The 54,862-nt window shown below is 67.6% G+C and carries 59 protein-coding genes and 1 pseudogene (2 of these 60 running past the window's edge); 30 read left to right on the top strand and 30 right to left on the bottom strand.

Translation table 11 applies throughout. The features are described from left to right. The 7 genes and pseudogenes from ACNQR1_RS24605 to ACNQR1_RS24575 form a co-directional block, all read right to left on the bottom strand. Positions 1–753: the 5' portion of a sulfotransferase family protein gene (locus ACNQR1_RS24605; protein WP_418048284.1), read on the bottom strand. Its footprint begins 495 nt before the window's first position; the window shows 753 of its 1,248 coding nt (coding positions 1–753); the start codon lies at positions 751–753; the stop codon falls past the left edge of the window. Beyond that, entirely contained in the window at positions 750–1,826 is a 1,077-nt protein-coding gene (locus ACNQR1_RS24600; RefSeq protein ID WP_418048283.1) for a DUF1214 domain-containing protein, read from the bottom strand. Before ACNQR1_RS24600 ends, ACNQR1_RS24605 begins: the two co-directional genes overlap by 4 nt. Next, positions 1,823–2,434, bottom strand: a complete 612-nt coding sequence (locus ACNQR1_RS24595) for a TetR/AcrR family transcriptional regulator (protein ID WP_418048282.1) — start codon at positions 2,432–2,434, stop codon at positions 1,823–1,825. Before ACNQR1_RS24595 ends, ACNQR1_RS24600 begins: the two co-directional genes overlap by 4 nt. A 100-nt stretch (positions 2,435–2,534) precedes the next feature. Beyond that, the gene (locus ACNQR1_RS24590) at positions 2,535–3,320 is read right to left on the bottom strand and encodes a DUF4239 domain-containing protein (RefSeq protein ID WP_418048281.1); all 786 of its coding nucleotides are present in this window, start codon (positions 3,318–3,320) and stop codon (positions 2,535–2,537) included. 71 nt (positions 3,321–3,391) lie between these two features. Beyond that, entirely contained in the window at positions 3,392–3,673 is a 282-nt protein-coding gene (locus ACNQR1_RS24585) for a hypothetical protein (protein WP_418048280.1), read from the bottom strand. Between the two features lie 512 nt (positions 3,674–4,185). Then, positions 4,186–4,395: a DUF4926 domain-containing protein gene (locus tag ACNQR1_RS24580; protein ID WP_418050483.1), complete on the bottom strand. Its 210-nt coding sequence runs from the start codon at positions 4,393–4,395 to the stop codon at positions 4,186–4,188. An 18-nt stretch (positions 4,396–4,413) separates the two neighbouring features. After that, positions 4,414–5,274: pseudogene (locus tag ACNQR1_RS24575) on the bottom strand (hypothetical protein); the annotation flags it as partial. 184 nt (positions 5,275–5,458) lie between these two features. On the opposite strand from ACNQR1_RS24575, the gene thyX reads away from it, so the two are divergent. From thyX to ACNQR1_RS24555, 4 genes are read left to right on the top strand one after another with little or no spacing between them, the layout of a single operon-like run. Beyond that, a complete protein-coding gene (gene thyX, locus ACNQR1_RS24570; protein WP_036445051.1) occupies positions 5,459–6,211 on the top strand; it encodes an FAD-dependent thymidylate synthase in 753 nt (250 codons plus the stop codon). 22 nt (positions 6,212–6,233) lie between these two features. Next, positions 6,234–7,136 (top strand): 4-hydroxy-tetrahydrodipicolinate synthase, encoded by a 903-nt coding sequence (gene dapA / locus ACNQR1_RS24565; RefSeq protein WP_418048279.1) that lies wholly within the window; start codon positions 6,234–6,236, stop codon positions 7,134–7,136. Beyond that, on the top strand, positions 7,136–8,812 hold the full coding sequence (locus tag ACNQR1_RS24560) for a ribonuclease J (RefSeq protein WP_418048278.1): 1,677 nt from the start codon (positions 7,136–7,138) through the stop codon (positions 8,810–8,812). The genes dapA and ACNQR1_RS24560 overlap by 1 nt, the downstream gene beginning before the upstream one ends. Before the next feature lie 47 nt (positions 8,813–8,859). Next, positions 8,860–9,534: a hypothetical protein gene (locus ACNQR1_RS24555; RefSeq protein WP_418048277.1), complete on the top strand. Its 675-nt coding sequence runs from the start codon at positions 8,860–8,862 to the stop codon at positions 9,532–9,534. Here ACNQR1_RS24555 and ACNQR1_RS24550 read toward each other — a convergent pair. Together ACNQR1_RS24550 and ACNQR1_RS24545 are read right to left on the bottom strand one after the other, a co-directional pair. Continuing rightward, positions 9,520–9,957, bottom strand: coding sequence for a hypothetical protein (locus ACNQR1_RS24550; protein ID WP_418048276.1), 438 nt, complete (start codon positions 9,955–9,957; stop codon positions 9,520–9,522). The genes ACNQR1_RS24555 and ACNQR1_RS24550 overlap by 15 nt on opposite strands. Further along, on the bottom strand, positions 9,957–10,598 hold the full coding sequence (locus tag ACNQR1_RS24545) for a helix-turn-helix transcriptional regulator (RefSeq protein WP_418048275.1): 642 nt from the start codon (positions 10,596–10,598) through the stop codon (positions 9,957–9,959). Before ACNQR1_RS24545 ends, ACNQR1_RS24550 begins: the two co-directional genes overlap by 1 nt. A gap of 73 nt (positions 10,599–10,671) precedes the next feature. Between ACNQR1_RS24545 and ACNQR1_RS24540 the strand changes: the two genes are divergently transcribed. Continuing rightward, complete coding sequence (locus ACNQR1_RS24540) at positions 10,672–11,079, top strand: group III truncated hemoglobin (RefSeq protein WP_418048274.1); 408 nt, start codon at positions 10,672–10,674, stop codon at positions 11,077–11,079. Here ACNQR1_RS24540 and ACNQR1_RS24535 read toward each other — a convergent pair. From ACNQR1_RS24535 to ACNQR1_RS24525, 3 genes are read right to left on the bottom strand one after another with little or no spacing between them, the layout of a single operon-like run. After that, a complete protein-coding gene (locus ACNQR1_RS24535) occupies positions 11,076–11,945 on the bottom strand; it encodes an SAM-dependent methyltransferase (RefSeq protein WP_418048273.1) in 870 nt (289 codons plus the stop codon). The genes ACNQR1_RS24540 and ACNQR1_RS24535 overlap by 4 nt on opposite strands. Then, positions 11,942–12,769, bottom strand: coding sequence for a mycofactocin-coupled SDR family oxidoreductase (locus tag ACNQR1_RS24530; protein ID WP_418048272.1), 828 nt, complete (start codon positions 12,767–12,769; stop codon positions 11,942–11,944). Before ACNQR1_RS24530 ends, ACNQR1_RS24535 begins: the two co-directional genes overlap by 4 nt. Next, complete coding sequence (locus ACNQR1_RS24525; RefSeq protein WP_418048271.1) at positions 12,770–13,084, bottom strand: putative quinol monooxygenase; 315 nt, start codon at positions 13,082–13,084, stop codon at positions 12,770–12,772. Between the two features lie 159 nt (positions 13,085–13,243). Between ACNQR1_RS24525 and ACNQR1_RS24520 the strand changes: the two genes are divergently transcribed. After that, complete coding sequence (locus tag ACNQR1_RS24520) at positions 13,244–15,832, top strand: DNA translocase FtsK (protein WP_418048270.1); 2,589 nt, start codon at positions 13,244–13,246, stop codon at positions 15,830–15,832. A gap of 148 nt (positions 15,833–15,980) precedes the next feature. Here the strand turns inward: ACNQR1_RS24520 and ACNQR1_RS24515 are convergent, their stop codons facing one another. Next, positions 15,981–16,502, bottom strand: a complete 522-nt coding sequence (locus ACNQR1_RS24515; RefSeq protein ID WP_418048269.1) for an amino-acid N-acetyltransferase — start codon at positions 16,500–16,502, stop codon at positions 15,981–15,983. A 42-nt stretch (positions 16,503–16,544) separates the two neighbouring features. On the opposite strand from ACNQR1_RS24515, the gene pgsA reads away from it, so the two are divergent. From pgsA to pspM, 5 genes are all read left to right on the top strand, one after another. Continuing rightward, entirely contained in the window at positions 16,545–17,150 is a 606-nt protein-coding gene (gene pgsA / locus ACNQR1_RS24510) for a CDP-diacylglycerol--glycerol-3-phosphate 3-phosphatidyltransferase (protein WP_418048268.1), read from the top strand. After that, a complete protein-coding gene (locus ACNQR1_RS24505; RefSeq protein WP_019348227.1) occupies positions 17,128–17,616 on the top strand; it encodes a CinA family protein in 489 nt (162 codons plus the stop codon). Before pgsA ends, ACNQR1_RS24505 begins: the two co-directional genes overlap by 23 nt. A gap of 97 nt (positions 17,617–17,713) precedes the next feature. After that, entirely contained in the window at positions 17,714–18,055 is a 342-nt protein-coding gene (clgR, locus tag ACNQR1_RS24500; RefSeq protein ID WP_418048267.1) for a transcriptional regulator ClgR, read from the top strand. Positions 18,056–18,261: 206 nt separating this feature from the next. Then, the gene (gene pspA, locus ACNQR1_RS24495; RefSeq protein WP_418048266.1) at positions 18,262–19,077 is read left to right on the top strand and encodes a phage shock protein PspA; all 816 of its coding nucleotides are present in this window, start codon (positions 18,262–18,264) and stop codon (positions 19,075–19,077) included. A 20-nt stretch (positions 19,078–19,097) separates the two neighbouring features. Beyond that, positions 19,098–19,916 (top strand): phage shock envelope stress response protein PspM, encoded by an 819-nt coding sequence (gene pspM / locus ACNQR1_RS24490; RefSeq protein ID WP_418048265.1) that lies wholly within the window; start codon positions 19,098–19,100, stop codon positions 19,914–19,916. 7 nt (positions 19,917–19,923) lie between these two features. Here the strand turns inward: pspM and ACNQR1_RS24485 are convergent, their stop codons facing one another. Continuing rightward, positions 19,924–20,358 (bottom strand): limonene-1,2-epoxide hydrolase family protein, encoded by a 435-nt coding sequence (locus ACNQR1_RS24485; RefSeq protein WP_418048264.1) that lies wholly within the window; start codon positions 20,356–20,358, stop codon positions 19,924–19,926. A gap of 41 nt (positions 20,359–20,399) precedes the next feature. Between ACNQR1_RS24485 and ACNQR1_RS24480 the strand changes: the two genes are divergently transcribed. The 6 genes from ACNQR1_RS24480 (at position 20,400) to ACNQR1_RS24455 (ending at position 24,303) form a co-directional block, all read left to right on the top strand. Beyond that, positions 20,400–21,572 carry a glycosyltransferase gene (locus tag ACNQR1_RS24480; RefSeq protein ID WP_418048263.1) on the top strand — a complete coding sequence of 391 codons (1,173 nt, stop codon included), beginning with the start codon at positions 20,400–20,402 and terminating at the stop codon, positions 21,570–21,572. A gap of 9 nt (positions 21,573–21,581) precedes the next feature. Continuing rightward, complete coding sequence (locus ACNQR1_RS24475) at positions 21,582–21,776, top strand: DUF3046 domain-containing protein (RefSeq protein WP_418048262.1); 195 nt, start codon at positions 21,582–21,584, stop codon at positions 21,774–21,776. Positions 21,777–21,872: 96 nt separating this feature from the next. Next, positions 21,873–22,025: a hypothetical protein gene (locus tag ACNQR1_RS24470; protein WP_418048261.1), complete on the top strand. Its 153-nt coding sequence runs from the start codon at positions 21,873–21,875 to the stop codon at positions 22,023–22,025. Positions 22,026–22,173: 148 nt separating this feature from the next. Further along, entirely contained in the window at positions 22,174–23,229 is a 1,056-nt protein-coding gene (recA, locus tag ACNQR1_RS24465; protein WP_090512460.1) for a recombinase RecA, read from the top strand. After that, positions 23,198–23,761 (top strand): recombination regulator RecX, encoded by a 564-nt coding sequence (gene recX / locus ACNQR1_RS24460; RefSeq protein WP_418048260.1) that lies wholly within the window; start codon positions 23,198–23,200, stop codon positions 23,759–23,761. The genes recA and recX overlap by 32 nt, the downstream gene beginning before the upstream one ends. A 2-nt stretch (positions 23,762–23,763) precedes the next feature. Continuing rightward, a complete protein-coding gene (locus tag ACNQR1_RS24455) occupies positions 23,764–24,303 on the top strand; it encodes an AAA family ATPase (RefSeq protein WP_418048259.1) in 540 nt (179 codons plus the stop codon). A 6-nt stretch (positions 24,304–24,309) separates the two neighbouring features. Here ACNQR1_RS24455 and ACNQR1_RS24450 read toward each other — a convergent pair whose 3' ends face one another. From ACNQR1_RS24450 to ACNQR1_RS24435, 4 genes are read right to left on the bottom strand one after another with little or no spacing between them, the layout of a single operon-like run. Further along, positions 24,310–25,203: an amino acid ABC transporter permease gene (locus ACNQR1_RS24450; RefSeq protein WP_418048258.1), complete on the bottom strand. Its 894-nt coding sequence runs from the start codon at positions 25,201–25,203 to the stop codon at positions 24,310–24,312. Continuing rightward, complete coding sequence (locus ACNQR1_RS24445) at positions 25,203–25,883, bottom strand: amino acid ABC transporter permease (RefSeq protein ID WP_273732179.1); 681 nt, start codon at positions 25,881–25,883, stop codon at positions 25,203–25,205. Before ACNQR1_RS24445 ends, ACNQR1_RS24450 begins: the two co-directional genes overlap by 1 nt. Before the next feature lie 21 nt (positions 25,884–25,904). Then, positions 25,905–26,720: a glutamate ABC transporter substrate-binding protein gene (locus ACNQR1_RS24440; RefSeq protein WP_418048257.1), complete on the bottom strand. Its 816-nt coding sequence runs from the start codon at positions 26,718–26,720 to the stop codon at positions 25,905–25,907. A gap of 38 nt (positions 26,721–26,758) precedes the next feature. Next, positions 26,759–27,487, bottom strand: a complete 729-nt coding sequence (locus ACNQR1_RS24435; RefSeq protein ID WP_418050482.1) for an amino acid ABC transporter ATP-binding protein — start codon at positions 27,485–27,487, stop codon at positions 26,759–26,761. A gap of 158 nt (positions 27,488–27,645) precedes the next feature. Between ACNQR1_RS24435 and miaB the strand changes: the two genes are divergently transcribed. Together miaB and ACNQR1_RS24425 are read left to right on the top strand one after the other, a co-directional pair. Next, positions 27,646–29,187, top strand: a complete 1,542-nt coding sequence (miaB, locus tag ACNQR1_RS24430; RefSeq protein ID WP_418050481.1) for a tRNA (N6-isopentenyl adenosine(37)-C2)-methylthiotransferase MiaB — start codon at positions 27,646–27,648, stop codon at positions 29,185–29,187. Continuing rightward, positions 29,175–29,855, top strand: coding sequence for a hypothetical protein (locus ACNQR1_RS24425; RefSeq protein ID WP_418048256.1), 681 nt, complete (start codon positions 29,175–29,177; stop codon positions 29,853–29,855). The genes miaB and ACNQR1_RS24425 overlap by 13 nt, the downstream gene beginning before the upstream one ends. Here ACNQR1_RS24425 and ACNQR1_RS24420 read toward each other — a convergent pair. Continuing rightward, positions 29,852–31,207 carry a DUF349 domain-containing protein gene (locus ACNQR1_RS24420; RefSeq protein WP_418048255.1) on the bottom strand — a complete coding sequence of 452 codons (1,356 nt, stop codon included), beginning with the start codon at positions 31,205–31,207 and terminating at the stop codon, positions 29,852–29,854. The genes ACNQR1_RS24425 and ACNQR1_RS24420 overlap by 4 nt on opposite strands. A gap of 237 nt (positions 31,208–31,444) precedes the next feature. On the opposite strand from ACNQR1_RS24420, the gene ACNQR1_RS24415 reads away from it, so the two are divergent. The 4 genes from ACNQR1_RS24415 to hflX are packed head-to-tail and all read left to right on the top strand — an operon-like array spanning position 31,445 to position 35,383. Continuing rightward, on the top strand, positions 31,445–32,131 hold the full coding sequence (locus tag ACNQR1_RS24415; protein WP_418048254.1) for a hypothetical protein: 687 nt from the start codon (positions 31,445–31,447) through the stop codon (positions 32,129–32,131). Continuing rightward, on the top strand, positions 32,128–33,042 hold the full coding sequence (gene miaA / locus ACNQR1_RS24410) for a tRNA (adenosine(37)-N6)-dimethylallyltransferase MiaA (protein WP_418048253.1): 915 nt from the start codon (positions 32,128–32,130) through the stop codon (positions 33,040–33,042). Before ACNQR1_RS24415 ends, miaA begins: the two co-directional genes overlap by 4 nt. Before the next feature lie 19 nt (positions 33,043–33,061). Further along, positions 33,062–33,928 (top strand): diaminopimelate epimerase, encoded by an 867-nt coding sequence (dapF, locus tag ACNQR1_RS24405; protein WP_418050480.1) that lies wholly within the window; start codon positions 33,062–33,064, stop codon positions 33,926–33,928. A 45-nt stretch (positions 33,929–33,973) separates the two neighbouring features. Further along, entirely contained in the window at positions 33,974–35,383 is a 1,410-nt protein-coding gene (gene hflX / locus ACNQR1_RS24400; protein ID WP_418048252.1) for a GTPase HflX, read from the top strand. A 24-nt stretch (positions 35,384–35,407) separates the two neighbouring features. Here hflX and ACNQR1_RS24395 read toward each other — a convergent pair whose 3' ends face one another. Both ACNQR1_RS24395 and ACNQR1_RS24390 read right to left on the bottom strand, forming a co-directional pair. Beyond that, positions 35,408–36,958: a PE-PPE domain-containing protein gene (locus tag ACNQR1_RS24395; protein WP_418048251.1), complete on the bottom strand. Its 1,551-nt coding sequence runs from the start codon at positions 36,956–36,958 to the stop codon at positions 35,408–35,410. A gap of 108 nt (positions 36,959–37,066) precedes the next feature. Then, entirely contained in the window at positions 37,067–39,355 is a 2,289-nt protein-coding gene (locus ACNQR1_RS24390; RefSeq protein ID WP_418048250.1) for a molybdopterin-dependent oxidoreductase, read from the bottom strand. 100 nt (positions 39,356–39,455) lie between these two features. Between ACNQR1_RS24390 and ACNQR1_RS24385 the strand changes: the two genes are divergently transcribed. Beyond that, positions 39,456–40,616, top strand: a complete 1,161-nt coding sequence (locus tag ACNQR1_RS24385) for an acyl-CoA dehydrogenase family protein (RefSeq protein ID WP_418048249.1) — start codon at positions 39,456–39,458, stop codon at positions 40,614–40,616. A 178-nt stretch (positions 40,617–40,794) separates the two neighbouring features. Beyond that, entirely contained in the window at positions 40,795–43,140 is a 2,346-nt protein-coding gene (locus tag ACNQR1_RS24380) for an LGFP repeat-containing protein (protein ID WP_418048248.1), read from the top strand. A 51-nt stretch (positions 43,141–43,191) separates the two neighbouring features. Here ACNQR1_RS24380 and lexA read toward each other — a convergent pair whose 3' ends face one another. Then, complete coding sequence (gene lexA / locus ACNQR1_RS24375) at positions 43,192–43,911, bottom strand: transcriptional repressor LexA (protein WP_418048247.1); 720 nt, start codon at positions 43,909–43,911, stop codon at positions 43,192–43,194. A 242-nt stretch (positions 43,912–44,153) separates the two neighbouring features. Between lexA and ACNQR1_RS24370 the strand changes: the two genes are divergently transcribed. Both ACNQR1_RS24370 and nrdR read left to right on the top strand, forming a co-directional pair. Then, the gene (locus ACNQR1_RS24370) at positions 44,154–44,651 is read left to right on the top strand and encodes a LysM peptidoglycan-binding domain-containing protein (protein ID WP_418048246.1); all 498 of its coding nucleotides are present in this window, start codon (positions 44,154–44,156) and stop codon (positions 44,649–44,651) included. Between the two features lie 164 nt (positions 44,652–44,815). Continuing rightward, positions 44,816–45,271, top strand: coding sequence for a transcriptional regulator NrdR (gene nrdR / locus ACNQR1_RS24365; protein ID WP_019348288.1), 456 nt, complete (start codon positions 44,816–44,818; stop codon positions 45,269–45,271). A gap of 23 nt (positions 45,272–45,294) precedes the next feature. On the opposite strand, the gene ACNQR1_RS24360 is transcribed toward nrdR, so the two are convergent. From ACNQR1_RS24360 to ACNQR1_RS24350, 3 genes are all read right to left on the bottom strand, one after another. Continuing rightward, entirely contained in the window at positions 45,295–45,972 is a 678-nt protein-coding gene (locus ACNQR1_RS24360; protein ID WP_418048245.1) for a PhzF family phenazine biosynthesis protein, read from the bottom strand. 69 nt (positions 45,973–46,041) lie between these two features. Then, a complete protein-coding gene (locus tag ACNQR1_RS24355) occupies positions 46,042–47,064 on the bottom strand; it encodes an alpha/beta fold hydrolase (protein WP_418048244.1) in 1,023 nt (340 codons plus the stop codon). Between the two features lie 36 nt (positions 47,065–47,100). Next, positions 47,101–48,126: a proteasome assembly chaperone family protein gene (locus tag ACNQR1_RS24350; protein WP_418048243.1), complete on the bottom strand. Its 1,026-nt coding sequence runs from the start codon at positions 48,124–48,126 to the stop codon at positions 47,101–47,103. A gap of 185 nt (positions 48,127–48,311) precedes the next feature. Here ACNQR1_RS24350 and ACNQR1_RS24345 point away from each other — a divergent pair, with 185 nt between their 5' ends. After that, positions 48,312–49,121: a trypsin-like serine peptidase gene (locus ACNQR1_RS24345; protein ID WP_418048242.1), complete on the top strand. Its 810-nt coding sequence runs from the start codon at positions 48,312–48,314 to the stop codon at positions 49,119–49,121. On the opposite strand, the gene sthA is transcribed toward ACNQR1_RS24345, so the two are convergent. Further along, the gene (gene sthA / locus ACNQR1_RS24340; protein WP_418048241.1) at positions 49,118–50,524 is read right to left on the bottom strand and encodes a Si-specific NAD(P)(+) transhydrogenase; all 1,407 of its coding nucleotides are present in this window, start codon (positions 50,522–50,524) and stop codon (positions 49,118–49,120) included. The genes ACNQR1_RS24345 and sthA overlap by 4 nt on opposite strands. A 175-nt stretch (positions 50,525–50,699) precedes the next feature. Here sthA and ACNQR1_RS24335 point away from each other — a divergent pair, with 175 nt between their 5' ends. Continuing rightward, entirely contained in the window at positions 50,700–51,767 is a 1,068-nt protein-coding gene (locus tag ACNQR1_RS24335; protein WP_418048240.1) for a DUF4192 domain-containing protein, read from the top strand. Positions 51,768–51,771: 4 nt separating this feature from the next. Here the strand turns inward: ACNQR1_RS24335 and ACNQR1_RS24330 are convergent, their stop codons facing one another. From ACNQR1_RS24330 to ACNQR1_RS24320, 3 genes are all read right to left on the bottom strand, one after another. Next, complete coding sequence (locus tag ACNQR1_RS24330) at positions 51,772–52,461, bottom strand: iron dependent repressor, metal binding and dimerization domain protein (RefSeq protein ID WP_418048239.1); 690 nt, start codon at positions 52,459–52,461, stop codon at positions 51,772–51,774. Between the two features lie 191 nt (positions 52,462–52,652). Then, positions 52,653–53,642 (bottom strand): sigma-70 family RNA polymerase sigma factor, encoded by a 990-nt coding sequence (locus ACNQR1_RS24325; RefSeq protein WP_264010495.1) that lies wholly within the window; start codon positions 53,640–53,642, stop codon positions 52,653–52,655. Positions 53,643–53,759: 117 nt separating this feature from the next. Continuing rightward, positions 53,760–54,188, bottom strand: coding sequence for a DUF3099 domain-containing protein (locus ACNQR1_RS24320; RefSeq protein ID WP_418048238.1), 429 nt, complete (start codon positions 54,186–54,188; stop codon positions 53,760–53,762). A gap of 104 nt (positions 54,189–54,292) precedes the next feature. Here ACNQR1_RS24320 and ACNQR1_RS24315 point away from each other — a divergent pair, with 104 nt between their 5' ends. Continuing rightward, positions 54,293–54,529 carry a DUF3039 domain-containing protein gene (locus ACNQR1_RS24315; protein WP_418048237.1) on the top strand — a complete coding sequence of 79 codons (237 nt, stop codon included), beginning with the start codon at positions 54,293–54,295 and terminating at the stop codon, positions 54,527–54,529. Here ACNQR1_RS24315 and ACNQR1_RS24310 read toward each other — a convergent pair. Then, a protein-coding gene (locus ACNQR1_RS24310) for a YihY/virulence factor BrkB family protein (RefSeq protein WP_418048236.1) crosses the window boundary here: on the bottom strand, positions 54,519–54,862 show its end. Its footprint extends 661 nt past the window's final position; 344 of the gene's 1,005 nt are visible here — the last part of the coding sequence; its start codon lies beyond the right edge, outside the window; it ends in the stop codon at positions 54,519–54,521. The genes ACNQR1_RS24315 and ACNQR1_RS24310 overlap by 11 nt on opposite strands.

Here is a 54,862-nt window from a genome sequence, read left to right as displayed (position 1 = left end):
CCCTCCACGCAGCCACTGCATGGCCCGCAGGCTGCGCTTGACGTACGCGTAGGACGCCGCCTGGTCGTGTGCCTTGTAGTGAGCGGTGAAACTCGGTACGTAGTAGGTGGTTTCGAACAACATGCCCGAGATGTCGTTGGCCAGGAGCTGGATCTCCTCGTGGGCGTGCTCGACGGTCATGTCATGCATCCGCCGGAACTCCGGCAGCGAGGTGTTCACCAGTTCCAGGCCGGCGGCACAGCGATCCCGGCGCGGTCCGGGGGTGTCCTCGCCTGGGCAGGGCAGCGGTTCGAGGCTCTCCCAGTAGGGCAGGTACCGCAGGGCGGGATCGGCGGCGAGCAGGTTGTGTAGATGCGTGGTGCCGGTGCGGGGGAGACCGCAGATGATGATCGGCCGTTCGATCCCGATGTCCTCGATCTCGGGATGGTCGGCGATCAACGCCTCCAACCGCAGCCGGTTGACCAGGTTGCCCACCAACTGCTCGAACGCGATCGCCACGCCGGTATCGGACAGACCTGCTTCGTCGCGCAGCGCCGTGCAGAGCACGTCGAGACGTTCCCGGAAGGCAGGGTCGCCGAAATCGTGCAGCCCGGTTCTCTCGGTTGCGGCCGCCAACATCGCGTCCAGGTCGAGGTCCAGGTTCGCGCCGTAGGCGGCGAGTCCTTCTCGGATAGGTTGGGCTGCAGCGGGATACACCGGGTTGCTGAGGTCATCGAACCGGATCGGCGCCGGACGTCGCATGCTGGTGGTCACAGGGCCGCCACCTCGGCCACGTCGACCACCCGGCACTGCGGGTGCGCGGGAGTCTCGTCGGGCAGGAACCAGCGCAGCCAGATGAGGCCCTTGGGCCTCCCGGCCGTCGAGACCCAGTTCGGGTGGCCGGGATCCTTGTCGCTGATGACGATGCGCCAGGATCCGTCCGGTTCGTAGGTGACGTGGGCGCCGTTGATCGTGACGCGTTCGTGGGTGTAGTCGTAGGTGTGCAGGAACGGATTCCACAGGCACAGGTTCCAGAACACGCAGTCCGGTGAGGTGCCTTCGACGATCAGGGCCTGGTCCGGCTCCAGATCGTAGGCGCCCATCGCATACGCCGCGTCGGCCGCCGACCAGCCGTAGGCGTTCTGGGGGACCGGGAACGGCGGGTGCAGCTGGTTGGCGGGTTCAACTCTGGTGGGCAGGAAGGACACCTGCTCGTGCAGCCAGCTCCTGGCGTAGCGGAACCGTCGGGCCAGCTCGGCGGCACTGTCCGACCGCCGGGCCGGTGGGTCGAGCGCCTCGATCCGCCACGTCGGCCGGCGATCGGTGCTCGGATCGTTCAGATAGTCACGGGTCAAAGCGAATTCGGTGTCTGCGTCGAGTTTGAGCCAGGAGCTCTCGTGAGATTCGGGGCTCATGACGAACTCGAAGTTCCCGTCCTCGTCGAACTCGAGATCGCGATTGTTGATGGTGCCGACGATGCGATCGCTGTAGCGGCCCTCGCCCGGCCCGCCGTAGACGGTCATCGACAGATAGACGGCATCGCCGCGGTTGCCGGTGACCCGGTAGGTACGGGCCGGGTTCAGCGGAGCGAGTTGATAGAAGGCGTCGGAGTTGTCGCCGCCCCATTTGAGGTACGGGCTGATGACGTCGACCAGGATCGGCTTGTCGCGGTCGCCCCACACGTAGGCGTCGACGCTGACCCGCAGCACACTGAACGCCAGGCGGTAGCCGTCGAGCAGGTCCGGTTCACTCAGCGCGGGTTCGGTGGTGAGCAGCTTCTGTTCGATGCCGCGCATCTCGTCGAGAAGCGCGTTGAACGCCTCGGACAGCTCGGTCCTGTCGGTCATGCTCGGTCCTTCCTTCGGGGGTGGGTACGTCCGGCTCCTTCGATCAGCAAGGAGCACAGTCGATCTGCGGTGGTGTCGACGTCGACGTCCGGTTCCATGTGGGCGGAGTAGAACGCGGTGCCGATCAACGTTTGGTAGACCATGTCGGCGTCGACGTCGGGGTGGACCCGGCCCTGCTCGACGCCGGAGGAGACCAGGGACCGGAATGCGTCCTTGGTCCGGGCGTCGAGCAGTTGCTGGGTCCGGATGTGAAGTTCCGGGTCGCGTCGGCGCTCGGTAAGGATGCCGAGCGCGGCGGCCTCGACCACGGGGTCGCGCCAGAAGGTGAGTACCGCGCGGGCGAACGCACGAACGTCGGTCTCGAAATCTCCTGATACCGAAAGGAGTTCGCCGTCAGGCGGCTGGCCGAACGCGGCGTCGAAGACCAGGTGGGCCTTCGACGGCCAACGCCGGTAGATGGTGGGCCTGCTGACGCCCGCCTCGCGCGCGATCGCCTCGATGGACAGCTGGTCATAGCCGTCGTGCGCCAGCAGGCGACGGGTGGCGCTCATGATGTCGCGCTGGGTTTGCGGATCACGGGGCCGTCCCGGGCCTGTGAGCGAGGACACACCATTAAGTTACGATGCGTCACGTAATTGAGTCAAGAGGTGGATTCGCGTGCCGATTCGACGCGGAGAGGGTGCGTGGTCGCAGTGGTGCCGAGGCCGATCAGGTCCCGCGGTCGATCAGGTCGAACACCATCACCGCGTGTGAAAACCGTTGGGGCGTCACTCCCACCGGGCCATACGGATGGTCGAGCATGAAGACCAGGAAGAGCAGCAAGGCCAGCAGCACGGTGACGGTGCTGACCAGGATCATGTGGGCGCGACCATTCTCGAGTCGCATGAAGCTGGCCAGCGTGATCAGCACCAGGCTGCCGAAGATCAGGGCGCTCCACAACAGGACAGGTATCCGCGGACTCGAATTGAGGATGCGCGCACTGCGGTCCGACGTCAGGGTGGCCAACTGGCTGAGGAACTGACTGTTGATCGGGGCGGCGGTCGAGTCCGATTTGGCAGTACCGACGATGCGGTACATCTCGGTGAGAGCGTGCCGGCCGTTGTTGCTGATGGGGCCGAACTCTTCCCTGCCCCATTCGGGACCCTGTACCGCGGCCGCGTACGCGCGCAGTTGCTCACGTACCTGGGCCTGTTCCGGCTGCGGCATGGCCACCGTTTGCCGGTACATGGTCACCAACGTCGAGGCCTCGTTGGACACGTTCGTCTGGGCAGACAGGTATTGCTGCCATCCGACGACGACGGTGAACCCGAGGAGCGCGCCGTAGACCAGGCCGACGACGGTGAGGAACGGTGACAACACCGAGTTGTGCTCCGGTCGCGTGTCACGCGCGATGACCCGGCTGGCCAGCAGCACGCTGCCGACCGCCAGGCCGACTGCGCCCACGATGACCACGGCGAGCAGGAGCCAGGTTCCGAACAACCCAAAGTCGCCCATAGTTGACACAGGATGCCAGCACACTTCTCGACGCGGGGCGGATCGTTCGGTTTGGTCCCGCAGGCGACGGTTCAGATCATCTGCAGTGCCGCCAGATAGAGATCGGTGGAGGCGAAGGCATTGGTGGGCTTGACCCGTTTGTGGGCGACACCGCCGAGGCGCCGCTCGGAGAAGATGATGCGACCGTCCGGGCTGAACCCGATCTCCAGTTCGGTGGCCACACCCGTAGCGCTCAGCAGGGGGTGCTCCCACACCATGGTGCGGTACTCCGCGTTGGGGCCGCTGTCGAAGATCAGGTCCCAGTCCTTCTCGTTGGCGCGTTCTCGCACCAGATCCAGAATCTCGTAATGCACGGTGGCTCCTCTCATGATCACTTTCGGTTCGGTACTGCGGAGATAAGGTGCGCTGCAGGGATATCGAGTGCCCCCTCAGCGTCCTTCAATCGAGATCGGTGGGCTGTCCGCCGATCGGACCGGGGCCGGGACCAACTCCGGATCCGCCGAACGGGGGACAAGCGGGGACGGAATGGTTGCTGCCCCGCGATCAGCGACCATTCCGTCGGTGCGGGGCGGTCTAGTGCGTGCTACGGCCGGGAAGGACCTGAGTCACCGTGGCCAGCAGGTCGGCGCCCTCCGGGCCACACAGCCCGCGAGGGTGACCGCTGCGCCAAGGAGCAACAGTGCCAGTGCATTTCGGTGTGGCTTACCGGCAGAGCCATCAGCCGAACCGGCGATTTTGCGTAGCATCGGGAGACCTTCCGTTTCAGGTGGGTGGGCCGGGTGGCAGGGCAGGGTCCAAGGTGTGAACCGCCACCCGGTGTCCGGGGAACAGGACAGTAAAGAGGAAGGGTCCGACAAGCCCGGTGCTAGATGACGTCCAGGAATTCCTCGGGGACGGTCACGACCGCCTCGGTATTGCCCTGTGAATCGGTGAACTCCACCTCATAGGCGGGTGGGAGGCCGGACTGCGCGTATCTGGTGTGGTCCATCACGACGGTCCCGACCGCACCGGCCGGCAGGTTGTGTTCCGGCAACGGTCGCCGCAGGCGGACCAGGCCGTATTCTTCCGGCTTCACCTGCTCGGCCGGCCCGGGACTCTGCGTCCGCTCGTATTCGGCAGCGCTGGAGACGGCGAGCGCGACGGCACCGCCGACGGCCGCGAGGAACGCGATGACCACCAGCCAGCCGTATCCCGGCCGCGACACATCACCGAGCAGAACCACGCCGACGATGCCGGGGACAACGGTTTCACCGACCACCAGCGCCGCGGCCACACCGTTCACCGAACCCACCTGCAGGGCAACGGTGAACAGGTAGAAGCCGCCGAGACCCGCGACCAGCACGGCCCACATCGCCGGGTCCGCGATCAGCACGCGGAGGTTCAGGGGATCGAGACCGTCGACGAGTCGTATCGCCACCGCCATCGCCCCGTAGAGCACGCCGGCGATCAGGCCCGCGGGCACGGCAGCGTTGCGCCCGAGCAGCCGGACCAGTGCGGCGCCAAGACCGAGGATGATCGCGGACACCACCAGGACACCCCAGTGCGTGACCGCGCCGGGATCCCGGTCGCCGAGGGGTCCCGCGGTGGCTCCCAGGATGCACAGCGCCACAAGAACTATCGCGATCGCGGTCCAGTCGCGCCGATGGAGTCGAACGTGGAGAACGAACAGGCTCAACACGGCGGTGACCACGAGATTGGCGCTGATGATCGTCTGCGACAGGAACAGTGGGATCAACCGGGCCGAGACCAGGCTGCCCACGAAACCCAGCAAGTCCAGCGCCATGCCTGCGATGAAGACCGGGGCCAGCATCGCGCCGATCGTCGAACGCAGGGTGGGGCCGCGGTCTGCGGTTTCGGTTGCGTCGACGGAATGGCTTGCGGCGTACGACTGCAGCACCGAGGCGGTGCCGTAACCGACGCACGCGAGCAACGCGGCCGCCACTCCGATCAGCACTGCGAACCGCCGGACATCTGGCGATTGTAGGAGCGCGACAGGCGCGGCCGGGCGAACCGGCGCCGATTTCTACCGCAGGGTCGTGGTTGTGGCGGCACTGACAGCTCTGGCGTGGAAATCGGCGCGCTGCCGATCCGCGCCGGACCCGTCAACAGTCCGGACCCCGCAACAGTAGGGTGGGCGAGTGGCCGAGATCGCGCCGCTGCGCGTGCAGCTGATCGCCAAGACGGAATTCCAGGCGCCGCCTGACGTGCCGTGGAGCACCGATGCCGACGGCGGACCTGCGCTCACCGAGTTCGCCGGCAGGGCCTGCTACCAGAGTTGGTCGAAGCCCAATCCGAGGACGGCGACCAACGCGAGCTATATCCGTCACATCATCGATGTCGGGCATTTCTCCGTGCTCGAGCACGCGTCGGTGTCCTTCTACATCAGCGGTATCTCCCGATCGGCCACCCACGAGCTGATCAGGCACCGGCATTTCTCCTACTCACAGCTCTCGCAGCGCTACGTGCCCGAGAACGACGCCGAGGTGGTGGTGCCGCCCGGCTTCGAGGACGACCCGGAGCTGGTGGAGATCTTCACCGCTGCCGCCGACGCCAGCCGCGCCACCTACACCGAACTGCTGGCACGCCTGGAGGCCAAGTTCGCCGACCAACCCAATGCTGTCTTGCGCCGCAAACAGGCCAGACAGGCCGCCCGGGCGGTGCTGCCCAACGCCACCGAGACCCGCATCGTGGTCACGGGCAACTACCGGGCCTGGCGCCATTTCATCGCGATGCGGGCCAGTGAACACGCCGATGTGGAGATCCGCAGGCTGGCGATCGCCTGTCTGCGCGAGCTCGTGGAAGCGGCTCCGGCGGTGTTCTCCGATTTCGAGATTTCGACGCTGGCGGATGGTAGTGAGGTGGCAACGTCTCCCTTGGCCACAGAGGCTTGAGACCACCGGGTAATCTTGGCGCGTGAGTACGAGCGGAATCGATGTAACGGCGCAGTTGGGCACGGTGTTGACCGCAATGGTGACGCCGTTCAAGCCCGACGGCTCGCTCGATCTCGACACCGCCGCTCGGCTGGCCAACCACCTGATCGACGCCGGCTGCGACGGCCTGGTGCTCTCCGGCACCACCGGCGAATCGCCGACCACCACCGATGACGAGAAGCTCGCGCTGTTGCGCGTCGTGCTCGAGGCGGTGGGGGACCGGGCCCGCATCATCGCCGGCGCGGGTTCCTACGACACCGCCCACAGCGTGCACCTGGCCAAGGCCTGCGCCGCCGAGGGCGCACACGGCCTGCTCGTGGTGACCCCGTACTACTCGCGGCCCCCACAGGCCGGTCTTCTCGCGCACTTCACTGCCGTCGCCGACGCCACCGACCTGCCCAACCTGCTCTACGACATCCCGCCGCGGTCCTCGATCCCGATCGCCTGGGAGACCATCCGCGCTCTGGCCGGGCATCCCAACATCGTGGGCGTCAAGGACGCCAAGGGCGATCTGCACGGCGGCGGCCAGATCCTCGCCGAGACCGGGCTGGCGTACTACTCGGGCGACGACACGCTGAACCTGCCCTGGCTGGCCATGGGCGCGGTCGGTTTCGTCAGCGTCTGGGGACATGTGGCCGCCGGCCAGTTGCGGGACATGCTGACCGCGTTCAACTCGGGCGATATCGCCACGGCCCGCAAGATCAACCTGTCGTTGGGCCCGCTGGCCCGCGCCCAGGCCCACCTCGGCGGGGTCACCATGTCCAAGGAGGGCCTGCGGTTGCAGGGATTCGATGCCGGCCTGCCACGGCTGCCGCAGATCCCCGCCAGCCATGCCGAGATCGAGGCGCTGGCCGCCGACATGCGCGCGGCAGCGGTGTTGCGATAGTGACCGCCGAACTCGCGCCCCCCAAGCCACTGGCCCCCGGCGGTCTGCGAGTTACCGCGCTGGGCGGAATCAGCGAAATCGGCCGCAACATGACGGTCTTCGAGCACCTGGGCAAATTGCTCATCGTGGACTGCGGTGTGCTGTTTCCGGGGCACGACGAACCCGGGGTGGACCTGATCCTGCCGGACCTGCGTCACGTCGAGGACCGGCTGGAGGATGTCGAGGCACTCGTCGTCACCCACGCCCATGAGGACCACATCGGCGCGATTCCGTTCCTGCTGAAGCTGCGTCCCGACATCCCGGTCGTCGGCTCGAAATTCACCATCGCGCTGATCCGGGAGAAGTGCCGCGAGCACCGCATCAAACCGGAATTCATCGAGGTCGCCGAGCGGCAGAGCAGCCGGCACGGCGTCTTCGAGTGCGAGTACTTCGCGGTCAACCACTCGATCCCGGGATGCCTGGCCGTCGCGATCCACACCGGCGCCGGCACCGTGCTGCACACCGGAGACATCAAGCTCGACCAGCAGCCGCTCGACGGCCGCCCGACCGATCTGCCGGGCATGTCGCGGCTCGGTGACGCCGGCGTCGACCTGTTCCTGTGTGACTCGACCAACTCCGAACACCCGGGCGTCAGCCCGTCGGAGAGCGAGGTCGGTCCGACGCTGCACCGGTTGATCCGAGGTGCCGAGGGCCGGGTGATCGTGGCCTGCTTCGCGTCCAACGTCGACCGCGTGCAGCAGATCGTCGACGCCGCGGTGGCGTTGGGCCGTCGGGTCTCGTTCGTCGGGCGCTCGATGGTGCGCAACATGGGCATCGCCCGCGAGCTGGGCTACCTGCGCGTCGCAGACTCCGACATCCTCGACATCGGCGCGGCAGAGATGATGCCGGCCGAGAAGGTCGTCCTGATCACCACCGGTACCCAGGGCGAGCCCATGGCGGCACTGTCGCGGATGTCCCGCGGTGAGCACCGCAGCATCACCCTGACCGCGGGCGATCTGATCATCCTTTCCTCGTCGCTGATCCCCGGCAACGAGGAGGCGGTCTACGGCGTCATCGACGCACTCGCCAAGATCGGCGCCCGCGTGGTCACCAATGCCCAAGCGCGCGTGCATGTTTCCGGTCACGCCTACGCGGGGGAGCTGCTGTTCCTCTACAACGGTGTGCGTCCCCGCAATGTGATGCCGGTGCACGGCACCTGGCGGCACATGCGGGCCAATGCGGCACTGGCCGCGAGCACCGGCGTGCCGCCGGAGAACATCGTGCTGGCCGAGAACGGCGTGAGTGTGGACCTGGTGGCCGGTAAGGCATCGATCTCCGGTGCGGTGACGGTCGGCAAGATGTTCGTCGACGGATTGATCACCGGGGATGTCGGCGACGCCACGCTCGGCGAACGTCTCATCCTGTCTTCGGGATTCGTGGCGGTGACGGTGGTTGTGCACCGCGAGACCGGGAAACCCGCCGCTCCGGCCCACCTGCACTCGCGCGGGTTCTCCGAAGATCCCAAGGCGCTGGAGCCGGTGGCCCGCAATGTCGAGCGCGAGCTGGAAAGCCTTGCCGCCGATAACATCACGGACCCCACTCGCATCGCCCAGGCCGTCCGGCGCACGGTCGGCAAATGGGTGGGCGAGACCTACCGGCGGCAGCCGATGATCGTTCCGACCGTCATCGAGATCTAGTCGAATTGGTGCGCTGAGCGACTCGGCGGTGCCGTTAGATTGGGTTGGTGAGCCGTCCCGCTGCTGAGGTGCCATTCGAGCGACGCCGCCCGATTCCCCCGTTGAACTCGGCGGACGAAGTGAAGCGCGCGGTGGTGTATCCGCATACGATCCGTGCGTTCGTGACGATGATGGCTGTCGCGGCCGTGTACCTGTTGGGCGTGGCGGCCTACGCCATCGCGACCCGTGATCACCAGAACATGGTTGTGTTCACCGTGCTGGTGGCAGTGTGGTTCGCGTTCTTGTTCGGTGCCACCAAGTTGGTGCTCCCGAGCCTGATTCGTCGCTTCCACGACCGGGTGTCGCGGGGCGGACTCCTGTGTGACGTGTACCCGGCAGGGTTTCCGGACGCCAGGGCCGCGATTCTGATCGACGCCGGGCTGCCCGACGCGCAGGCGGCTTACGTCCACGATGCGATCGTCTCGTTGCTCGGACGGTTGGCTGCGGATCCATCGGCGCGTGCGCAGGCCGGAGACCTGTTCGCCGGCAGCCGGATTCGCAGTGCCGACGAACTCGCGGGCCCGGGCGCCGCGGGCGGCTTCCTGGTGGCCGGCGACAAGGACCCGTACCAGGGGTGGCGTTTGATTCTTCCCGAGCCGAATCCCCGTGACCCGCATCGCCCGTACTCGAACGGTGTTGTGGTGCAGGTCGCCACGCCGAGCCCGGAGTCAGCCGGCAAGTAGCAGGATGCCGCCGGTCAGCAGGGCGACGACCTTGACGAGCTCGAACGCGACGTAGACGTAGTGTGCCTGCGAGCGCCCCTCCGCTTCCTCTCCCGGGGCGACGGCCAGCACGGCGTTCGAGCGCTGAGTCAGCTTGGGCCGCACGGCGATCAGCTGCACGGCCAGCGCCGTGACGGCAATCGCAAAGGCCGCGATCGTTGCCGCCGAAGGGCGGTGCATGGCGAGAGTCGAGATGACGACCGCGGCGAACGCGGTTTCCACGGTGTTGAGCGCACGGAAAACTCTGCGCCCGATGCCGAGTCCGATCTGCAGCGTCACGCCGGGCGCCCGGAACTTCAGCGGCGCCTCGATGAACGAGATCGCCAGCACCATGCCCAGCCAGCAGAAGGTCACGGCGACCGCGACGGCCAGACCGGCATTCATCATGAATCTCCTTTCGGACCCAGGCGGGCCACGCACAGATCCGGCTCGACGAACGCGTCGAGCCCCTCGACCGCAACGGGTGCCTGCCAGCTTTCCAACGCTCCCTGCATCAAACCCAGGTGGATCGGGCACACGATCGAGGCTCGGGTCCGGGCAAGTTCGAGAAATGGGCAGTGGCGCAATCGGAGTTGGCCGTTGTCGGATGGTTCCGGTGCGAAGCCGATGTCGTCGAGCATCGCCACAAGGGCACTGACGGCGGAGTCCGGGGAGTCGGGGGAGTCCACGTCGGGTCGCGGCATCGTGCGTCCCCAGGCCCGACCCATCTCACGGGCTCTGGCGGTGGGATCGTCGTCGGCGGCCAGTCCATCGGCGAGGATCTCGGCCAGCATCCGGTAGTGCGTCGGCCCGGTCGGATCCATCCGGCGCACCGCCCGGTACAGCTGCGGGGGACGCCCGGGGGTGCGGTGGTGAGGTTGGACACGCTCCACCTGTCCGCCCGCCTCGAGGTGTTCGAGGTGAAACCGCACGGTGTTCGCGTGAACTGCGAGTTCCGCCGCGATCTGCGCGATGGTCATCGGAGTGCTCGAGGTCTTCAGCATGCTCAGCACGTCAACCCGGCGCTTCCCGATCGCGGTGATCATGGATAGAGTTTATACAACTAAGAGTTGTAGAAACTAGAGCGTCGCGCTACCGACCCGGGAAGGGACCTGTCCGATGGCTGAAGACCTGTCTGGCCACGACGATGTCGAGCTGTTGCTGTGGCGCTTCTACAGCAAGGCGCTCTCCGATCCGGTGCTCGCCGAGCCGTTCGCCGAACTGCGCGCCAAGGGCCTGCGATCCCATCTGCCCGTCATGTGCGACTTCTGGGAGACCGTGCTCTTCCGGGCCGGGCTCTACCAGCGCAGCGCCCTGATCGTGCACCGCGAGCTGCATGCCCGACATCCGTTGTCGGCGCAGCATTTCGTGCGCTGGCTGACGTTGTGGACCGACACCGTCGACGAGCTCTTCGAGGGGCCGCACGCCGAGCGGGCCAAGCTCCAGGCGGGGCGCATCGCCAAGGCCATGCACCGGCGACTGGCCGGCGTCGATGCCGCCGAGCTCGACGCTCTGGTTGCCTGCTAACGCTTTTCGGCGAACGCCGTCCATTCCACCTGCGAGGCGGTCAGATTCCGGCCCGACGGTGAAATGTAGTGCTCGGTCAGGTAATCGGGCCCGGCCTGCTCGAGCAGCTGCCAGCCGTAGGGCTCGATGAAGCCCGCCACCCGGTCCGGATTCAGTCCGAACTGCCACAGCCGGCTGCGAACCCGGAACCGCCGGTACAACGATTCGGCCCCGTACCGGTTGGTGCCGTCGATGAAATCGCTGCGGACATACGTGAACGCCAACCGGCTCCCCGGTGCCGCGGAGCGGAGGAACTCGAACGTCGACCTGACCCCGTCGGCGCTCAGGTACTGCGTCACGCCCTCCCATACGAAAAAGGTGCGGTGGGTACTGACGTGCCCGTGCCTGGCGAGTTCGGCTGCCAGGTCGTCGCTTTCGAAATCCACCGGCACCAGGCGCACCGAGTCCGGCACGGTTCCCAGCGCACGGCGCACCACCGCGCGCTTGCGCTCGATGTTGACCGGCAGGTCCACTTCGAACACCGGGATCGTGCTGTGCCGGGCGAGCCGGTAGCCCTTGGTGTCCAGGCCGGCGCCGAGAACAACCACGGCGTCGATGTCCGCCAACGCCTGCGTGAGCTTGTCGCCGATGTAGCGCTTGCGGCAGGTCAGGTTCGCCCACAAGCCCGGACCCGAGCGCTCGGTGGCCCCGATCAGGAGCCTGCGGGCAACGGACCAGCGTGTGGTCCGGGTGAAGGCGCGCAGGCCGGGCGACAGGAACGCGCACGCCAGATCGTCGTCGACCAGCCGTCGCTGTACGGGCTCGTACTGTTCGACGGCGGCCAGCACCATCGGGCCGATCGCGGTTGCGGCGACGGGATCGCTCATCGCTTGTTGACGATGCCGGCATCGACGGGCAGTGTGACGCCGGTGATATAACGCGCCTGGTCCGACACCAGCCAGGCCACCGCATTGGCGATGTCCTCGGCCTGGACCACCTGAACCGGCAGTGCGTTGGCGAAATCCGTTGGAGCGTTTAGCTCCTCGGAGATGTGGCGCAACCAGTCCCGGGTGAACTCGTTGTTGATCATCGGGGTGTCCACGCCGGTGGGGTGGATTGAGTTGACCCGGATGCTGTGTGGGGCCAGGAAATTGGCGTATGCCCGCATCAGGCCGACCACCCCGTGCTTGGCGGCCGTATAGCCGAGCGAGCCGCGGTCGCCGCCGCCGACGCCGATCAGGCCGGCCGCCGAGCTGATCAACACGATCGACCCACCGTCGCCTTGGTCGACCATGATCGGCATCGCCGACTCGACCGTGTGGTGTACGCCGGTCAGGTTGACGTCGATGACGTCGCGCCAGCCGTCGGGACCCGACTGCATCGGGGCGATCCCGGCATTGGCGACGACGATGTCGAGCCGGCCGAGTCGGTCAACCCCTGCCTGCAGCGCCGTTCGCAGAGCTTGCTCGTCGCGGACGTCGGCTTGCGTGGCGACGATCCGTGCGCCCGTCTCCTCGACGAGTTTGACCGTGGCGGCCAGATCATCGGGGGTGGCCAGGGGATAGGGCACGGACTCGATCTGGTCGCACAGATCGATCGCGATGATGTCGGCCCCGTCGGTGGCCAGCCGCAGGGCCTCGGCCCGCCCCTGGCCGCGCGCGGCACCGGTGATGAACGCGACCTTCCCGGCCAGGGGGGCTTCGGCGTTCATCTACGCGCGCAGCTGTCCCTTGGCGGGGTCACCCGCGACGACGGGTTGCAACATTTTGATATCGGGGGCGCCGTCGAGCAGCTCGCCGATCGAGCCGAACAGGGTGCCGATCGCCGGGGCGGTGCTGTGGGCCTTGAGCGCATCGGCGTCGGCCCACTGCTCGACGAAGACGAAGGTGCCGTCGGCTTCGTGCAGCGAATACAGCTGGCAGCCCGGCTCGTCGTGGACCGCGCCGACGGCGTTGGTGCAGGCCTCGCGCACTGCGTCGACGGATTCGGGCTTGGCCTTCATGGTGGCGACGACGACAACAGGCATAGGTGCAGAACTCCTCGATGAGTGCCGAAACTGGACGAGCGTCCACCCTAGGCGATAACCCGGTGGATTTGGTTCGTATGGCTAAGTGTCATTTGATACCGTCTTGTGACCCGTGTGGCAGATGGTGATTGTGGGGCATATGCGACTAGGCTTGCGGGCATGGCTAACAAGACCGCCGGCCGATCCGGAGCGCGTTCGAGCAGGTCGAATGCCAGCTCGCGGGGCGGTTCGCGGCGTCAGGCGCCGGCCCGCAAGGGACGCCCGGCTGCGCCACGGCGTAAGCCCGCGCGCCGGCCCCAGGCTTCGCCTGTCTCCGCCGCCGGCCAGAAGCTCGGCCAGGGGGCCCGCGCCGGGTGGCTGATGCTGGCCAAGGGGGCAGGCTCGACCGCCCGCTCGGTGGGCCGGGCCCGCGACATCGAACCCGGCCATCGCCGTGACGGACTGGCACTCGCGCTGCTCGGCGTCGCCGTCGTCGTGGCCGCCAGCTCCTGGTTCCACGCGGCCGGCCCGGTGGGGCAGTGGATCGACACCGCGGTCCGCACCCTCATCGGAGGCCCGGTCGTCCTGGTGCCCGTCGTCCTGGGCGCCATCGCCGTCGTATTGATGCGCACTGAACCCGATCCGGAAGCACGCCCCCGGCTCATCCTGGGATCGGCCATGATCGCGCTGCCGATGCTCGGCCTGTGGCACCTGTGGTCGGGGTCGCCGCAGGATCCGATCGCCCGGCAGCACGCCGCCGGATTCGTCGGCTTCGCCATCGGCGGACCCCTGTCGGACGGCCTGACCGAGTGGATCGCCGCACCGCTGCTGTTCATGGGCGTGTTGTTCGGTCTGCTTCTGGTCACCGGCACGACCATCCGCGAGGTGCCCTCGACCCTGCAGCACATGTTCAGCACGCGGGCCTTCCACGACGATGACTACGACGACGAGTACGACTACGACGGCGAGTACGACGGGTCCGATGTCGACGACGACTACGACGACCTGTCCGACGGCTACTACGACGACGACGCCGCACGCGGTGACTCGCAGGCCCAGACCTGGCCGACGGCCGCGATCGAGGCACCCAAGGCGCCGACCGGTACCCCGATGGACAACTACCCGTTGCCCGACGACGCCGACGCACCGACCGTCCCCGAGCCCGCGGTCAAACCGCGCCGCAAGAAGGTCGAAGCCAAATCCGAACCGAAGGCCAAATCCTCTGATGACACCCTGGTGATGGACCGGGTGGTCGAGGGGCCCTACACGTTGCCGCCGCTGGATCTGCTGATCGCCGGCGATCCGCCGAAGCTACGTACCGCCGCCAACGATCAGATGACCGACGCCATCACCTCGGTGCTGGAACAGTTCAAGGTCGACGCGGCCGTCACCGGCTGCACCCGCGGCCCGACCGTCACCCGCTACGAGGTCGAACTCGGCCCGGGCGTGAAGGTCGAGAAGATCACCGCGCTGCACCGAAACATTGCCTACGCGGTGGCCACCGAGAGCGTCCGCATGCTGGCGCCCATCCCCGGCAAGTCGGCCGTCGGCATCGAGGTGCCCAACACCGACCGCGAGATGGTGCGGCTGTCCGACGTCCTCACCGCACCCTCGACGCGCCGCGACCACCACCCGCTGGTGATCGGCCTGGGCAAGGACATCGAGGGCGACTTCGTCTCGGCCAACCTGGCCAAGATGCCGCACCTGCTGGTGGCCGGTTCCACCGGCTCCGGCAAGTCCAGCTTCGTCAACTCGATGCTGGTCTCACTGCTGGCGCGGGCCACCCCGGAAGAGGTCAGGATGATCCTGATCGACCCGAAGATGGTGGAACTCACGCCCTACGAAGGCATTCCGCATCTCATCACGCCGATCATCACCGAACCCAAGAAGGCCGCGGCCGCACTGGCCTGGCTGGTCGAGGAGATGGAGCAGCGCTACCAGGACATGAAGGCGTCGCGGGTCCGCCACATCGACGTGTTCAACGAGAAGGTGCGTTCGGGCGAGATCAGCACGCCGCTGGGCAGCGAGCGGGTCTACAAGCCGTACCCCTACATCCTGGCGATCGTCGACGAGCTCGCCGACCTGATGATGACCGCACCGCGTGACGTCGAGGACGCCATCGTGCGCATCACCCAGAAGGCCCGCGCCGCCGGTATCCACCTGGTGCTGGCCACCCAGCGGCCGTCGGTGGACGTCGTCACCGGTCTGATCAAGACCAACGTGCCGTCCCGGCTGGCGTTCGCGACCTCGTCGCTCACCGACAGCCGTGTCATCCTCGACCAGCCGGGCGCCGAGAAGCTGATCGGCATGGGCGACGGCCTGTTCCTGCCGATGGGCGCCAACAAGCCGTTGCGTATGCAGGGCGCGTTCATCACCGACGAAGAGATCCACGCCGTCGTCGAGGCCACCAAGACCCAGGCCGAGCCGGAGTTCGTCGAGGGTGTCACCGCGGTCAAGGCCGGCGAGCGCAAGGATGTCGACCCGGACATCGGCGACGACATGGACGTCTTCCTGCAGGCCGTCGAACTCGTGGTGTCCTCGCAGTTCGGGTCCACCTCGATGCTGCAGCGCAAGCTGCGCGTCGGGTTCGCCAAGGCCGGCCGGCTCATGGACCTCATGGAGACCCGTGGCATCGTCGGGCCGTCGGAAGGCTCCAAGGCACGTGAGGTGCTCGTCAAGCCCGACGAATTGGCGGGCACGCTGATGCTGATCCGCGGCGGGTCGGACGCCAACGGCGCCGACGCCGACGATGACGCCGAGGAGTTCTAGCGCGCCGGCGTGACGAAGTAGCGGAAACTCCGGTCGAACCACGCCGAAACATGGGCTGCCCCATGCTGTTTGTCACGCCAGAGTGGCGCTCGGCGGCGAGAGTCACTCCAGCGTGACAAAGGGGGAGCGGCGCCGAACAGCGCACGCTTCAGAGCGTCAACAACATCCGGGTGTTGCCCAGGGTGTTGGGCTTGACGTAGGACAGGTCGAGGAACTCCGCCACACCGGTGTCGTATGAGCGGCACATCTCGTCGTAGACCTCGGCGGTCACCGGGGTGCCCTCGATCTCCTCGAAACCGTGCTTGCCGAAGAAGTCGACCTCGAAGGTCAGCACGAATATCCGTCGGAGGTGCAGATCCCGGGCGACGTCGAGCAACTGTTCGACGAGCTCATGGCCGACGCCCGTGCCGCGGACCTTGGGATGAACGGCCACGGTGCGCACCTCGCCGAGATCGGCCCACAGCACGTGAAGCGCCCCGCATCCGACCAACTCGCCGTCGAGTTCGGCCACCCAGAACTCCTGGACCGCCTCATACAGCGTGACCAGGTTCTTCTCCAGCAGGATCTTGCCCGCATAGACGTCGACCAGGCTCTTGATCGCCGGGACATCCGACGTGCGGGCACGCCGCACCACAGGGTGTTTGCGCGACTCGGCACTGCCTGGGTTCACAGGCGCAAGAATATCGGTTACGGCAACCGATATTCTGTTGCGGTGCCGGGCCAACCTTCTACCGATCCGGTGGTCCCGCGTGCGCGCGTGGCCAACCTCGCCAACGTGCTCACCGGTGTGCGGATGGTGCTCGTTCCGGTCTTCCTCGTATTTCTGTTCGCCGGTGACGGCCACGAAACCGGCTGGCGGATCGCCGCTTTCACGGTGTTCGCCGTCGCGGTGATCACCGACCATTTCGACGGGGCACTGGCCCGCAGCTACGGGATGATCACCGAGTTCGGCACACTGGCCGACCCGATCGCCGACAAGGCCCTGATCGGTGCGGCGCTGATCGGCCTGTCGATGCTCGGCGATCTGCCGTGGTGGATCACCGGGGTGGTGTTGGTCCGTGAGATCGGAATCACGATCCTGCGGTTCGCGGTGCTGCGCCACGGCGTCATCCCGGCCAGTCGCGGCGGCAAGCTCAAGACGCTGGTGCAGGCCGTGGCGATCGGGCTGTTCGTGCTGCCGCTGCATTCGTGGCCTGCCATCTGGCTCAACGTCGCCTGGGTGATCATGTGGGCCGCGGTGGTCCTGACCGTGCTCACCGGTGCCGATTACGTCATATCCGCGATCAGGGATTCGCGTGGACGATCCGCTGCTCACTGACGACGCCAGGGCCCTGGTCGCCGACCTGACGGTGCGCTCGCAGAGCGTGGCCACCGCCGAGTCCCTCACCGGCGGCCTGCTCGCGGCGACGCTGGCCGGGGTGTCCGGGGCCAGCGCGGTGCTGCAGGGCGGCCTGGTCACCTACAACGAGGACACCAAGATCTGGCTGGCCGGGGTGGCTCCGCAGGTGCTCGACGCGGTCGGCCCGGTCGCGGCTCCCACCGCGCGGGCGCTGGCGGTCGGCGCCAGGCAGCGTTGCGCGGCAACCTGGGGGGTCGGTCTCACCGGCGTGGCCGGGCCGGAACCGCACGGCGGACACCCGGTCGGCACCGTGTTCATCGGCCTGGCAGGCCCGGTCGACACCGAGGTCGTCGAGTTGTCGCTGTCCGGTTCCCGCTGGGACATCCGACGGGCCGCCGTGGACGAGGCCATCGCCCGATTGCGCTTCCTGGTCGAGAACCAGTAACCGAAATCTGCCCGACGTTTTCCTTCGGGAACCTTGCGGCGGCCGGCAGCGTTGATCGGTTAGCGAACCTGTGACAGGCGAGGCGAAGGAGAGCGCGATGACGACATTGCTGCGTGAGGTGATCGGCGACGTGCTGCGTAACGCCCGCACCGAGCAGGGGCGGACATTGCGTGAAGTGTCCGACGCGGCGCGCGTGAGCCTCGGATACCTCTCCGAAGTGGAGCGGGGCCGCAAAGAGGCTTCCAGCGAACTGCTCAACGCCATCTGCGACGCCCTGGACGTCCCGCTGTCGCGGGTACTCACCGATGCCGGGGAGAACATGGCCGAGCGGGAACACGCCGGCGCTGCCGTCGAGGTGCCCGCGCACGCCAATGTCGCCCACATCGACGTGGCGACCAAGGTGGTCATTCCGCAGGTCGTGTCGATGGCCGTTGCGTGACATGAGCACGGTTTCGACTCCGGCCTGATCGCGCTGTTCGTGCCCGCGGCGCGAATTTTCGCAAAACACCCATACGAACAGGCTGCGGGGCTGTGGCTGCATGTCCAGAACCGATAAGTTGGCATCAGAGGAATTGCGGCAACCTGAACGACAAGGCCCGGTACGGGCCTGGCAGACAAGCCCGACAGATAAGGCGGAACGAACTCATGGCCAATCCGTTCGTCAAGGCGTGGAAGTACCTGATGGCGCTGTTCAGCTCCAAGGTCGACGAATACGCCGACCCGAAGGTGCAGATCCAGCAGGCCATCGAGGACGCGCAGCGTCAGCACCAGGCGCTCACCCAGCAGGCCGCCCAGGTCATCGGCAACCAGCGCCAGCTGGAGATGCGGCTGAGCCGTCAGCTTGCCGACATCGAGAAGCTGCAGGTCAACGTCCGCCAGGCACTGACGCTGGCCGATCAGGCCACGGCTTCCGGTGACGCGGCCAAGGCCACCGAGTACAACAACGCCGCCGAGGCGTTCGCCGCCCAGCTGGTCACCGCCGAGCAGAGTGTCGAGGACCTCAAGGGGCTGCACGATCAGGCCCTGCAGGCCGCCGCGCAGGCCAAGAAGGCCGTCGAGCAGAACGCGATGATGCTGCAGCAGAAGATCGCCGAACGCACCAAGCTGCTGTCTCAGCTGGAGCAGGCCAAGATGCAGGAGCAGGTCAGTGCCTCGCTCCGCTCGATGAGCGAGGTCGCCGCGCCCGGAAACACCCCGAGCCTCGACGAGGTGCGGGACAAGATCGAGCGGCGCTACGCCAACGCCATCGGCCAGGCCGAGCTGGCGCAGAACTCCGTGCAGGGCCGCATGATGGAGGTGCAGCAGGCCAGCGTCCAGATGGCGGGCCACTCCCGGCTCGAGCAGATCCGTGCCTCTATGCGCGGCGACGCCCTGCCCAGCGGTGACGCCGCTCCGGCGACGCCGGCGTCCCCGGCGACCAATCAAACCCCTGCCACCCCCGAAAACCCGCTCGGCCAATAGTGATTCGAGTGTTGTAGATCATGGCTACCAAGACCGGTCGACCGGACACCTGGAGATCGTTGGCGCAGCGGGTCATCGACACCGCGGCCGATCTGTCTGGCGCGCTGTCCGAAAAGCTCAGCGCCGCCGCTGATCCGCGCGCGAAGCTGCTGCGCAAGCGGCGGTGGGCGCTGCGCTTCGGGGTGTTCTTCACCCTGTCCAGCGTGTTCTGGGTTTTGGTCACGGCGCTGCTGGCATCGTGGAGCACACCGGTCTGGGGCCTGATCATCAGCGGGGCGATCGCCGCCGGCGCGGCTTTCCCCGCGACGTTGTTCTGGCTGCGGTACCGGTGGCTGCGCGCGGAACCGCTTCCGGCGCAGCGCCCGGTCTCCGGACGCCGGTTGCCGCCGTGGGGTTCGGCAGCCCGTCAACCCATGGCGGCGCTGGTGGCATCCGAGCGGGGCATGTTCTCGCTGCTCGGTGTGTTGGAGCGCGGGCGGATGCTCCCGGCCGATGAACTGCGCGAGCTGACCGCGGTGGCCAACCACACCGCGCGGACCATGGCGGCCACCGCCACCGAGGTGGTCTCGATGGAGCGCGCCATCAGCAACGCCCCGCAGTCGCGTCAGCATCTGGTGCCCACCATCAACGCGTTCACCGCTCAGCTCGGACAGGGCGTGCGGCAGTACAACGAGATGGTCACCGCCGCAGCGCAACTGGTGTCGACGGTGAACAGCGGACAGGGGGTGGCGTCACCGCTGTCCCAGCAGCGTTACCGCAGCGAGCTGACGGGCGCCACCGATCGCCTGGTGGGCTGGGCGCAGGCATTCGACGAACTCGGCCAGCTGCGCCGCGCCTGAATCTCGGCTAGAGCGAGGTGCGCAGCGACGGGATGACCACGCCGGCCAGACCCCGCAGGGTGGCCTTGAACATGTCGAGGAAGTCGAAGTAGTCCCGCCACAGCGTGATTCGGCCCTCGTGGACCTCGAACACCCCGCACACCCAGAACTGCATGCGCAGCGGCCCGAGGACCAGGGCATCGGTGCGCTCGGTCAGCACAGCGGCTCCGTCGGCGGCGATCCGGTGGATCTTCACCTCGAAGCCGGCCTTGCCCTGCATCGACCGGAACAACTTCATCGTCCGGGCGCGTCCGTAGATGGTCGGCATTCCCACGTTCTGATAGACCAGGTTCTGTGCCAGCAGGTTCTCGGCGGTCTCGAGATCCTGGTCCTGCAGCGCGTTGAGGAAGGTCTCGACCGTGCTGGTCTGCGTCGCAGCTGCGGTGGTTGATTGATCAGCCATGCCCGAAGCCTAATGGGGAATGGCTGTGGCAGGGTAGGCCGGTGCGCGTAGCTGTGGTCGCCGGACCCGATCCCGGACATGCCTTCCCGGCCCTTGCGCTGTGCCTGAAGTTGCTGGCCGCCGGCGATGTGCCGACGCTGCTGACCGGGGTGGAATGGCTCGATACGGTCCGGGCGGCCGGCATCGACGCCGTCGAACTCGTCGGCCTCGATCCGATCGATCTCGACGACGATGCCGATGCCGGGGCCAAGATCCACCAGCGTGCCGGGCGAATGGCGCAGCTCAACGTCCCCGGGCTGGCGGACCTCAAGCCGGACCTCGTGGTCTCCGACGTGATCACCGCCTGTGGCGGGCTGGCCGCCGAGCTGCTGGGGTTGCCGTGGGTGGAGCTCAGCCCGCACCCGCTCTACCTGCCCTCGAAGGGGTTGCCTCCCTTGGGGAGCGGGTTGGCTCCCGGCGTCGGCCTGCGGGGACGGCTGCGTGACACCGTCATGCGGGCGCTGACGGCGAGGTCGGTGCGGGCCGGTCTGGCCGAACGGACCGCCGTGCGGATCGACATCGGTCTTCCTGGGCAGGACCCCGGCCCGGTGCGCCGGCTGATCGCCACCCTGCCGGCCCTGGAGGTGCCCCGCCCGGATTGGCCGGACGAGGCGGTGGTCGTGGGACCGCTGCACTTCGAGCCGACCGACGCGGTGCTGTCCGTACCGCCGGGTTCGGGGCCGGTCGTGATGGTGGCACCGTCCACCGCGACCACCGGGACGCAAGGGATGGCCGAACTGGTCCTGGAGTCGCTGCGTCCGGGCGACACACTGCCCGATGGTGCCCGCGTGGTGGTGTCGCGCCTCGGCGGAGCCGATGTCGTGGTACCGCCGTGGGCGGCGGTGGGGCTCGGCCGTCAGGACGAGCTGTTGTCGCACGCCGATCTGGTGATCTGCGGAGGTGGACACGGCTTGGTGTCCAAGGCGTTACTGGCCGGGGTGCCGATGGTGGTGGTACCCGGTGGCGGTGACCAGTGGGAGATTGCCAATCGTGTTGTGCGCCAAGGTAGTGCGCAGCTGGTCCGACCGCTGTCGGGAGAAGCGCTGACTGCGGCGGTCGCCACCGTGCTCGGGTCTTCGTCCTACGGCGCGGCCGCGCAACGCGCGGGCGCCTCGCTGGCCGAGGTGGCAGATCCGGTACGGGTGTGCCATGACGCACTCGCGGGCACTGGGTAGGTTGGGCCCGTGCGGTTGACGGAATTCAATGAGCTCGTGGAAGGCCAATTCGGCTCGATGCGGGGTCGTTCGCTGCTCGTCGACCACGTGCTCACTGCACTCGACGGCCGCACGGCCGCACAGGCCATCGAGGACGGGGTGGAGCCGCGCAGTGTGTGGCGGGCGCTGTGCGCGGACTTCGACGTCCCGCGTGACCAGTGGTGAACTGACCGGCTTCCCCTGCCGACATTTTCGGCGTATACCGGAGGCATGGGTCTCGGTGACCATCCGATGCGGACACCCCTCTATGGTGTTTTGCTGGTGATCGCAGCAGTTCTGCTGTGCTGGCTGGTTGCGTCGACGCTGGGTGGCTGGCAGGCCGCCCTCGGATACTTCCTGGCCGTCGCCGTCGGCGCATTCGGCTTCGTCCTGACATTGCGGGATCTCGACAACTTCCCGAACTGGCGCCGCTGACCCGGATTCTCCCCGGCGTGTCCACTTGATTCGAACAGATGTTCGTCTAGTGTGGGCGGTGTTCGACCGATTTGTCGGTGCCCTGGCCTAGCGTCACGGCCAACCGATCGGAACACCGGTCAACACGACTACTCGGAGAGGCACCACCATGGCGCAACAGGCCCCTGATCGCGAAAAAGCGCTCGAACTGGCGATGGCCCAGATCGACAAGAACTTCGGTAAAGGCTCGGTGATGCGCCTCGGCGAGGAGGTGCGCCAGCCGATCTCGGTGATCCCCACCGGTTCGATCTCCCTGGATGTGGCACTCGGCATCGGCGGCCTGCCACGCGGCCGTGTGGTCGAGATCTACGGCCCGGAATCCTCGGGTAAGACCACTGTGGCACTGCACGCGGTGGCCAACGCCCAGGCCGCCGGCGGGATCGCGGCGTTCATCGACGCCGAGCACGCCCTGGATCCCGAGTACGCCAAGAAGCTCGGGGTGGACACCGATTCACTGCTGGTGAGCCAGCCCGACACCGGTGAGCAGGCGCTGGAGATCGCCGACATGCTGGTGCGCTCGGGCGCCCTGGACATCCTGGTGATCGACTCGGTGGCAGCCCTGGTGCCCCGCGCCGAGATCGAGGGTGAGATGGGTGACAGCCACGTGGGTCTGCAGGCCCGCCTGATGAGCCAGGCCCTGCGCAAGATGACCGGTGCGCTGAACAACTCGGGCACCACCGCGATCTTCATCAACCAGCTCCGCGAGAAGATCGGTGTGATGTTCGGCTCGCCCGAAACCACCACCGGTGGTAAGGCTTTGAAGTTTTACGCCTCGGTCCGTCTGGACGTCCGGCGCATCGAGACGCTCAAGGACGGCACCGACGCGGTCGGTAACCGGACCCGCGTCAAGGTCGTCAAGAACAAGGTCTCGCCGCCGTTCAAGCAGGCTGAGTTCGACATCCTGTACGGCCACGGCATCAGCCGCGAAGGCTCGCTCATCGACATGGGTGTCGAGCACGGCTTCATCCGCAAGTCCGGGTCCTGGTTCACCTATGAGGGTGAGCAGTTGGGCCAGGGCAAGGAGAACGCCCGCAAGTTCCTGCTGGAGAACGTCGATGTCGCCAACGAGATCGAGAAGAAGATCAAGGAAAAGCTCGGTATCGGTGCTGTCGTGACGGCCGAGGCGAAGCCTGATGACGTCCTTCCCGCCCCGGTTGACTTCTGAGCCGTCGGGTACGCCCGAGGGGGAGCAGGCGCAGGATCCTCGCAAACGTGAGGAGCAGGCCAAGAACGTCTGCCTGCGCCTGCTCACCGTACGGGCCCGCACCCGCGCAGAGTTGACCGAACAGCTCGCCAAACGGGGTTACGAAGAAGACCTCAGCGCCACGGTGCTCGACCGGCTCACCCAGGTGGGCCTGATCGACGACGAGGACTTCGCCGAGCAGTGGGTGCGGTCCCGGCACGCCAACGCAGGAAAAGGTAAGCGCGCCTTGGCTGTCGAGCTTCGCAAGAAGGGCGTGGACAACGACGTCATCGACGCGGCGCTGGCCGACCTGGACCCGGCCGCCGAACGCCGACGGGCCGAGCAGTTGGTCCGCGACAAACTGCGCCGCGAACGGCTCGATGACGATGACGGCGACGTGAAGGTGACTCGCCGGCTGGTCGGCATGCTGGCTCGCCGCGGCTACAACCAGTCGATGGCGTTCGATGTCGTCAGCGTCGAGTTGGCCGGTGAACGCGAACGGCGCCGGGTCTGACCGTGCCCGGAGAAGTCGTGATCCTGTCCGGTCCGCCGGCTTCGGGCAAAACGACGGTGGCGGAGATCATCGCGAGCACGGCAGCCCGGCCGACCGTGCACATGACGACCGACCAGTTCTACCGCGCAATTCGTGCCGGCTACATCGCGCCGTATCTTCCCGAGGCGCAACGGCAGAACGAAGTCGTCATCGATGCGATCGTGGCGGCGCTGGCAGTTTATGCCAGGGGCGGATTCGACGTGGTCGTCGACGGGATCGTTGGCCCCTGGTTCTTGTCACCGTTTCAGGAGATGGCGACCGAGGGCGGATTTGCGTTGTCCTACATCGTGCTTCGGCCCGCGCTCGACACGTCGTTGCGGCGCGCGCACACCCGCAGTGGTGATGACCTCAAGGACCCCACCGCCATCACCGGTCTGCACGACGCGTTCACCCAACTCGACGAATTCGAGACCCACGTCATCGACAACACGGTGCTCGATGCCGCGGGCACCGCAGACCGGGTCCGGCAGGCGATCGCGTCGGGCGCATACCGGTTGGCCTGAGCTCGATCAGTCCCGTTGTACGTGCAGAACCTGCGCGCCCGGGGCACCTTCCTGTTCGACGGCCTCGGCTTCCAGCGGTGCGGGTCCGCGGCTGGAACGCCGCAGGCGTTGCTCGATCCTGGTGGCCAGCGACGACAATGCCATGTTGACGCTGATCATCAAGATCGCGATGACGATCAGGGCGGGCAGGATGTTGCCGTAGGCCGATCCGATGTTCGTACCCTGACGCACCATCTCCACGAACGTGATCTGGTAGCCGATGGCGGTGTCCTTGAGCACCACGACCAGTTGCGAAACCAGTACCGGCAGCATCGCGGTGATCGCCTGCGGCAAGAGGATCAGTCGCATGGTCTGTGTCCAGGTCATTCCCAGCGACCATGCGGCCTCCTGCTGGCCGCGGGGAAGGGAATGGACACCAGCACGGACGATCTCGGCGATCACCGCCCCGTTGTAGAGCGTCAGTCCGGTCACCACTCCGGCCAGCGCGATGTACTTGGACGGGAACATGTCGTACATGCCGAAGAGGAAGAACGCGAACAGCATCATGATCAGCACCGGCACCGCGCGGAAGAACTCCACGATGACCGCGCTGATCCAGCGGATCGGAGGAACAGGGGACAGCCGACCGACGCCGAGCACCAGGCCGAGCGCCAGGGCAAACACGATCGACACCGCCGCCGCGGTCAGCGTGCCCTGCACACCGGGAAGGACGTAGGTGACCCACAGATCCGAGGTGAGGAACGGTTTCCACTTCTCGGGCTGAAGCTGATCCTTGTCCCAGAGCCGGTAGAGCACGAACGCGATCAGTGCGATTGCGCCGAACGCGGCCAGCACCGCCAGGATGAAGTTGCGCGCCCGCGCCCGTGGCCCCGGGGCGTCGAACAGGACCGATGCAGCCATTAGCGTGCCACCGCCAGCCGCTTACCCAACCACCCGAACAGCAGCCCCAGTGGCAACGTCAGCAGGATGAACCCGGCGGCCATGATGGCGCCGACGGTGAGCACGGCGGCGGTCGACTCGATCATCTCCTTCATCAACAACGCGGCTTCGGCCACACCGATCGCCGACGCGATCGTGGTGTTCTTCGTCAACGCGATCAATACCGATCCGAGCGGGATGATCACGGCGCGAAATGCCTGGGGCAGCAGGATCAACCGCAGGTTCTGCCCGAACGACAAGCCCAGCGACCGGGCCGCCTCGGCTTGGCCCATCGGAACCGTGTTGACCCCGGAGCGCACCGTCTCGCACACGAAAGACGCGGTATAGACCGTCAATCCGAGCACCGCCAGGCGAAAGTTGCTGTCGGCGATCGATGTCGGTGAATGTGGGTCGACCAGGGTGATCCGCAGTGTCTGCCCTACCCCGAGCGCACAGAACACGATGATCAGGGTCAGGGGAGTGTTGCGGATGACGTTCACGTACGCGGCGCCGAGCCAGTTGAGCACCGGCACCGGCGCCAGGCGCATGGCCGCCAGCGCCGTGCCCAGGATCAGCGCACCGATCGCGGAGTACACCGTGAGCTGGATGGTGGTCCAGAACGCCGCGAATATCTGATCGCGGTATGCGTCGAAAATCTCCACAGTCGGTGCGCTGTCTCCGGCTCAGCTGCGGTCGACGGCGGGCGGTGCCGGGGTGGGGATCCCGGCGGGGCCGAGGTTGCGCTCGAACGCTTCCTTCCAAGCACCGCTGGATTCCATCTTCTCGAGCGCGGCGTTGATCTTGTTCCGCAACTCGGTGTCGCCCTTCTTCAGGCCGATGCCGTAGCGCTCCTCGGAGAAGGTGTCACCGGCGATCTTGAACGTGCCCGGGCTCTGCGCGGCGTACCCGGCCAGGATCACCTCATCGGTGGTCAGCGCGTCCACGGCACCGCTCTTGAGCGCATCCAGGCACAGCGTGTACGTGTCGTACTGCTGCAACTGCACCTTCGGGTACTCGTCCTTGATCCGCTGGGCCGGGGTCGAACCCGAGACCGAGCACAGCTTCTTGTTGTTCTCCAGCGAAGCTGCCCCGGTGATGTCGGTGTTGTCCGCGCGGACCAGCAGGCTCTGCCCGGTGAGCAGGTACGGGCCGGCGAAGTCGACCTTCTCCTTGCGTGCATCCGTGATCGAGTAGGTCCCCACGATGTACTCGACCTGACCGTTCTGGATGAGCGTCTCGCGTTGCGGCGAAGGCGCTTCCTTCCACTCGATCTTGTCCTCGGGGTAGCCGAGTTCGTTGGCCACGTACTTGGCCACGTCGACGTCGAAGCCGGACATGGTGCCGTCGGGCTTCTTCAGACCGAGCCCGGGCTGGTCGTACTTGGTGCCGATGACGATCTTGCTGGAGTCACCGCCGCCGCCACCACAGGCCGTCGCGGCGAAGGGGAGAGCGATCGCGAGCGCGAGGGTACCGACCAACTTGAACGGCACGAATGGCATGTTCGGGTTCCTTTCGGGTGCAGCGTCAGTGCGGAGCGTCAGTGATGGAGGATCTTGCCGAGAAAATCTTTGGCGCGATCGGATTTCGGATTGTCGAAGAACTCGGCCGGGGGTGCGTCCTCGACGATGGCGCCGTCGGCCATGAACACCACCCGGTCGGATGCCCGGCGGGCGAAGCCCATCTCGTGGGTGATGACCACCATCGTCATGCCCTCGCCGGCCAGCGAGGTCATCACGGCCAGAACCTCGTTGATCATCTCGGGGTCCAGGGCGCTGGTGGGCTCGTCGAACAGCATGACCTTCGGGTTCATGGCCAGTGACCGGGCGATGGCGACGCGTTGCTGCTGACCGCCGGACAGCTGGGCCGGGTACTTGTCGGCCTGATTGGCCACCCCGACGCGATCCAGCAGGGCCATCGCCTTCTCGCGTGCCTCGGCCTTGGACTTCCGGCGCACCTTCACCGGTGCCAGCGTGACGTTCTCCAGGATCGTCTTGTGCGCGAACAGGTTGAAGGACTGGAACACCATGCCGACATCGGAGCGCAGCTGGGCCAATCTGCGCCCCTCGGCGGGCAGCGCCTGGCCGTCGATCGCGATGCTGCCGGAGTCGATGGTCTCCAGCCGGTTGATCGTGCGGCACAACGTGGACTTGCCCGAACCCGACGGGCCGAGCACCACGACCACCTGGCCACGGCCCACTTCGAGGTTGATGTCGTTCAGTACGTGCAGCGGTCCGAAGTGTTTGTTGACTCCCGACAGCGAGATCATCGGCACATCTAGAGGTGCTGCATTGTCGACCTGCGGCTGCTCGCCGGGGCTTCCCATGGCAGGTGACCTTACCCAGGGAACGTCCAGCCTGCCCGGATCTCGTGAATCCGCCGCGTTAACGTTTTGGGTGCCTCCGTACCATTGAGGCCGTGACGGCGATGGTGAACCGCGACGCGACGCGCGACGAGCGCTCGCGCGAGGAGTCGACGGCACAGCCCGGCTCCGCGCGCACTTATCAGGTCCGCACCTACGGCTGCCAGATGAACGTGCATGACTCCGAGCGGCTGTCGGGCCTGCTGGAGGACGCCGGATACCGGCGGGCCGAGGACGGCTCCGACGCCGACATCGTGGTGTTCAACACCTGTGCGGTGCGGGAGAACGCCGACAACAAGCTCTACGGCAACCTCAGCCACCTCGCGCCGCGGAAGAACTCCGACCCGAACATGCAGATCGCTGTCGGCGGTTGCCTGGCCCAGAAGGACCGCGACGCTGTTCTGAAGAAAGCCCCGTGGGTCGACGTGGTCTTCGGCACCCACAACATCGGATCGCTGCCCACACTGCTGGAGCGGGCCCGGCACAACCGCGCCGCCCAGGTCGAGATCGTCGAGGCCCTGCAGGAGTTTCCGTCCACGCTGCCCGCGACCCGCGAGTCCGCCTACGCGGCCTGGGTGTCGATCTCGGTGGGCTGCAACAACACCTGCACGTTCTGCATCGTGCCGTCGCTGCGTGGCAAGGAGGTGGACCGTCGGCCCGGTGACATCCTGGCCGAGGTCCAGACCCTGGCCGATCAAGGTGTGCTCGAGGTCACCCTGTTGGGGCAGAACGTCAACGCTTACGGCGTGTCATTCGCCGACCGCGATGTACCGCGTGACCGCAGTGCGTTCGCCAAGCTGCTGCGCGCCTGCGGCGACATCGACGGGCTGGAGCGGGTCCGCTTCACCTCACCGCACCCGGCCGAGTTCACCGACGACGTGATCGAGGCGATGGCGCAGACTCCCAATGTGTGCCCCACGCTGCACATGCCGCTGCAGTCCGGTTCCGACCGCATCCTCAAGGCGATGCGGCGTTCGTACCGGGCCGAGCGCTACCTGGGCATCATCGACAAGGTCCGGGCCGCGATCCCCGAGGCCGCGATCACCACCGACCTCATCGTCGGGTTCCCCGGTGAGACCGAGGAAGACTTCCAGGCCACCCTCGATGTCGTCGAGCGGTCGCGTTTCGCGACTGCCTTCACCTTCCAGTACTCCATCCGGCCCGGCACCCCGGCCGCCGAGATGCCTGACCAGCTGCCGAAAGCTGTTGTCACCGAACGCTATCAGCGGCTCATCGAGCTGCAGGAGCGAATCTCGCTGGAGGAGAACCAGGCTCAGATCGGTCGGACGGTCGAGCTGCTGGTCGCCACCGGCGAGGGGCGCAAGGACGCCGCCACCGCTCGCATGTCGGGCCGGGCCCGCGACGGCCGACTGGTGCATTTCGCCCCCGGCGGCAACGACATTCGGCCCGGGGACATCGTGACCACGACCGTGACCGGCGCCGCGCCACACCATCTGATCGCCGACGCCCCGCTGGCGAACCATCGGCGTACCCGTGCCGGCGACGCCCACGAGGCCGGGCAGCGCCCCCGTACCGGCGTCGGGCTGGGGCTGCCGCGAATCGGCGCGCCGGAGACCCCGTCGCCATCAGGAGGATGTGGCTGTTGAGCAACGAAAGCGACTTCGAGCGGTTCAAGGACGACCTCGCCGACGTCGAACGCAAGGTCACCCGGGAGTTCGACTCGGGTCCGCGGGCGATGGTGGTGGCGATCCTGGTGTTCGTGGTGCTGCTGTCGTTCGTGCTGCCGCACACCGGTTCGAGCAAGGGCTTCGACGTTCTGGTCGGTGACGCCACGGCGGTGGCCGACGGGATCTCCCTGCCGTCGCGGGTGTTCACCTGGCTGGCGCTGGTGTTCTCGGTCGGGTTCTCGACCCTGGCGCTGATCACCCGCCGCTGGGCGCTGGCCTGGGTGGCCCTGGCCGGTTCGGCGGTGGCCAGTGCGCTCGGAATGCTCGCGGTGTGGTCGCGTCAGACCGCTTCCGGGCATCCCGGGCCCGGGATCGGACTGATCCTCGGCTGGCTGGCGGTGATCGTGCTGACCTTCCATTGGGCGCGGGTGGTGTGGTCGCGCACCGCACTGCAGCTGGCAGCCGAGGAGGATCGTCGCCGCCAGGCCGCCGAGCAGCAGCAGCGCGGCGTGCTGGACCTCCCCAGGCCCGAGACCACCGACACCGACGGGATCAAGAACGAAGTCTCGGGCACTGACGTGCCCGAGACCGACGTCACCGAGTCAGATACCGCCGGCAAGCAGCCGGACCGGCCGGACCAGGCCTAACTGCGCTTGCCGAGCGATTCTGCCGCGGCGTCGGCCCACTGACGCCACTGTTCGGCGCTCGCCCTGGCCTCGGCCGCGTCCTTGGCCCGGCCTGCGGCCTCGGCCTTCTCGGCCTGCTTCTCGAACTGCTCGGCGCGTGAGCGGAACTGATCGGCCCGAGCCTGGGCCTCGGGATCGACGCCACCGGCCGGAGCGTCGCGGACCTTCTTCTCCACGGCGCGCAGGCGTCGCTCCAGGTCGGCGGCGCGCTCACGCGGAACCTTGCCGATCGCGTCCCACTTGTCGCCGATGGTCCGCAGGGCGGCGCGGGCCGCATCCAGATCGGTGGTGTCGATCTTCTCGGCCTCGGCCAGCAGCGCCTCCTTGGCGGTGGCATTGGCCTTGAACTCCGCGTCGCGCTCGGCATGCGCGGCGTTGCGGGCCCCGAAGAACGTGTCCTGGGCGGCCTTGAAGCGGTGCCACAGTGCGTCGTCGACGTCCTTGGCCGCACGCCCCGCGGTCTTCCACTCGGACAGCAGGTCGCGGAAGGCGGCGGCGGTGGCGCCCCAGTCGGTCGACCCGGACAGCTGCTCAGCCTGGTCGCAGAGCGCCTCCTTGGCCTGGCGGGCGCCCACCCGGCCGCGGTCGAGCTCGGCGAAGTGCGAGCCCCGGCGGCGGTTGAAGGTCTCCCGCGCGGTCGAGTAGCGCTTCCACAGGGCGTCGTCGAGCTTGCGGTCCAGCCCGGTGATGGTGCGCCATTCGTCGAGGATCTCGCGCAGGCGGTCACCGGCGGACTTCCACTGGGTGGAGTTGGCGGCCAGATCCTCGGCCTCGACGGCCAGGGCCTCTTTGCGTGCGGTCTGCGCGGCGCGGTGCTCGTCGCGCTGGGCGCGCTCGGTCTTGGCCGCTTCGTCGGCGTGCTCCAGGATCGCCGTCAGACGTGCGCTCAAGGCATCGACATCGCCGAGAACCGCTGCGGTGGGCAGACTTTCGGCCAGTGTGGCGGCTGCCGACTTGATCTTGCGGGCATCGCCGGTGCCGGAGGACAGCCGACGTTCCAGCAGTGCGACCTCGGTGTGCAGATCATCGAAGCGCCGGCCGAAGTGGGCGAATGCCGACTCGGTGTCGCCTGCCTGCCACGAGCCGATGACGCGCTCACCTGATCCGCTGATCAACCACACCGTGCCGTCGTCGTCCACACGTCCGAACCGGTGTGGATCGCTGGTCGGCGCCACCGCAACCACCGGGGCAACCCGGCCGGGGCGGGGAACGGGGCGGGGAGGGCCCGGCCTCGGGATAGCCGAGGGCGTGGGCTTCGGCGTGGGCCCGGAGGTGGTCGGGGGGGTGGCTCCGCCTGGCTCACTGGTTGTCATATCCGCTCCTCGTACTCCGCGCGGTTCGCCCGCGCATCTGCCGCGCGACGCGGCGCCTGATGCTGTCGCTTGTCCGCTATTCAAGCAGGTCGTGCTGTGCCGTGCCCACGGCTTTCGGCTCAATGCCCTGACAAACTCCGACGGGCGGCGCCGGATCGCCCCGATCCGGCGGTGTTGCCGGCGCCGATCACCAGCACTCCTCGCAGCGCAGCGGGTGCGGCGCATTAGTTTGGTGACGTGCTGAGCGCCATCGCGATCGTCCCCGCCACGCCGGTTCTCGTTCCCGAACTCGTGGGTGCGGCTGCGGCCGAGGTGGCCGGCCTGCGCGACGCGGTGATCGGCGCGGCAGGGTCGCTACCTGCGCGTTGGCTGGCCGTCGGGGTCGGTCCCCGCGACGAGGTGTACGGACCCGACTGTGCCGGGACCTTCGCCGGCTACGGCGTCGACATCCCCGTGGCGCTCGGCCCGGGCCCGGTGGGCGAGCCGGCCGAACTGCCGCTGTGTGTGCTGGTGGCCGGGTGGATCCGGGGTCAGGCCGCCCCCGCTGCCGGGATCGAGGTACACGCGTACGCGGCGTCTCACCCGGTGGGTGAGGCGTTGGCCCAGGGCCGGGCGCTGCGAGCCCGGATCGAGGAGTCCCCGGACTCGGTCGGCGTCCTGATCGTCGCCGACGGGCTGCACACACTCACCCCGGCGGCCCCTGGCGGCTACCTGCCGGATTCTCCTGCCACCCAACAGGACCTCGATGACGCGCTGGCCACCGGTGACCTCGCCGCGCTGGTAGAGCTGCCCGAACCGGTGCTCGGCAGGGTGGCCTACCAGGTGCTGGCAGGGCTGACCGGCTCCGCTCCCGGCTCGGCGCGTGAGCTGTACCGCGGCGCGCCCTACGGGGTCGGCTACTTCGTCGGCGAATGGCTGCCATGACCCGGCCCGTCGCGATCATCGGGCCCACCGGCACCGGGAAATCGGCACTGGCGCTGGCAGTCGCCGAGGAACTGGGCGGCGAAATCGTGAATGCCGACGCGATGCAGTTCTACCGAGGCATGGACATCGGCACGGCCAAACTGCCTGTCGCCGAGCGGCGCGGCATCCCGCACCACCAGCTCGACGTCCTGGACGTCACCGAGACCGCCACCGTCGCGCGCTACCAGCAGGACGCCGCGGCCGATGTGGAGGCCGTCGCGGCCCGCGGCGCGGTCCCGGTGATCGTGGGCGGTTCGATGCTCTACATCCAGTCGCTGCTCGATGAATGGACGTTTCCGGCGACCGATCCGGCCGTGCGGGCCCGCTGGGAAGCCCGGCTGGCCGAGGTGGGAGTTGCCGCGCTCCATGCCGAACTGACCCGGGTGGATCCCGCCGCGGGGGCGTCGATCCTGCCCACCGACGGACGGCGGATCGTGCGGGCCCTGGAGGTCGTGGAACTCACCGGCCGGCCGTTCGCCGCCTCGGCGCCGACCATCGGTGCACCCCGCTGGGACACCGCGATCATCGGGTTGGATTGGGAGACAACCATTCTCGATGAGCGCCTGGAGCAACGCACCGACCTGATGTTCGCCGAGGGCCTGGTGGACGAGGTGCGGACACTGATCGGCCGGGGGCTGCGTGAAGGCGTCACCGCGGCGCGTGCGCTCGGTTACGCGCAGGTACTGGCGGAACTGGACGCCGGGGGAGAGCCCGATTTCACCGAAGCTCAGACCGCCACGTTCATCGGCACCCGCCGCTATGTGCGCCGGCAACGCTCCTGGTTCCGGCGCGACCACAGGGTGGTGTGGCTGGACGGGGCGGCCGACGGGTTGGTGCACGACGCGGTGCGGGTGTGGCGGCACGTATCCTGAACAGGTGATCTTCGGCTCGATCCCTTTCGCGAAGGGACACGGCACCCAGAACGACTTCGTGGTGCTGCCCGACCTCGACGCCGCGTTGTCGCTGACGCCGGCCGCTGTGGCCGCGTTGTGCGACCGCCGCCGCGGCCTGGGCGCCGACGGCGTATTGCGGGTGACGACTGCCGGCGCCGCGCAGGCCGCCGGTGTATTCGAGCGGCTGCCCGACGGGGTCGCGGCATCCGACTGGTACATGGACTACCGCAACGCCGACGGCTCGATCGCGCAGATGTGCGGCAACGGGGTGCGGGTTTTTGCGCATTACCTGCGCGCGTCCGGACTGGAATCCGCCGACGAGTTCGTGGTCGGATCGCTGGCCGGGCCACGTCCGGTGGTGCTGCACGACGTCGATGACACCACAGCGGACGTCACCGTCGAGATGGGCAAGGCCAACCGGTTCGGCACAGGGTCCGCCGTGGTCGGTGGCCGCAGCGTCAGCGGTGTGGCCGTGGACGTCGGCAATCCGCATCTGGCCTGTGTCGGGCTGACCGAGGACGAGTTGGCGGCCCTGGATGTGGGTGCGCCGGTGTCGTTCGACGAGCAGTTGTTCCCCGAGGGCGTCAACGTCGAGGTCCTCACTGTTCCGGTCGACGGCGCGGTGTCGATGCGCGTGCACGAGCGCGGTGTCGGGGAGACCCGCTCCTGCGGCACCGGCACCGTCGCGGCCACGCTCGCGGCCCTGGCCCATCAGGGAGCCGACACCGGGATGCTGCGGGTACGTATCCCCGGCGGCGAGGTCACCGTGACGATCACCGAGTCCACGAGCTACCTGCGCGGGCCTTCCGTGCTGGTGGCGCGCGGGGAACTCAGCGAACCCTGGTGGAACGCTGCACACCGCTAATTGGGGTGCGCGCGGCCCGATCCACGTGACAACCTGTAAGTACATATGACGCATCCAGAACATCCCCTCACTCCCAGCACCGGTGAGCTGGCACTCGAAGACCGCGCCTCGTTGCGCCGCGTCGCCGGGCTGTCCACCGAGCTCACCGACGTCACCGAGGTCGAATACCGCCAGCTCAGGCTGGAGCGCGTGGTCCTGGTCGGCGTGTGGACCGAGGGCAGCGCGGCCGACGCCGACGCCAGCCTGACCGAGTTGGCGGCGCTGGCCGAGACCGCGGGCTCCGAAGTGCTCGAGGGGCTCATCCAGCGGCGAGACAAGCCGGATCCATCCACCTACATCGGCTCGGGCAAAGCGCAGGAACTGCGCGAGATCGTGCTGGCCACCGGGGCCGACACGGTGATCTGCGACGGTGAACTCTCACCGGCCCAGCTCAACTCGCTGGAGAAAGTGGTCAAGGTCAAGGTCATCGACCGCACCGCGCTGATCCTGGACATCTTCGCTCAGCACGCCACCAGTCGGGAGGGCAAGGCGCAGGTGTCGCTGGCCCAGATGGAGTACATGCTGCCCCGGCTGCGCGGCTGGGGTGAATCGATGTCGCGTCAGGCCGGCGGTCGCGCCGGTGGGGCCGGCGGTGGCGTGGGAACCCGCGGTCCCGGTGAGACCAAGATCGAAACCGACCGCCGTCGCATCCGTGAGCGGATGGCCAAGCTGCGCCGCGAGATTCGCGACATGAAGAAGATCCGCGACACCCAGCGCAGCCGGCGGCTGTCCTCGGATGCCGCCGCGGTGGCCATCGTCGGCTACACCAACGCGGGCAAGTCCAGCCTGCTCAACGCCTTGACCGGGGCAGGCGTGCTGGTGGAGAACGCGTTGTTCGCGACACTCGAACCGACTACGCGGCGTGGGGAATTCGACGACGGCCGGCCATTCGTGCTGACCGATACCGTCGGCTTCGTCCGTCACCTGCCCACCCAGTTGGTCGAGGCGTTCCGGTCCACCCTCGAAGAGGTGGTGGATGCCGACCTGCTGGTGCACGTGGTCGACGGCTCCGACGAGCATCCGCTGGCGCAGGTCAACGCGGTCCGTCAGGTGGTCAACGACGTGGTCGCCGAGTACGACATCGCTCCGCCGCCGGAGTTGTTGGTGGTCAACAAGATCGACGCGGCCACCGGCCTCGGGCTGGCCGCGCTGCGGCGCGCGCTACCCGACGCGGTGTTCGTCTCGGCGCACACCGGTGACGGGCTGGACCGGCTGCGGGCCCGGATGGCGGAGATGATCCCGCCCACCGACGCCACGGTGGACGTGACGATTCCCTACGACCGTGGGGATCTGGTTGCGCGGGTGCACGCCGAGGGCCGGGTGGACGCCACCGACCACACCACAGACGGCACCCGGATCAAGGCGCGCGTACCCATGGCGCTCGCCGCGAGCCTGAGCGAGTTCGCCACCTTCTGATCTGCCCCGTCGGCCGGACGTAGGTCAGGCCGCAGGCTTCTTCTCGGTGGCGTTGGCCTTGGCCTGCTTGGCCTTGCCCTTGGCGGCGTCTGCCGTGCTGTTCTGGCCACCCAGCGCCTTGCGTACGGTGCTGCGGATCGACTTCGCCAGGTCGCGCGCCGGGTGGACATCGCCGACCCGCAGCTTGGGTCGCTTGGTCTCGACGGTCGGGGTTGCGGTGTCGTCGGCGTCGGTGGCGGTCGTGGCCAACGGGCCCACCTTGAGCACATTGAGTTTGGGAGATCCGGGAGTCTTGGGCGAACCGGTTGTGACGGCGGTGGTATCCGAAACCGTCACGGTGTCCTGCGAGTCGGCGGCATCGGCGGCCTCAGTCGGGTCGGACCAGCCCGGTAGTGGGTCGAGGCCGGGGTTGCGCGCTGCCTGGATGCCCTCGGGGATGTCGTTGATGAGGTCGCCGACCAGCTTCACCGGGTTGACCCTCGGCACCAACTGGAATGGCGTCGGGCTGCCGTAATCGCCACGGTCATAGCCGGTTTCGATCAACGTCTGCAACGCCGGCGACACCAGATCGACGAGCGGTATCACCACGGCGGAGGTTCCGGTTGCCGCGCCGAGATCGATCAGCGGCTGCATGATCGGCAGGTACTTCGCGGGCAGGGTGATGTAACGCGTGTCGCCGTGGACCTGGCAGTGCGTGACCTCCGAGCAGTTCGCCTGCGCGTTCGCGACCGCGGCCTGCACTTGCTCGGGCGTGTATCCGTAAGGCGTCACGCCGGCCTCGTCGCTGCCCTTCGGCGCGAGGTAGGTGCCGTGCACGTATTCGAAACCGGCGAGCGCGTTGGCCAGAGCCAGCGGGTTGAGCACCCAGGACGGCGCATCGGCGACGCCGTCGTACTGCAACGCGATGTCATCGGTGTTGACCACCCCGTCGGGTGCGGTGTCGGTGGGCGTCGGATTGCCGAACGTCGCGTCCAGGATGGGCACCGTGCCCAGCGCTGCCAGGCGCTCGAACAAGCCACCGTTGGGCCGGTTCGGGTTGCCGATCAGGACGAACGAGACGTTGGAGGGCAACGTCGGGTCGGTGGGGTTGTTCAGGTATGCCAGGTTTCCCTTGTAGATGCCGGCCACGGTGGCACCCTGCGAATAGCCGAAGATCACGACCTCGTGGTCCGGGTTGTAATCCTGCTCCTGGCCAGGCGCCGGCGGGGTCAACTGTGCACCGTAGGCGGTGGCCAGACTCGACACGCCGCTCTGCACCGAGACGTTCCACTTGGCGCCCTCCAGCCCGCCCCACCCGGCGAACGGGAACGGCCAGAACTGGGCGATGTAGGGAACGCCGACGCAATCCACGTCGGTGCAGGTGCTGCCCGGTGCCACGTAGTACTGGACCGCGTGATCCTCGTAGTTCTGCGACAACGCCGGATTCGGTGTGCCGGTGCCCGGAACCACCAGCACCGTGGCGCTGAGCACGACGTCGGCGGTGTAGGTCGTGGTGATCGCGATCGCGGCGGACCCGGACAGGGCCACGGCACCGACCAGCAGCGACCTGGCAGCAGAACGGGGTGAGAATCGCATCGGCCGGGATCTCCTTCCGCTGACGCCGCGGTCAGCGCTGAAGGGATCTTTGCACCGGCACACATCCGCTACCGGGTAAACGGCCGAAGTGGCGGCCGCTCAACGGTTTCAGCGTTCCCGGATCACCGGGGGCCGGTGCGCCCGCAGCGGGGGGAGTGCCCCGGCGAACTTCTCGACCTGCACCAGGACGTGCGCGCCGGTGCAGCCACGTGCCAGCGACGAGGTCCCGACGTCCTCGGTGAGCACGTTGGGGTTGCCGTGGACGCACATCGAATCGGGGTCGGCCGGATCGGCCGGATCGAACCAGGCGCCGGTCGACAGCTGCACCACGGCCGGGCGCAGCCGGTCGTCGATCACCACGCCGGCCAGGCACGCCCCGCGGTCGTTGAACACCCGCACCACGTCGCCTGCGGCCAGTCCGCGGTCCGCCGCGTCGTCCGGGTGGATCCGGATCGGTTCGCGCCCCTGAACTTTCGACGCCTGACTGGTGGCGCCTCCGTCGAGCTGACTGTGCAGACGGGTCGCGGGCTGATTGGCCAGCAGGTGCAACGGATATCGGGCGGCCCGCGCGCCGCCCAACCATTCAGTCGGCTCGTACCAACTTGGATGGCCTGCGCAGTCGGGGTAGCCGAACCCGTCGATGTCGGTGGAGAAGATCTCGATCCGCCCGCTCGGCGTGGCCAGCGGGCGCCCGACCGGGTCGGCACGGAAATCCGCGAGCAGCGTCAGTCCGGGTTCGGTCGGAAGCCGCACGTGTCCCGCGGCCCAGAACTCGTCGAACCCGGGCACCTCGAAATCCAGACCCGCAGACCACTTTTCATACATATAGGCCAGCCACTCGCGCGCTGTGCGGCCCTCGGTGAACTGAGGGCCGAAGCCGAGCCGCTCGGCCAGGGCCGAGAACGTGGTGTAGTCGTCGCGGGAGCCCGCGTACGGTGGCGCCAGCGCGGGCATGGCCACGAGCAGCGGGTCGTTGCGGGATCCGGAGTAGTCCTCGCGTTCGTAGGCGGTGGTCGAGGGCACCACGATGTCGGCGTGCTTGGCCATCGCCGTCCAGTACGGGTCGTGCACCACGATGGTGTCCACGCGGGACAGGGCCCGGCGCAACCTGGGAATGTTCTGGTGATGGTGGAAGGGGTTGCCGCCGGCCCAGTACACGCACTTGATGTCGGGGTAGGTCAGTTGCATGCCGTTGTAGTCGAACGGCTGCCTTGGGTGCAGCAGCATGTCGGCGACGGCCGCGACCGGGATGAACGTCTGCACCGGGTTGGGGCCCTGCGGCAGCGCGGGCAGGCCGCAGCGCAGCGGCGGCAGCCCAGGCTCGTTCATCGACCCGTAACCGTGCCCGAAACCTCCTCCGGGAACCCCGATCTGGCCCAGCATCGCCGCCAGGGTCAGCCCCATCCACGGAGCCTGCTCGCCGTGCCGGACCCGTTGCAGCGACCAGCTGACGGTGACCAGGGTGCGGGAGGACGCCATCCGCCGGGCCAGCGCGGTCAGTTCCTCGGCGGGCAGACCGCTGAGCGCCGACGCCCACTGCGGCGACTTGGCGACGCCGTCGTCGCGGCCCAGAAGGTACCGCTCGAATCGCGGGTACCCGGTGCAGTGCGTGTCGAGGAAATCGAGATCGGCCAGGCCCTCGGTGGCCAGGACGTAGGCCAGCGCGAGCATCACCGCCACGTCGGTGCCGGGGACCGGGGCCAGCCAGTGGCAGTCGCCGTCCAGGTCGTCGCGCAGCGGGCTCAACGACACGATCTGCCCGCCGCGGTCACGCAGCCGGCGTAGCGCATCGCGGGCCGGATGTGCCGTTGTGCCACCGTGATTGATACCGGTGTTCTTCAACGCGACGCCGCCGAAACACACCAGCAGGTCGGTGTTCTCGGCGATGACGTCCCAGTCGGTGGAGCGCTTGAACAGGTCGTCGTGGGTGCCGACCACCCTGGGCATGATCACCCCGGTGGCACCCAGGCTGTAGGAATGGCGGGAAAACGTATAGCCGCCAAGCATTTTCAGAAAGCGGTGCACCTGACTCTGGGCGTGGTGGAAGCGTCCGGCGCTGGCCCAGCCGTAGGAGCCGCCGTAGATCGCCTCGTTGCCGTAGGTGTCGACGATCCGTCGCAGTTCATCGGCGAGCAGTTCGGTGAGCTCGTCCCAGGACACAGCGACGTACTCGTCGGCGCCACGGGAAGCACTGGGGCCGGGGCCGTCGCGCAGCCAGCCCCGGCGCACCGCGGGCCCGGCGACCCGGGAGCGGTGCCGGATCGAGCCTGCGAGGTTGCCCAGCAAGGGCGACGGGTCGGCGTCACCGGCCAGCGGGGTGACGGCACTGATGTCACCGTCGGCGAGGTCGGCGGTGAAGGCACCCCAGTGCGCGAGGCTCGTGGGGGACTGGGACACAGCCCGAGTTTACGGGCGGTAGGGACCCACCCCGGGCTGACCAACCACCCGGTTGGTATAGGTTGGCCCCAACTCAGTAACCAGTACCGGAGGTCACACCATGAGCAGTGTTGTGAAGTACGACCGCACGTTGTTCGAGCCCGAGCACGACTTGTTCCGCGAGTCGTACCGGGCATTTCTCGAGCGCCACGTCGCGCCGCACCACGACCAGTGGGAGAAAGACAAGATCGTCGACCGCGGCATCTGGCTGGAAGCGGGCAAGCAGGGCTTTCTCGGGATGGCCGTGCCTGAGGAGTACGGCGGCGGCGGCAACCCCGACTTCCGGTACAACACGATCGTCTGCGAGGAGACCGTGGCCGGCCGCTACAGCGGCATCGGCTTCAGCCTGCACAACGACGTCGTCGCGCCGTATCTGCTCCGGCTGGCCACCGAGGAGCAGAAGCAGCGCTGGCTGCCCAAGTTCTGTACCGGGGAATTGATCACGGCGATCGCAATGACCGAACCCGGTACCGGTAGCGACCTGCAGGGCATCAAGACCCGTGCGGTCCGCGACGGCGACCACTACATCCTGAACGGGTCGAAGACCTTCATCACCAACGGCATCCACTCCGATCTGGTGATCGTCGTCGCCCAGACCGACCCCGAGAAGGGGGCCCTCGGGTTCTCCCTGCTGGTGGTGGAGCGCGGAATGGAGGGCTTCGAGCGGGGCCGGCACCTGGACAAGATCGGTCTGGATGCCCAGGACACCGCCGAACTGTCGTTCATCGACGTCAAGGTGCCTGTGGAGAACCTGCTCGGCGAGGAAGGCCAGGGTTTCGTCTACCTGATGCAGAACCTGCCGCAGGAACGGATCTCGATCGCCATCATGGCCGCCGCGGCCATGGAGGCGGTGCTGGAGCAGACCGTGCAGTACACCAAGGAACGCAAGGCATTCGGCAAGCCCATCGGCAGTTTCCAGAACAGCCGATTCCTGTTGGCCGAACTGGCGACCGAGGCCACCGTCGTGCGGATGATGGTCGACGAGTTCATCCGGTTACACCTCGACGAGAAGCTCACCGTGGAGCAGGCCGCGATGGCCAAGTGGTACTCCACCGAAAAGCAGGTCGAACTCATCGACCGGTGCCTGCAGATGCACGGCGGTTACGGCTACATGCGGGAGTACCCGGTTGCGCGTGCCTACCTGGACGCCCGGGTGCAGACCATCTACGGCGGCACGACCGAGATCATGAAGGAGATCATCGGCCGCAGCCTGGGTGTCTGACGCACCTGAATCACCCCGCGTGACCCCCGGGAAGCCAATATCTGGGCCGTCAGACCCAGATATTGGGGCTTTTTTGGTCATGATCGGCCGCGTTCCTTGGTTATCGTCACCTGCTGAAGCAAAGTTGTCGGGGCGGGACAATTCTGAGAAAACTTTGCCGAACGAGCGGGGAGGGCGCATGACTAGGCCTGGAGCGAGGCTGAACGCGGCCGTGTGGCGGTTGGCGGTCGGCCTGCTCGCACTCGTCGTCGCTGGTTTGATGGTGCCGGCGGTGGCTTCGGCCACCCCGGAGTCGGATGCCGACGCCGCGGTCACCGCCGCATGGGAGGCCAGCGGCGGCGACGGTGGCCCGCTGGGGCCGCGTCAGGGCGGCGTGTACGCGGCGGGTTCGGGCTTCGCGCAGAACTTCGCCGGGGGCAAGATGTTCTTCACCCCGGCGACCGGCGCGCATTTCATGCAGGGCGCGATCCTGGAGAAGTACGAGTCGCTGGGCGGCCCGGCCGAAGGTGACCTGGGATTCCCCACCATCGACGAAGGCGCAGGGCGCGCCCCCGACAGCCGCAACTCGACGTTGAGCGCGCCGGACAATCCGGTCATCTTCTGGACGCCGGCCACCGGTGCGCGGGTGGTCCGGGGCGCCGTCAACGCCGCGTGGGACAAGCTCGGTGGTTCTGCCGGCGTACTCGGCGTGCCAGCCGAAGATGAGTCGTTCGACGGCGATGTGAGCTCTCAGAAGTTCACCGGGGGTGAGATCTCCTGGAACCGCAAGACCAAGACGTTCACCACCGTGCCGCAGGAGCTGGCCGATCAGCTCGCGGGACTGGACATCCCGTCGGATCCTGCCGCGGCGATCGCCGCGGCGCGCCGTGCGGCAGGTGGCCCGATGGGTCCGCTGGGAGCCAAGGACGGCGATCAGTATCCGATCGGTGACGGCGGGATCGGCCAGAACTATGCCGGCGGCAAGATCTTCTACAGTCCGGCCACCGGGGCCAACGCCATCACCGGTCAGCTGCTGGAGAAGTACGAGAGCGTCGGTGGTCCCGAAGGCGATCTGGGTTTCCCGACCGCCAGCGAGGCCGAGGGCGGGCTGGGTCCCAACAGCCGGATCAGCACGTTCGCCGCGGCCGACAACCCGGTCATCTTCTGGACTCCCGACTACGGCGCGGTGATCGTCCGGGGCGCGATGAACGCGGCCTGGGACAAGCTCGGTGGGGCGAAGGGCGCACTGGGCGCCCCCATGGCCGACCAGACCGAAGACGGCAGCGTCATCAGCCAGCGGTTCAGCGGGGGCGCGATCTCCTGGGATCGCGACGCCAACACGTTCACCACCGAGCCGTCGAAACTGGCCTCGGAATTGAGCGGGTTGGAGGTTCCCGGTGTCGGGCAGCCTCACGCCACCGGCCCGCAGCCTTCGGTCCCGGACAACAAGAAGCCGTTCTCCTGGCATTGGAGCTGGTGGTGGCTGATCGCAGTGGTCCCGGTGCTGCTGCTGGCGGGGCTGATCGTGGGCGCCGCCCTCTGGCACCGCCGCCGTGCCGGTGACGATGACGACTTCGACCACGATCCGTTCGACGACGACTACGACGCCGGTCCCGGCGAACCGCATTACGACGAGGGCCGATACGACGAGGCAGGCTACGAATCGCGTGGCTACGACGACGAGTTCGGCGGCGATCGCGGTCCGCGGGAGGCGGGCTACGCGCCGAGCGTGGCCTACGGCGCCGGTGAGGCCACGACGGCCCGATTCGCCGGGCCCGGCGAGGAATCCGCAGGCGTCGCGGCGGCGTCCCCCTATGACGGTCCCACCGACATCGCGATCCCGGTCAGTCAATGGGCCGCACCGCACGGATCGGCAAGTGGCTACGGATCACCGGGCGAGGAGGACGAACCACCCGAGGACTCCTCGCAGCTGGCCGGCCCGGAGTCCGGGCAGCGCTACGGCGGCTACGACGACGACAGCTACCACGACGACGACGACTTCGACGATGACGACGACTTCGAAGAAGATGACTTCGAGGACGACGATTTCGACGAGGACGAGGACCTCGACGCGCCGATAGACGCCGACTTCGAGGAAGTCGCCGAAGGTGACGACACCGAGGGTGAGATCGAGGCGGAGCTCGCGGACGAGGATCTGACGGACACCCGTGCGCTCGTGAGCCCGGCCGGCGGAGTGCCCGAGGCGCAAGGTTTCGCGGTGCCGGCCGGCCTGGTCGTGTCGAGCGACCAGGACAACGTCGACACCGCTCCGACCCGGGTCATCACCGAGGCCGAGGCATACAGCGGGGAGGCCCACAGCGGCCGCCATGCTGCCATCGAACTCGATGAGATCCCCAGCGCCACGGCCATTCACCTGCCGCTGGACGATCCGAACCGTGCGCCGGAGGGATATCCGATCAAGGCCGACACGAAGTCGGGCCGGTACTGGGCGCCCGACAGCAGTGAGTACGACGACGCTGCGGCCGAGATCTGGTTCGCCAGTGAGGAATTCGCACGCACGAACGGATTCTTCCGAGCCGACTGAAATCGAGGGACCCGGCCACCGTGGAGGGCGGCCGGGTCGGATCCTGCTCGGTCAGATCTTGCGGATCACGGTGACCACTTTGCCGAGCACCGCTGCGTCGTTGCCCGGGATGGGGTCGTAGGCCGGGTTGTGCGGCATGAGCCAGACCTGCCCGCGTGTCCGCTTGAAGGTCTTGACGGTGGCCTCACCGTCGATCATGGCCGCCACGATGTCACCGTTGTCGGCCACGCTCTGCTGGCGCACCACCACCCAGTCGCCGTCGCAGATCGCGGCGTCGACCATCGAGTCCCCGACGACCTTGAGCAGGAACAGCGAGCCCTCGCCGACCAGTTCGCGGGGGAGCGGGAAGACATCCTCGACGGCCTGCTCGGCCAGGATGGGACCACCCGCGGCGATGCGTCCCAGCACCGGGACGAAGGTCGGTTCGGGTAGCGCATCGGAGCCGGCCACATCGGTGGACACGACGGCGGCCGCGGGATCGTCGGCGGCACGCACGTCGACCGCGCGCGGCCGGTTGGGGTCGCGCCGCAGATAGCCCTTGCGCTCCAGGGTGCGCAGCTGGTGGGCGACCGACGAGGTCGAGGTCAAGCCGACCGCATCGCCGATCTCGCGAATGCTGGGCGGGTAGCCGCGACTGGTCACCGACGCGCGGATCACGTCGAGAATGGTCCGTTGCCGGTCGGTGAGGCCGCCCTCGGCCCGGCGTGGGGCCGCGCCGTCCGATTCGGCCGAGCTGTCGATGCTGCCGTCCCTGCTGCGGTCGTCGCTCATGAGGGCGAATGTAGTCGCTGCTCGAACATTAATCAAACATGTGTTCGATGCGTGTTGCGGCGTGTCCCCTGGTGGGGTGCCTGCGGGGGTGTGTGCGGGCCGTCGACGGGCTTCTCCGCCCGAACTTGTCGGTGCCCCATTCTATCGTTTGGCAACAGTTCGATCACATGTTCTATCAATCGAACACCTGAGCGACTATGTTCGAACACAAGAGCGAATACGACCCACCGAAAGGCAGTCAGATGGCGATCATCGATATCCCCGCCGATAGCCGTTCCAGCGCTGTTCGGGCCATGCGGAAGGCGCAGCCGCCCCGGGCCCGCGCCCAGTTCGGCGCCGCCGCGCCCCGCCCCGTGCGCCGGGTCCAGCGGCCGGCGCCCTCCCGTCCCGCCGCCGGTGCACCCCGGTACCGCGGAACCGGGGTGCTGATGTCGCGGGCATCCCATCGGAGTCGTCCCATCACGCCGTTGACCACGGTCCTGTTGGCGCTCGTCGCGGCCGGCATCACCGTGTGGCTCGGGTTGGTGGCCCAACTCGGTGGTGTCGTGGGGGCCGAGACGCCCGCGCCGGCTGATCTGGCGGTGGTCCAGGTGAAGTCGGGGGAGACGCTGCAGCAGGTGGCGCGGCGGATCGCCCCGGATGCCCCGGTGGCCCGGGTCGTCGAGCAGATCCGCGATCTCAACCAGCTCGACTCCGCGGCCGTCGATGCAGGGCAGACACTGCTCGCCCCGGTTGGCTGAGCACTGCGATGTCCGCTGAATCGTCCTGGCTGCCAGCCACACTGGTCGGCGTCGGCGTGAGCACCTACGCCCCACTGGACCCGGCGGTGAGTCTCCCGCGGGCAACGCGGGTACGCTCAAGGGCGCTCGAGCTAGTTGTCCGGCGGCATGACGAAGGAGCGGTAATGCATTGTCCGTTCTGCCGTCACCCAGATTCGCGCGTGGTCGATTCCCGCGAGACCGACGAGGGACAGGCCATCCGGCGCCGGCGGTCCTGCCCTGAATGCGGCCGCCGATTCACCACCGTCGAGACGGCTGTGCTGGCCGTGGTGAAGCGCAGCGGGGTGACCGAACCGTTCAGCCGCGAGAAGGTCATTCGAGGAGTACGCCGATCCTGTCAGGGCAGGCAGGTCGACGACGACGCCCTCAACGTCTTGGCGCAGAAGGTCGAGGACGCTGTCCGTGGACTCGGCACACCGGAGATCCCCAGTCACGAGGTCGGCCTGGCGATCCTTGGACCGCTTCGTGAACTGGACGAGGTCGCCTACTTGAGGTTCGCCTCGGTGTACCGGTCGTTTTCGTCGGCCGAAGACTTCGAGCGTGAGATCGAGGCGCTGCGGGCCCACCGCGCCGAGGCGTGATCCGGCCCGGGTCAGGTCCCGGTTCAGTCCAGTCGAGAGGTGCCGTCGTTGACGACGCGGCCGGCCAGACGAACCCAGCCCTCCGGACTCCAGCGAGTTTCGATCACCGAGCCCTTGCCCTGCACGATCGTCAGATCCCGGCTGAGATAGTCGGTCATCCGCACTGCCGCCGACCCCGTGGCCTCGTCTTCGGGAATGCCCAGGTGTGTGGCGAATGACCGGGAACGCAACATGCCGTGCGCTTCGTCGCTCCAGGCCCACAGGTAGGCGTCATCGAAATCGTCGGGGTCGGCGGCGAGCACCTCGTCGACCGTGGCCAGGTCGTGGATGGCGAATTCCGGGGCCCATTCGGAGCGGGCATTGACAATGGCGCGATCCTCGTCGTACTCGACCTGAAGGATTCCCGAGGGCACGCGCAGGGTGTGGACCGGCAGTCCGATTTCACGCAGCCACCACGACGCGCCGACCGTGGGGTGTCCCGCGAACGGCAATTCGGCAACGGGGGTGAAGATGTGGGCACTGGCCGAGTTGCCGCCCGGCTGCGGAAGATCGATGAATACGGTTTCGCTGTAACCCAATTCGGTGGCTATCCGTTGCCGGTCGCCCGGGGCGACGATGCTGTTGTCGACCACGCCGAGCGGATTTCCGTACTTGCCGTCGGAGTCGGTGAACACGCGTAACACGGTGACGTCGATGGCCATGATCCGATGCTACGTCGCAGACCGGGCTCGCCGGGCGGACCATCCGGCGGCGATGCGCGGGTCAGGAGGTCAGGTCGCGCTGCGTTCGTCGGCGTCCATCGCGTCGAGCACCGCGATCTGGGTATCGAACGGCCCGCTCATCGTCGATTCGGTCCGTCCACTGCGCAGCAGGCTGCGGAGCTGATCCTGGTCGTAGACCGACGGTTCGGTCGTGTCGATGAAGCGTTCGACCACTTCGACGAAGCGGTCGGGATCGTCGTGGAACGGAAAATGCCCGGATCCCTTGAAGATCTCCAGTTGGGAACCGGGCATCGCGGCGTGGGCCATCCGAGCATGGCTGACCGGGATCACCGAGTCGGAGTCGCCCCAGATCAGCTGCACGGGAACGGATTCGGTCAGGTAACAGCGATCCAGCATGGTGACGACCTGGCCGCGCCAGTCCACCACGGCGCGCAGGGTGCGAGCGAACGCCGACGATGCCGTCGGCTCGGGCAGATCGGCCAGGATGCGCAACATGTCCGGGATGTCGTGTCCGAGACCGGTTGAGCCCAGCACCGCGCCCGCGGCGCGGCCGGCCAGCTGCAACGCCGGCAGTACCAGGGGCAGGCGCAGCAGTGCCAGGGCCTCACTGCCCATCGGTAGCGAGGCGACCCGCAACGCCATGTTGACGTCTTTGGTGACCCCGCCGGCGCCGACCAGGATGAGGCGGTCGACCAACTGCGGGAACTGGTAGGCGAATTGCATGGCCACGCCACCGCCCAGGGAATGGCCGACCACGGTCACCCGGTCGATGTCGAGCACGCTGAGCAGGTCGCGCATGCCGTTGGCGTAGGCCGCCACCGAATAGTCCGCACGCGGCTTGTCGGAGCTGCCGTGGCCGAGCAGATCCGGGGCGATCACGGTGAACCGCTGCGCCAGCGCCGACTGCACGGTGTGCCAGGTGGTGGAGTTGTCGCCGATGCCGTGGATCAGCAGGATCGCCGGACCGGATCCGGCGACCCGGAAGGCCCGCCGGTACCCGTGGATCGTGCGGTACTCGAGCGTCGGGGTGAGCTCGCGAACGGTCCGCAGATGGGGTTTGCGCTCGGTCATGCTGGTCAACCTCGCTCTCGGCCCGCCGTCGGGCTCCTATGAGTGGGTGTCGCCGTTCGGGAATCCGTCGCCGAACCCGTCTCGTCCGTCCTTGTACTTGTCGTCTTTGAACTTGTCACCGGTCTGCTGGGCGAGGAACCGTTCGAACTCGGCTCCCAGTTCGTCACCGCTGGGCAGTTCCTCGTCACGCGCCAGCAGAGACCGATTCTCCTGTGCGGCAACGAACGCATCGTACTGGCGCTCCAATCCCGTCACCACTTGGGCGACCTCGGCGCTGGCCTCTACCTGCTCGTTGATCTTGCTGTACACCTCGGCGCCCGCCTCGGACAGTTTGTCCAACGGCAGTTGTAGCGAACCGGTCCGGGCCACCTCGGCCAGCAGTGCCTCAGCGGCCGGCGGATAGGCCGTCTGGGCCAGGTAGTGCGGGACGTGCACCGTGTAGCCCACCACCTCGTGGCCGTGCTGGGCCATACGGAACTCGAGCAGGTTGGACACGCTCGCGGGAACCTGGACCTCACCGACCCACGGGGTGTGCTCGGCGATCAGTTCCTTGTCGTTGGCGTGCGCGGTGAGCATGACGGGGCGGGTGTGCGGCACCGCCATCGGAATGGTGCCCAACCCGATCACCCGCCGCACCCCGAGCTGTTCAGAGAGCAGCCGCACGGCGGTGATGAAACGTTCCCACCGCAGGTCCGGCTCCAGACCGGCCAGCAGCAGAAACGGCGTGCCCACGTCGTCGTGCAGCGCGTACAGGTTCAGCTCGGGTTCGTCGTAGCTGGTGAAGTGGTCGGTCTTGAACGTCATCAGCGGCCGCCGCGACCGGTAGTCGAGCAGCTCGTCGATGGCGAAGGACGCGACCAGCTCGGTGTCGAGGGTGTCCTTGAGGTGTTCGGCAGCCAGCCGGATCGCGTGACCGGCGTCGGAGAACCCCTCCAGGGCGTGGATCAGCACGGGGCCGCGGCCATCCGATGAGGACAGCTGTGGCGCCGGGAACTCAAGCTCGTACATGCCGCTCTGATCGGGCTGGTAGTGCTGGTCGGGGGTGTCGCTGCTGTCGGTCATCTCGCTTCGTCTCCTCGCTGCGGTAGGACGCTGTGACGGCCTACCACCATGTCATCCAGTGTCCCGCATACCCGGGCCGCGGGTTCGTTCCCCCCGCCTCTGCGTGCGAACGCGCCGGGACGGGTTCGGCATTCCGGCGGTTATCCCCACGATCAGGCAAAATCGTGATGATGCAGGTGACCAGGATGGTGAAGCTCACAGTCGCGGCGGCAGCGATGACCGCCGGGGTGTCGGCGTGCACCGTGCCGGGCGCCGGGACCGCGGGCGGCGGAGCCGCGGCCCCCGCGACGGTCCCGCCGAGTAGTCCAGCGGTCGCAGCCAGCCCGTTGTCGCAGGCCGGCGCCGAATCGGTGACACCGGACCGGCGGGTCGGGGCGCTGTTCCTGGGCGACACCACGACGCACACCTGTAGCGGATCGGTGCTGGCCAGCGCGGCCGGCAATCTGATCCTGACGGCTGCGCACTGTCTACTCGACGGTGTCGGCACCACATTCGTTCCCGGGTTCGACACCAGCGGTGGGGATACCTGGCACGTCAGCACGGTGTATCTGGACCCGCGGTGGCTCGCCGAGCAGGATCCACAAGCCGACTACGCCATCGTGCGGGTGACCGGCGGCTCCGGCGCGAGTCTGCTCGCGGCGGCAGGCGGCGGGCTGACGCTGGGTTCGGCACCCGCGCCGGGTGTTCCGGTGACGGTGACCGGCTATCCGATGGGCGAGGGCGGCAGCCCACTGGCGTGCCGCGGCGCGACCGAATGGTCACCGCAGGGGTTCCCGTCGCTGGCCTGCGCGGGCCTGACCGACGGTTTCAGCGGTTCCCCCTGGGTTTCCGGGTCGACGGTGACCGGCCTGGTCGGCGGACTCGACGGAGGCGGATGCGACGACGACGTGTCCTACTCGCCGCACTTCGACGAACGGATCGCCCGGTTACTGGCCCGGGCCGAGGCAGGCGGACCCGGCGATGCGGCTCCCGCCGCGCTCGAATCCGACTGCTAGACCCGGAACTGGTTGAGCGCGCGCAGCTTGTTCATCACGTCGAGCGCCGCGACCTTGTAGGCCTCTGAGAACGTCGGGTAGTTGAACACCGCGTCGACGAGGTATTCGACGGTGCCGCCGCAACCCATCACGGCCTGCCCGATGTGGACCATCTCTGTGGCATTGGTGCCGAAGATGTGCACGCCCAGTACCCGCAGATCCTCGGTGGACACCAGCAGTTTGAGCATCCCGTAGGAGTCGCCGGCGATCTGGCCGCGCGCCAGCTCCCGGTACCGGGACACGCCCACCTCGTAGGGGATGGAATCCTTGGTCAGTTCGACCTCGGTGGCCCCGACGAAGGACACCTCAGGGATCGAGTAGATGCCGATCGGTTGCAGGCTCATCATGGCCTTGGTGGGTTCGCCGAAGGCGTGGTAGGCGGCCAGCCGGCCCTGCTCCATGGACGTCGCGGCCAGCGCCGGGAATCCGATGACGTCGCCGACCGCGTAGATGTGGTCCACCTTGGTGGTGAAGTTGTCGTCGACGTAGATGCGGCCGCGGTTGTCGGCCTCCAGGCCGGCGGCGGCCAGGTCGAGGTGATCGGTCTGGCCCTGGCGTCCGGCCGAGTACATCACGGTCTCGGCGGGAATCTGCTTGCCGCTGGCCAGGGTGGTCACCGTCCCGGTGGTGCCGATGTCGACGGCGGTCACCTCCTCGCCGAACCGGAAGGTCACCGCGAGGTCGCGGAGATGGAAGCGCAGGGACTCGATGATCTCGGGGTCGCAGAACTCGAGCATGTCGTTGCGTTTCTCGACCACGGTGACCTTGGTGCCCAGCGCCGCGAACATCGACGCGTATTCGATGCCGATGACCCCGGCCCCGACCACCACCATCGAGGTGGGCAGCGTCGCGAGATTGAGGATGCCGTCGGAATCGAGCACGCGCGCCTCGTCGAACGTCACCCCGGCAGGCCGGGCCGGTTTGGTTCCGGTGGCGATGACGATGAAACGGCCACGGACAGTGACGAGTTCGGCGCGGGTGGGGTCCTCGACGACGATCGTGTGGTCGTCGGAGAAGCGGCCGTGGCCGGTGTAGAGCTCGATGCGGTTGCGCATCAGCTGGGACCGCACGACGTCGATCTCCTTGCCGATGACGTGCTGGGTACGCGAGAGCAGATCGGCCGGGGTGATCTTGTCCTTGACGCGGTAGCTGGCGCCGTAGAGCTCGCGCTGGCTCATGCCGGTCAGGTAGACGACCGCCTCCCGCAGCGTCTTGGACGGGATGGTGCCGGTGTTGACGCACACCCCGCCGAGCATCATGCCCCGCTCGATCACCGCAACGGACTTGCCGAGCTTGGCCGCGGCGATGGCGGCGCGTTGCCCGCCGGGACCCGAACCGATGACGACGAGGTCATACTCCTGCATCGAACCCATGGGAAATCTGTCTACGCCGGTTGCCTGCTTCTCGCATGTCGGCGAGGTCGAATACCGGGTGAACAAATGCTCGGGGTTATCCCCAGCGCAGAGTTCATCCCCAGCCGGCCACGATCACCGGGTTCGGGCGACGGGCCGTGACGGCCCCGGTTGGCACGGTCGGCCCATGACAACACCATCGCCTTCCTCGCCAGAGTTCGACTTCCACCTCAACCGTCCCGGTGCGCTGATCGCCGCGCTGCCCGCGGTGCTGGGCTTCGTACCGCACCGCAGCCTCGTACTGGTCACCGTCGACCGCGGCGAGCTGGGCTGCGTCATGCGTGCCGACCTCGCCGACGACATGACCGAGCGCATCGAGCACCTGGTCGGCCTCGCGGCCGCGGCCGGTGTGGATGCGGTGATCGCGGTCGTGGTGGACGAGGACAGCCCGGACTGTCAGGCATGCGATGACCGCTACCGCGTCCTGGCGTCGATCCTGGACGAGGCGCTGGCCGCCGACGGCATCGAGCTCTATGCCGCACACGTCGTGGACAAGGTGGCTGCCGGTGGGTTTTGGCGCTGTGCCGACGGCTGTGGCGAACAGGGGCTGGTGGATGATCCGGGTGCGTCACCGCTGGCGGCAGCCGCGGTGCTGGACGGCCGCAGGCTCTACGCCAGCCGTGACGAACTGCTGCAGGTGATCCAGCCGGACCCGGTCGCCAACGACGCGATGAGTCGGCCGCTGGCACTCGTGACCCAACGTCCCGGCTGCCCCGAGGCCCGCCCCGACGCCGAGGTGCGTCGTGACGTCGAGGCGGCGATGACGGCGGCCCGCCAGCTCGCGGAGGGCCACGCACCCGGCGGTGCCGACTTGGCCCGGCTGGCGGTGGGGCTGGCCGATCCGCGGGTCCGCGACACGTTGTATGCGCTGGCGGTCGGGGAGTGCGCCGATCAGGCCGAAGCCCTGTGGGCCCTGCTGGCCCGCAACGTCCCCGAACCGTGGCGCGTGGAAGCCCTTGTCTTGCTGGCTTTTTCCGCGTACGCACGCGGTGACGGCCCGCTTGCCGGGGTGTCGTTGGACGCGGCGTTGCGGGCGCGGCCGACACACCGGATGGCCGGCATGCTCGACACCGCGCTGCAATCGGGGATGCGCCCGGAGCGGATCCGGGAGTTGGCGGTCACCGGGTATCGGCTGGCCGAGCAGCTCGGCGTCCGGTTGCCGCCACGACGGGCATGGCGGCGCAAGGCATGTTGAGTGGCTAGACCTTCTCGACGCGGACCGCGTGCGCCATGTGATGGGGCAGCTCGACCTGTTCGTGCCCGGGGATCACGATCATCACGCCGCCGTGATCGGTGGCCTCCACGGTGACCCTCGCGTTCGGGACGACGCCGGCATCCTTGAGCCGGCCGATGAGCTCGGTGTCGCCCTGCACGTGCTCGGTGAGCTGGCGCACCACGACGGCCACCGGTAACCCGACCGGGAGTTCGGTGAGCCGGACCAGGCTGACATCGTCGTAGCCGGCGGCGCCGACCCCGAGATCGGACAGGCCCGGGATGGGGTTGCCGAACGGGGAGGTGGTGGGATTGTCCAGCACCTGGACCAGGCGCCGCTCGACGTCCTCGCTCATCACGTGCTCCCAGCGGCATGCCTCGGCGTGGACGTCCTCCCACGGCAGTCCGATCACGTCGACGAGCAAACGCTCGGCCAGCCGGTGCTTGCGCATCACGGCGACCGCGAGCGCACGCCCCTTGTCGGTCAGTTCGAGGTGGCGGTCACCGGCCACGTGCAGCAGGCCATCGCGTTCCATACGCGACACCGTCTGGCTGACCGTCGGACCGCTTTGGTCGAGCCGTTCGGCGATGCGGGCACGCAGCGGCACCACGCCCTCTTCCTCGAGGTCGTAGATCGTTCGTAGGTACATCTCGGTGGTGTCGACCAGATCGTTCATGCGCGCCTTCCCAGCCCAAACGTCACCGCACAGTCTACCGTTTCCGGCGTTTGAACTGCGGCGCAACATCGGGGCGTCGGGCAGGTCACATCGGCGCCGAAAACCCCAGGACAAGCGGGCAGGAACCGCTGAAATGCCTGGATACGCGATGTGCCCCGCCGGAATCCGGCGGGGCACATCGTCAGGAGGGTCTAGCTGGCGTAGGAGCGGAGCCGATCGGCACGCTCGCCGTTGCGGAGCTTGGCCATCACCTCGCGCTCGATCTGGCGGACCCGCTCACGGGACAGACCGAACAGCTTGCCGATCTGGTCGAGGGTGCGCGGCTGGCCGTCGTCGAGGCCGAACCGCAGCCGGATCACCTGCTGCTCGCGCTCGTCGAGCGTGGCCAGCACGTGGCGGATGTCGGTGTGCAGCAGTTCGGAGATGACGGCGTTCTCGGCCGACATCGCCTCGGAGTCCTCGATGAAGTCGCCCAGCGGGGCTTCCTCGTCGGTGCCGACCGGCATGTCCAGGCTCACCGGATCGCGGCTGTGCTCCAGCAGGTCGTTGATCTTCTCGACCGGGATGCCGGATTCTTCGGCCAGTTCCTCGTCGGTGGCCTCGCGGCCCAGGTTCTGGTGCATCTCACGCTTGATCCGGGCCAGCTTGTTGACCTGCTCGACCAGGTGGACCGGGAGCCGGATAGTGCGGCTCTGGTCCGCCATCCCGCGGGTGATCGCCTGCCGGATCCACCACGTGGCGTACGTGGAGAACTTGAAGCCCTTGGTGTAGTCGAACTTCTCCATCGCACGGATAAGACCCAGGTTGCCTTCCTGGATCAGGTCCAGCAGCGGCATTCCGCGGCCCGTGTAGCGCTTCGCCAGCGACACCACCAGGCGCAGGTTGGCCTCCAGCAGGTGCCGGCGCGCTGCCTCGCCGTCGCGGACGACGGTGGCCAGGTCGCGTTTGCGGTTCTCGCCCAGGCGCTTCTTGGTGTTCAGCACGTGCTGGGCGTACAAGCCTGCCTCGATGCGCTTTGCGAGCTCTACCTCATCGGCGGCGTTGAGCAACGCCGTTTTGCCAATGCCGTTCAGATACACGCGCACGAGGTCGGCGGCAGGGCTCTGGGCGTCCAGATCACTGTCGACGCGGCTTGTGGTGGCATTTGCCATGACGGCCTCCTGATCAGCTCGAACTGTCATGGTCTACAACGTCGTAGACGTCATGAGAGTTCCCGCCGATCTCCGGATTCATACCCGTTGAGCTGCGGTTTTTCCGGAGCGACCTGAGAATGTCCTGAGAATAGCTAAAGAAGCCGCTCAGCTGGGGTCATCGTGGTCGGACCGCGCTGCGTCCGGTTGCGGTGGCACAAACGGGTCCTTCTGTAACGCCGGCCGCTCCGCGGTGGGAAACAGCGGGATCCGCTCGCCGCGGCCGGCGTAACGCCGTGGCTCCTCGGCACTGCGCGGGGGACGATCGTTGGCGATCAGCACCGCCATCCACGGCAGCGGGATCGACGCCACGATGATCGCGAGCGAGATCAGACCGTTCTGCCAGATGTTGTAGGCCACCGCGGCCAGGATGAGCGCCGGGATGCGGAAGGCCATCAGCGTCAGGTACTTGCGCACGCGCTGGCGGTGCTGCACTTCGTATGCGGGTGCGGCTTTGGTGATGAGAACCGGGCGGGCTTCCTTGCCGAAATCGTCGCCGAAATCGCCGTCGAAACTCAGCTCGTGGCTTTGTTTCATGCCTCTACTGTTCCACACCTTGACCGCGTGGTGGCAGGCGGATTTCCCTATGCCCCGCAGCCAGGCACAATAAAACCCGCGGACGTGAGGAGCACAATAAGACCATGCAGACCCAGACCATCGAGCGCCCGGACACCGACGAACATGTCGATGACGGGACCGACGACGACACCCCCAAGTTCTTCCATTACGTCAAGAAGGACAAGATCGCCGAAAGCGCTGTCATGGGCACGCATGTGGTCGCGCTGTGCGGCGAGGTGTTCCCCGTGACGAAGTCGCCCAAGCCGGGCTCCCCGGTGTGCCCGGATTGCAAGAAGATCTACGAGCAGCTCAAGAAGTAGGCGGCTGTAGCGGCGGATCGACGGGCTCGGGCACACGGGATTCGACCGGTGCCTGGGCGCTGCCGTTGAGGCCGTTGTTGAGAGCTTTGTACTCCAGCCATTCCCGCAGTCTCCTGGCGTGGGTATCCGACGCGGGCCACTCCTCTTGAATGGCCGCATTGAGTTCGGCGCCGAGCATGATGGCGAAACCCAGGAAGAACGCGAACAGCAAGAATGCGATCGGCGTGGCGAGCGCGCCGTAGGTGTAGCCGGTGCTGGTGATCCAGGTCAGATAGATCCGTAACCCGAACGTGGCGACCAGGAACACCACGGTGGCCAGTACCGCGCCGAGCA

This window comes from Mycobacterium sp. 48b (assembly GCF_048282725.1).
Lineage (GTDB): Bacteria > Actinomycetota > Actinomycetes > Mycobacteriales > Mycobacteriaceae > Mycobacterium.
The sequence above is the reverse complement of the archived record's forward strand: the minus strand, read 5'-3'. Positions and strand labels throughout refer to the sequence as shown.

What these genes read in the sequence shown, in the direction of transcription:
- ACNQR1_RS24600 (WP_418048283.1), bottom strand. Translation starts at nt 1,826, where the DNA reads ATGACCGACAGGACCGAGCTGTCCGAGGCGTTCAACGCGCTTCTCGAC.
- ACNQR1_RS24590 (WP_418048281.1), bottom strand. Translation starts at nt 3,320, where the DNA reads ATGGGCGACTTTGGGTTGTTCGGAACCTGGCTCCTGCTCGCCGTGGTC.
- ACNQR1_RS24550 (WP_418048276.1), bottom strand. Translation starts at nt 9,957, where the DNA reads ATGAATGCCGGTCTGGCCGTCGCGGTCGCCGTGACCTTCTGCTGGCTG.
- ACNQR1_RS24545 (WP_418048275.1), bottom strand. Translation starts at nt 10,598, where the DNA reads ATGATCACCGCGATCGGGAAGCGCCGGGTTGACGTGCTGAGCATGCTG.
- ACNQR1_RS24540 (WP_418048274.1), top strand. Translation starts at nt 10,672, where the DNA reads ATGGCTGAAGACCTGTCTGGCCACGACGATGTCGAGCTGTTGCTGTGG.
- ACNQR1_RS24535 (WP_418048273.1), bottom strand. Translation starts at nt 11,945, where the DNA reads ATGAGCGATCCCGTCGCCGCAACCGCGATCGGCCCGATGGTGCTGGCC.
- ACNQR1_RS24530 (WP_418048272.1), bottom strand. Translation starts at nt 12,769, where the DNA reads ATGAACGCCGAAGCCCCCCTGGCCGGGAAGGTCGCGTTCATCACCGGT.
- ACNQR1_RS24525 (WP_418048271.1), bottom strand. Translation starts at nt 13,084, where the DNA reads ATGCCTGTTGTCGTCGTCGCCACCATGAAGGCCAAGCCCGAATCCGTC.
- ACNQR1_RS24520 (WP_418048270.1), top strand. Translation starts at nt 13,244, where the DNA reads ATGGCTAACAAGACCGCCGGCCGATCCGGAGCGCGTTCGAGCAGGTCG.
- clgR (WP_418048267.1), top strand. Translation starts at nt 17,714, where the DNA reads ATGACGACATTGCTGCGTGAGGTGATCGGCGACGTGCTGCGTAACGCC.
- pspA (WP_418048266.1), top strand. Translation starts at nt 18,262, where the DNA reads ATGGCCAATCCGTTCGTCAAGGCGTGGAAGTACCTGATGGCGCTGTTC.
- pspM (WP_418048265.1), top strand. Translation starts at nt 19,098, where the DNA reads ATGGCTACCAAGACCGGTCGACCGGACACCTGGAGATCGTTGGCGCAG.
- ACNQR1_RS24485 (WP_418048264.1), bottom strand. Translation starts at nt 20,358, where the DNA reads ATGGCTGATCAATCAACCACCGCAGCTGCGACGCAGACCAGCACGGTC.
- recA (WP_090512460.1), top strand. Translation starts at nt 22,174, where the DNA reads ATGGCGCAACAGGCCCCTGATCGCGAAAAAGCGCTCGAACTGGCGATG.
- recX (WP_418048260.1), top strand. Translation starts at nt 23,198, where the DNA reads ATGACGTCCTTCCCGCCCCGGTTGACTTCTGAGCCGTCGGGTACGCCC.
- ACNQR1_RS24450 (WP_418048258.1), bottom strand. Translation starts at nt 25,203, where the DNA reads ATGGCTGCATCGGTCCTGTTCGACGCCCCGGGGCCACGGGCGCGGGCG.
- ACNQR1_RS24440 (WP_418048257.1), bottom strand. Translation starts at nt 26,720, where the DNA reads ATGCCATTCGTGCCGTTCAAGTTGGTCGGTACCCTCGCGCTCGCGATC.
- ACNQR1_RS24435 (WP_418050482.1), bottom strand. Translation starts at nt 27,487, where the DNA reads ATGATCTCGCTGTCGGGAGTCAACAAACACTTCGGACCGCTGCACGTA.
- miaB (WP_418050481.1), top strand. Translation starts at nt 27,646, where the DNA reads ATGGTGAACCGCGACGCGACGCGCGACGAGCGCTCGCGCGAGGAGTCG.
- ACNQR1_RS24425 (WP_418048256.1), top strand. Translation starts at nt 29,175, where the DNA reads ATGTGGCTGTTGAGCAACGAAAGCGACTTCGAGCGGTTCAAGGACGAC.
- ACNQR1_RS24420 (WP_418048255.1), bottom strand. Translation starts at nt 31,207, where the DNA reads ATGACAACCAGTGAGCCAGGCGGAGCCACCCCCCCGACCACCTCCGGG.
- miaA (WP_418048253.1), top strand. Translation starts at nt 32,128, where the DNA reads ATGACCCGGCCCGTCGCGATCATCGGGCCCACCGGCACCGGGAAATCG.
- hflX (WP_418048252.1), top strand. Translation starts at nt 33,974, where the DNA reads ATGACGCATCCAGAACATCCCCTCACTCCCAGCACCGGTGAGCTGGCA.
- ACNQR1_RS24395 (WP_418048251.1), bottom strand. Translation starts at nt 36,958, where the DNA reads ATGCGATTCTCACCCCGTTCTGCTGCCAGGTCGCTGCTGGTCGGTGCC.
- ACNQR1_RS24385 (WP_418048249.1), top strand. Translation starts at nt 39,456, where the DNA reads ATGAGCAGTGTTGTGAAGTACGACCGCACGTTGTTCGAGCCCGAGCAC.
- ACNQR1_RS24380 (WP_418048248.1), top strand. Translation starts at nt 40,795, where the DNA reads ATGACTAGGCCTGGAGCGAGGCTGAACGCGGCCGTGTGGCGGTTGGCG.
- lexA (WP_418048247.1), bottom strand. Translation starts at nt 43,911, where the DNA reads ATGAGCGACGACCGCAGCAGGGACGGCAGCATCGACAGCTCGGCCGAA.
- ACNQR1_RS24370 (WP_418048246.1), top strand. Translation starts at nt 44,154, where the DNA reads ATGGCGATCATCGATATCCCCGCCGATAGCCGTTCCAGCGCTGTTCGG.
- nrdR (WP_019348288.1), top strand. Translation starts at nt 44,816, where the DNA reads ATGCATTGTCCGTTCTGCCGTCACCCAGATTCGCGCGTGGTCGATTCC.
- ACNQR1_RS24360 (WP_418048245.1), bottom strand. Translation starts at nt 45,972, where the DNA reads ATGGCCATCGACGTCACCGTGTTACGCGTGTTCACCGACTCCGACGGC.
- ACNQR1_RS24355 (WP_418048244.1), bottom strand. Translation starts at nt 47,064, where the DNA reads ATGACCGAGCGCAAACCCCATCTGCGGACCGTTCGCGAGCTCACCCCG.
- ACNQR1_RS24350 (WP_418048243.1), bottom strand. Translation starts at nt 48,126, where the DNA reads ATGACCGACAGCAGCGACACCCCCGACCAGCACTACCAGCCCGATCAG.
- ACNQR1_RS24345 (WP_418048242.1), top strand. Translation starts at nt 48,312, where the DNA reads ATGGTGAAGCTCACAGTCGCGGCGGCAGCGATGACCGCCGGGGTGTCG.
- sthA (WP_418048241.1), bottom strand. Translation starts at nt 50,524, where the DNA reads ATGCAGGAGTATGACCTCGTCGTCATCGGTTCGGGTCCCGGCGGGCAA.
- ACNQR1_RS24335 (WP_418048240.1), top strand. Translation starts at nt 50,700, where the DNA reads ATGACAACACCATCGCCTTCCTCGCCAGAGTTCGACTTCCACCTCAAC.
- ACNQR1_RS24330 (WP_418048239.1), bottom strand. Translation starts at nt 52,461, where the DNA reads ATGAACGATCTGGTCGACACCACCGAGATGTACCTACGAACGATCTAC.
- ACNQR1_RS24325 (WP_264010495.1), bottom strand. Translation starts at nt 53,642, where the DNA reads ATGACAGTTCGAGCTGATCAGGAGGCCGTCATGGCAAATGCCACCACA.
- ACNQR1_RS24320 (WP_418048238.1), bottom strand. Translation starts at nt 54,188, where the DNA reads ATGAAACAAAGCCACGAGCTGAGTTTCGACGGCGATTTCGGCGACGAT.
- ACNQR1_RS24315 (WP_418048237.1), top strand. Translation starts at nt 54,293, where the DNA reads ATGCAGACCCAGACCATCGAGCGCCCGGACACCGACGAACATGTCGAT.